This window comes from Cupriavidus sp. CuC1 (genome assembly GCF_044627735.1).
Lineage (GTDB): Bacteria > Pseudomonadota > Gammaproteobacteria > Burkholderiales > Burkholderiaceae > Cupriavidus > Cupriavidus ulmosensis.
Map to the genome: position 1 here is coordinate 1 of NZ_JBIUHC010000066.1, position 57,073 is coordinate 57,073.

A 57,073-nucleotide genomic window follows, 5' to 3' on the forward strand; every position below is an offset into this window, starting at 1 on the left:
GGGCCAGGCCTTCGTCCACCACGGTCTGCACCGCACGCAGCACGCGCTCCTCTTCGCCCTCGGCATAGACCACGCGCCTGGGCGCGGCCTTGGCTGCCGTGAACACCGGCTTCATGATCAGGCCGGTGTGGTAGACGTACTGGGTGAGCTGCTGGCGGTAGGCTTCCAGGTCCTTGATCGGACGGGTTGCCACGCCGGACTCTTCAGCAGCCTTGGCCACCGCCGGCGCGATCTTCTCGATCAAGCGCTGGTCGAACGGGGTCGGGATGATGTAGTCGGGGCCGAACTTCAGCTCCTGGCCACCGTAGGCGGCGGCAACGGCGTCGTTCAGCTCGGCTTCGGCCAGGTCGGCGATGGCCTTGACGCAGGCCAGCTTCATGGCTTCCGTGATCTTGGTGGCGCCGCAATCCAGCGCGCCACGGAAGATGTACGGGAAGCACAGCACATTGTTGACCTGGTTCGGGTAGTCCGAGCGGCCGGTGGCGATAATGCAGTCCGGGCGCGCGGCCTTGGCCACTTCCGGGCGGATTTCCGGTTCCGGGTTGGCCAGCGCCAGGATGATGGGCTTGTCGGCCATGGTCTTGACCATCTCGGCGGTCAGCACGCCGGCGGTCGAGCAGCCCAGGAACACGTCGGCGCCGTTGACGATGTCGGCCAGGGTGCGGTTGGCGGTTTCCTGCGCGTAGCGGGCCTTGTTGGGCTCCATGCTGGCGTCGCGGCCCACATAGATCACGCCCTTGGAGTCCACCACCGAGATGTTCGAGCGGGTCACGCCCAGGCTCACCATGGTGTCCAGGCAGGCGATGGCCGCGGCGCCGGCGCCGGAAACCGCCAGCTTGACCTTGGCGATGTCCTTGCCGACCACCTTCAGGCCGTTGAGCAGCGCTGCGCCCGAGATGATGGCGGTGCCATGCTGGTCATCGTGGAACACGGGGATGTTCATGCGCTCGCGCAGCTTCTTCTCGATGTAGAAGCATTCGGGCGCCTTGATGTCTTCAAGGTTCACGCCGCCGATCGTCGGCTCCAGCGCGGCCACGATCTCGACGATCTTGTCCGGGTCGTGCGCATCGAGCTCGATGTCGAACACGTCGATGCCGGCAAACTTCTTGAACAGGCAGCCCTTGCCCTCCATCACCGGCTTGCCGGCCAGAGGACCGATGTCGCCCATGCCGAGCACGGCGGTACCGTTGGTGATCACTGCCACCAGGTTGCCACGCGAGGTGTACTCGGCGGCCATCGCGGGATCCTTGGCGATCTCCTCGCAGGCGTAGGCCACGCCCGGGGAGTAGGCCAGGGACAGGTCGCGCTGGTTGGACAGCGCCTTGGTCGCGTTTACCTGGATCTTGCCCTTGGTCGGGCTGCGGTGGTATTCCAGCGCGGCCAGGCGCAATTGCGCTTCAGGACTGTTGGGGGCATGTTGCGGTGCATCACCGCCGGTCTTGCTGGTCATTATGCTCGTCCAAGAAGTGGCCCAGCCAGTGCCCGCCGAAGCCGCGCCGGTCGTATCCGGCGTGCTTGCCGGAATCTTCCATTGCAGCTCTCAAAAACGGGCGCCGGCGGCTCGGGCCGAAAAATCGAGCCGTCAATCTAGCTCACGTAAGCCCGGCGCGAAGCCCCTCCCACAAGTGCATCCAGGACTTTAAGGCCTTTCGCCGGACAATTCAGTTTTTACCGCCGCACAGGCAATGCCTTGCCTGTTGCTGTTTGCTTGCTACCTGCTACATGTCATTCGGGTCCAGCGGCAATGTCACCCGCGGGGACCGCCCACTCTCAACCGGAAACTGGGCGAACGCGCCGCAGATCAGGTACGACATCGCCGCCTGCAGGGACGAACCCTCGCCTCGGCGATTCGCCGTGACCTGGTAGACCCGGCGCCCGCTAGCGGCGTCCTTGAAGAAGACGCACAGCGTAGACTGGACCACCGGCACATCGCCCACGACCGTTTGCGGCGGCCAGTAGCCCGGGCCACCCCAGCTACGCGTCACCAGCGTCTTCTCTTGTTCATTGCGCCTCGCATCCCCCACGTCCAATCCCTCCAACTCCTCGCGCCCCCAGCCCGATGACTTTGCCTTCATGCGTCCGTCGAAAATGCCTAAGCAAACGCCCTCCCGCTGTGTCCCCCTACGCAACGCCTACGTAACAGCGCCAATGTGCCATGGTACGAACTCATTCTGGCCGTACCCGTGCACCTCGCTCTTGGACGCATGGCCTGACGCCGTGGCGAGCATGATCTGAAAAATGTCTTCTCCGAGTTCATCGATGGATCGTGTACCGTCGAGGACCGACCCACAGTTGATATCGATGTCCTCCTCCTGTCGCAGCCATAAGGTGGTGTTGGTACCCAGTTTCAATGATGGCGACGGCGCGCAACCGTAAGCGGATCCGCGCCCGGTTGTAAAGCAGATCAGGTTGGCACCGCCCGCGACCTGGCCGGTTGCCGACACCGGATCGTAACCGGGGGTATCCATGAAAACCAGGCCGCGGGCATGGACCCTCTCGGCGTACCGGTATACGTCGACAAGATTCGTGGTTCCCCCTTTCGCTACCGCGCCGAGCGACTTCTCGAGAATTGTCGTGAGTCCCCCAGCCTTGTTACCTGCCGAGGGATTGTTGTTCATATTGGCATTCATGCGCGCGCAATAGGCCTCCCACCAACGGATCCGCTCGATGAGTTTTTCGCCAACGTCGCGCGACGCCGCGCGGCGTGTCAGTAGATGTTCCGCGCCATAGATCTCGGGAGTTTCGGAGAGGATCGCTGTACCGCCATGCGCCACTAGCCGATCGACCGCCGCGCCGAGTGCCGGATTCGCGCTGATGCCGGAATAGCCATCGGACCCGCCGCATTGCAGTCCGACCACCAGATGGCTGGCATCGACCGGCTCGCGCCGCACGTTGTTGGCTGCGGGCAACATCGCCTTTACCTGCTCGATGCCAGCCGCTACCGTGCGCGCCGTCCCGCCCAGCGCCTGGATTGTCATCGTCCGCAGCGCGGCGCCAGGCGCCAGGCCTTGGCGCTCCATCAGTCCATCAATCTGATTGGTCTCGCAACCCAGGCCGACAATCAGCACCGCGGCAAAGTTCGGATGCCGCGCGTAGCCGCCAAGGGTGCGCCGGATCAAGTCCAGGCCCTCGCCTTCCGCGTCGATCGCGCAGCCCTGCCCGTGCGTCAGGGCGACCACGCCATCCACGTTGGGGTACGCCGCCAGCGCTTCCGGATGGATGTCGCGGCGAAAGTAGTCGGCGACGGCGCGAGCGGCCGTTGCCGAGCAATTGACCGACGTCAGGATACCGATATAGTTGCGCGTCGCGACACGCCCGTCGGCGCGCAAGATGCCCATGAATTGGGCACACGGCGCGGCGGCCCGCGACGGCCCTGCGTCGGCGCCGAAGGCATAGTCCCGCTCGAAGTCGCCCATCGCGAGATTGTGCGTGTGGACATGCTCGCCTGCGTCAATGCCCCGTGTCGCGAAGCCGATGATCTGCCCATAGCGCCGCACGGGCGCGCCGGAAGCGATACCACGCACGGCGAGCTTGTGGCCTGCCGGAACCAGTCCTCGTACGAGAAGGCCCGCGCCGATTTGCATGCCTGAAACCAACTGGCTCCGCGCGATGACGACATCGTCGTTCGGGTGCAAGCGCACGACGGGCTCCGGGGCCGCTGCGGTAGTTCCTGTCATTTCGTTATCCATCGTGAAATTCATACGGCAACCTCCATGCCCTTTTCGGCACGCTTACTTCTTCAACGCATCTCAGATGCAGGACTCTAGCGGGATGCCGCCTTGGACGAGCCGAACGGCATTGCCGATGCGCGGCGTGCATGCGCGCCGATGCTTAACAGGAGCAATACGCCGAGCACTCCCGCGGACGCCAGGGCAAGCATCCCCGCCTGCTGGCTTTGAAGGAGTGCCTCCACCGCGGTCTTCAAAGTCGGTGCGATAAAGCCACCGAGATTGCCGAGCGCACCGATCAACGCGATGCCGCTCGCCGCGGCGGTGCCGCTCAGATACGCGGTAGGGAGGGTCCAGAAGAGCGGCTGGACAACCACGAAGCCGACCGTCGCGATACAGAAGGCAATAAGCACCGGTGCAAGGTGCTGGCCAAGCGTCGAGAGCGCGATGCCTGCGGCCGCCATCGCCAGCATGGCAATGGCAAATTGCCGGTGCTTGCCCTTGGCATCCGCCATGCCCGTGATGAAGCGCAAGGCGATCAGCGCGCATAGCCAGGGAATGGCAGTGAGAAGACCAACCTTCGAACCTATCGCCGTGCCCGTCAGCTCGGAAATCCGTGTCGGGAGATAGAAGATAACTCCATAAACACTGACTTGGATCGCGAAGTAAATCGCGACGAAACGCAGCACCTGCCAGTTGCGCAGCGCGTGTAGGGCGGTAGCCGGACCATGCGCGATCTTTTCGCGGTCTTCGGCTGCGATGGCAGCTTCCAGGGCACTCTTCTCGTTGGACGTGAGCCACCTGGCGTCGCGAGGTTTGCTGACCAGGTAGAAGAACGCGATGATGCCGGCAATCGAAGCCGCAAGGCCTTCGATGATGAACATCCACTGCCAGTTGCGCAGCCCCAGTTGCCCGCCCATGACTTCCAGCAGGAAGCCGGACAGCGGGCTGCCGAGGACGAGCGCCACCGGCAAGCCGAAATAGTAGACGCCAAGTGCCTTGCCGCGCTCGCGCGCCGGGAACCAGTACGTCGAGTAGAGAATCACGCCAGGCGAAAAGCCCGCCTCCGCCACACCCAGGATGAAGCGCAGCACGTAGAACGAGGTCTCGTCGTGCGCGAACATCATCGCGGCCGATGCCAGGCCCCAAGTCACCATGATCCGGCTCAACCACACCTTCGCGCCGACCCGATGAAGCATCAGGTTGCTCGGGATCTCGAACACCGCATAGCCGATGAAGAAGATCCCCGCACCAAGCGCAAACGCCGCATTTCCGATATTCGAATCGACCTGAAGGGCCTGCTTGACGAAGCCGACGTTCGACCGGTCGAGCATGGACAGTGCAAACATCAGGGCGAGGAACGGCGTGAGGCGCATGCGTGCCTTGCGTACCGCGCTCGCCAGCGCACGATCTATGACGTGTTCAACTTGCATCATTCATCTCCACTACGAGGCCGCAGGTGGCAGCTTCGTCTTTTTTGCATTGCGCACGTCTCGCGCGCGCTTGTGTTTGTCTAAAGCAGCGCGTTATCCAGCAAACCGCGCGCCGCGAGGTTGGCCATCGGCGCGCGCAGGCCAAAACGTCCAGGGTACGATGCGATCGCGCGCTGGCGGTTTGTCCTGACAGGCCTACGAAATCATCCCCGATCAGTCGAGCAGCTATCCGGCGGCGAAGGCCGAGAGCCCCGAGCACGCCAACGTCAGGCACGCGTTCGTCGGAGCCAGCGCCCGGGTCACGGAGTTTGACGGAGACGGCGAACAGAAAAAAGCGATCGTCAGATCGATTAACAAAAGAATTATTTTGGTTTTGGCGACGCCCCGCCGCGCGAGTCAGCGGGCTGCTAGCGCTGGTTATCCGCGCCGAAGGCATCTACTTGAGGCAGCCTGGATTCAGGTCTGCGGCGGGCCGTCGCACGCAAACCATTACCGAAGGGTCGCGGTCCTTGAGAGAAGTCGAATCTCTAACAAGTCAAATTTCTTACCCACAGCGTACGGTCCCCTCCTTCCGGCGCCAACTGCTCGCGGGGCGTGCTCTTGACGAAGTCAGCAAGGTGCTCGACTGGCAAGCTCCAGGACTTTCGACCGTAATGCAGCTACGATTGATACCGAGTAGCCGCGCAATAGAGGCAGCCATCGCAGTGAGCCACCGGGGACAGTGCGAAAGTGCCAGTTTTGCTCAGCGCCCAAAAACACCCGCGACCGGCAGACGTGCGGGTGCGGGTGCGGGTGCGGGTGCGGGTGCGGGTGCGGGTGCGGGTGCGGGTGCAGCAGGGTTACAGACAACTCGGCAATTGCCGAAGGAGAGGCGTCTCTATCTCGACTAGCCGACGATCTGCGATAGCGCTCCACCAACCCGGGGAGGCTGGCGGGAGCGAACGAGCGAAGCCAGAGGGATCCGTCGCAGTTGGCATTCAGCAGTATGTGACGATGTTGCATTCAGAGCCATGAGACCGCCATGAATCCGCCATGAATCCGGAAATCGCGGAATCTGATTCCGAGATCCCGACGGTGACTGCTTGTGCTGCTCGCCGCAGGAGTGCTACATTCCGCGGCGAACCCTTGCCCGCCCCCCCGTGTGCGTATTTGCACTTACGTCAACACCTGGCCGCCATCGACCACCAAGGTCTGGCCGGTGATCCAGCCTGCGTGCGAGCTGGCGAGAAATAGCACCGCGCTGGCGACCTCGCCTGGCGTCCCGAGCCTGCCGAACGGTACCGAACGCAGTATCCGCTCATACAGCATGGGTTCGGAAGTCTTGCGCTGGTCCCACGATCCGCCGGGAAATTCGATCGAGCCTGGCGCAACCGCGTTGACACGGATCCGATCCGGCGCGAGTGTCAACGCATGGGAAGCCGTATAGTGCATGACCGCCGCCTTGATCGCCGCGTAAGACTGGGTACGTGACGACGGTCGAAGCGCTGAGATGGACGTCACATTGACGATCGCGGCGTTGGCCGACAGTCGCAAGAATGGCAGTGCAGCATGCCCTGCGCGCACCGTTGCCAACAGGTCGACCTGGATGCCGGCCTCCCAGCCGGCTTCGGTATCCCCGCCTCCGAAACCGGACGCGTTGTTGATCAAAATGTCGATGCCACCAAGCGCCTCGCCGGCTGCTGCAATGTAAGCGCTGATCGCCTCGCCGTCCGCGAGATCGCAAGGTGCGGTATGGGCCAGATGGCCATAAACGTCCAGCTCGGCCTCGATGGCTTTCAATCCTTCCAGATTGCGCGCGCAGACAGACACTGCAGCGCCAGCCTGCGCGAACCCGAGCGCAATACTGCGGCCGATGCCACGCGATCCACCAGCGACGACGACGCGCTTACCGTTGAATTCGAACCCCATTTATTTGCCTCCGGGCAGTGACGTGGGGGGCAGTATGGCCGAAATTTTTAGAAGCCGCACAACCACGAGTTCCGCATCGGCTGCGTCGAACACCGCCCATAGGGAGTTCAGAACCATACCCAAAGCAGGTTTGCGAATCTTCGCCAACATGGTGACGAAATCAGTTAAACCAGCACCCTCAGAACCTGCACTGTGGTGCCGGCTGGATTATTCCAGACCGGCAATTTGCTCAGGACAGGGTGCGAGGATCTCATCGAGGCTGCGGGCGTGCCTCGGTACTCGCCCACCAGGCAAGCTGGGTGCATGCGTGCAGACCACTTCTCATCATCGAAAGAAGCTTGCAAAAGGCGTCGGGTCCATACATGCACTGGAGCCCTCGACGCGGATCATTCAATTCAGCTTAACAATTGATTTCCAGGCATTTAACCACGGAGAGGACTTGGCTGACTACAGTGGCTACTATTCACCGGTCTCACCTTCATCGCGCGCCGACGCCGCGACGGAGGACTTGGGCTCGCTCTTTACAGGCGTGCATTTCCGTGACCCACCAGCCTGCAACCGATTTTCCTTTCCGTTCGACATGTACTTTTCCCTCCACACCGTTGACACGCCTGCAGCGATTATTGACTTGGAGCGCATGCAGCACAACATCGATCGGATGCAGCAGCGCATGGATATGCTGGGCGTGCGGTTTCGGCCGCATGTAAAAACCAGCAAATGCACGCCTGTCGTGTGCGCCCAGCTCGCGGCCGGCGCGCATGGAATCACTGTCTCCACGCTCAAGGAAGCCGAGCACTTCCTTGCCGCGGGTGTCACGGACATTTTCTACGCGGTTGGCATGGCACCGCACCGGCTTCCGCAGGCACTGGCATTGCGCCGGCGCGGCTGCAATCTGAAGATACTTACCGACGGCCTGGTATCGGCTCAGGCGATTGCTGAGTTCGGCAAAGCGAACGGTGAGGCCTTCGATGTGTGGATCGAGATCGACACCGACGGCCACCGCTCGGGTATCCAGCCTGAAGACCCCGTGCTAATGGAGGTCGGCCACGCATTGCAGAACGGGGGCATGCGCCTCGGTGGCGTGTTGACCCACGCTGGCTCGAGCTACGAACTCGATACGCCTGAGGCGTTGACGGCCTTGGCCGAGCGCGAACGCGTCGGCTGCGTGCGCGCGGCGGAGCGTCTGCGCGCGGCGGGCCTTCCATGCCCGGGGGTTAGTGTCGGCTCGACCCCGACGGCACTTGCCGCCGCGCAACTCCAGGGAGTAACCGAGGTGCGGGCCGGCGTCTATGTTCTCTTTGACCTGGTGATGAACAACATCGGTGTCTGCACTACGGATGAGATAGCGCTTAGTGTACTGACGACGGTGATAGGCCATCAGAGTGACAAGGGTTGGATCATCGTGGACGCAGGGTGGATGGCCATGAGCCGCGATCGCGGAACCCAGAAGCAGAAGCAGGACTATGGATATGGGCAGGTCTGCACGATAGACGGCACGGTGGTGCCAGGCTACCTGCTGAGCGGCGCTAACCAGGAGCACGGCATCGTGTCGCGCGAAGGTGGGCCCGACGCGGACATCTCCCATCGCTTTCCGGTAGGTACGCGCCTGCGCATTCTTCCGAACCACGCCTGCGCAACAGGCGCGCAGTTCCCCGAGTACCGAGCGCTCGCTGAGGGCGGAACGCTCACGACCTGGGAGCGTTTCCATGGCTGGTGAATTGCGCGGCGACGGACGAGTCGTCACTCCGGCAGGCTTGGCCAGCGCGGCCAGCCGTTGTAGCACCCGCAGAGGGGGCCAATCCTGACACGCAAACGAGTAAATCATTGCCCAGACCGCCTGCTTGCCATGAGCAATGGCAGGGAAAGACTTTAGGAGAAACCATGAAATTCGAACGCCACACTCACTTCCCCCCCGGAAATCGCATCATGCGATTCACGACCGCCTTCGCTGCTTTCGCTGCTTTCGCCTTCGGTGCGGCATGCAGTCTCACCTCGTCCGTCCAGGCGGCGGAGGACCCGTGGCCCCATAAGCCGGTCACCGTGATCGTTCCCTCTGCTGCCGGTGGATCGGGCGACGTACTAAGCCGCATTGTGCTGAGTCACCTCGCGAGAGAGACCAACGCCAACTTCGTTGTCGACAATCGCCCGGGCGCCGCAGGCAACATCGGCATGGCGATGGTCAAGCGCGCCGCGCCGGACGGGTACACGATTGGCTATGGCAACATCAACACCCTGGCCGTCAACCCCGGCCTCTTCAGAAAGCTTCCCTATGATGTGCAACGGGACTTTGTGCCCGTGGGCCGCATGTTCTCGATCTACAACCTGCTCGTGGTTCGTGGCGACTCCCCGATCAAGAACGTCGCCGAACTGATTGCGCTGGCCAAGAAGGAGCCCGGCAAGCTGTCATACGCCGCGGCGGGTACCGGCAGCAGTGGCCACATGGGCGGCGAGCTATTCAAGAAGATGGCCGGCATCGACGTGTTGTTCATCCCGTACAACGGCGACCCGCCGTCCCTCACCGACCTCGCCGGCGGCCGGCTTGACTACACGTTTACCAATGCCTCGGTCGCATGGCCGCTCGTCAAAAGCGGCAAGCTGCGCGCGCTGGCGATCACCAGCCGCGAGCGTATTCCACTCTATCCCAATCTGCCGACCCTGGACGAGTCCGGACTGAAAGGCTACGAGAACGTCTCGTGGGGCGGTCTGGTATTTCCCAAGGGCACGCCACAGCCGATCGTCGACCGGGTTAGCGCCGCGCTGGAGAAAGTCCTGAAGTCCGACGCCTTGCGCAAGGAGTTGACCGACGCCAACGCATCGGCAGGCACCGGCACCCGCGAAGATTTCGCGCGATTCGTCGCCAGCGAGCAGAAGAAATGGACCGGCGTCATCGAATCCGCGCATATCCCAAAAATGAACTGAGCTGTATCGTCTGCGTGGCGTTTCTCTCGCCCCGCGCAAAAGGTCGCTGGCCAGTCGTTCGACAAGATTCTCGTGCTCGATACGGCGAAGGGTGGTGTCGCAACCTTGTGGAGGCTGCACGAGATGCAGTCGCGCGATATGGCGCCGCTGGCTGCGATCGTGTTCATACTGTCAACACAGTCCTCGCATAGGGAGCGGCGCTGGGGGACGTGACGATGCTGGCAGGTTTCGATACAGACATCACGGCGCAAGTTCCGCATGGCGCCATAATCTGGATCGATCCGGAAGCCCGGACGATTCGCGTGCTGGTTCGATGAGGCGCAGCTACCGGGCCAGATCGCGAAAGGGCTGCAACGCGTGCACGGGCCGAAATAAGGTAACAGGCCGGTCCTTGTCCAAGGTGACGGGGACTACCACTCCGTGCAATCGAGTGCCTGACAGCGGGTGTTTCGCTGCCGTTTCCTCGAATCCTATCGTGCCCAGTCGCCGCACCGCGCAGCGAACGCCTTGAGGATATAGCCGCCTGACGGCGCGCGAAACGGAGCTGTGCCAACAAAGGCGAATGTGGTTGAAGGAGAAGGATATGCATACCGGCAAGAAGTCCGTGCGCGTGCAGGCCGGCAAGTGGTTCGGGCCTGGTGCGGCGTTGCGTGTGATCGAGTTCAGTCGGGCGCCTTCGGATCGAAGGCGCTACGTGCGCATTGGCACGTTGCGGCCAGAAGGATGGGTGACGATCGTTTTCTTCCGGCACGATGACGGGTCGTGGAACGTCTTTCCACCAAAGACGGACATGCTGGGGATGCGTGCTTGCCAGCTCGCCGCATGAGCGACAGGCCAGGCGAGAGATCTATGGTTTATTGGTTTATAGGCTCCAGATGAACATCCTCGAATTGGCACAGGATGTCGGGATGCTGGTCGACCTTGACGGCAGGATCGGGGTACTGAATATCGAAGCGTCCATAGAACACTCGACGCCTTTCCGCGTCTTGCACATGCGTTAGAGTCGGCCTTGGCGAGAGGAGGGGCGGGTACACGGGCCACGGCATCGGGACGGCCTATTCACTGAGTGTCGTTGTTCGTGCCGGATTTACCCCCAATTGGAGACGAGGCGTCGAGGTGCGGCTTATCCGGAGCCATCAAGCACAAGCGACCAGTCGGCTCGATGAGCGCGATATCTCGTCTGCGTTGGCCGGGCACAGACGTGCCAGGTCAATACGACGCGAAACATCGTCGAGGCTACTGAATATCTGGAGGAGACTATGACGACCATCCTGCTTGCCGGCATGCTCGGCTTCCTTGTCATCGTTTTGATTGTGTTGACGCTGATGCGCATGGCCATGAAGCGTGATACCTTCGATTCGGGTGGTTGAGATGATCGCAGCGGCAGAAAAGAAGTTCCGCGTTCACGAAGAAGGCGCTTCATAGAGCTCGACGAAGCGGAGGCTTCTGGCAGCAGCCTGCGGCTCTCCTCGCTCAGCGCGATCGACTTGCCAGCGCGATCGAACAAACTGTATCCCAGGTCCTCCTCCAGCCGGCGTGCCTAAGTGCTCACGGCGGCAAGCCGCGCGCCGGCGGCGGAGAAAGAGGCGGCTTCCGCGACGACAAGGAAGGTGCAGAAGTAGCTGATCTTCTATCGAAACTTTTGATTCTTAGAACAGAAATAATTCGTTTCATATTACGAGTTCTGCTGACTACAATCTGTGCAACCGGAACACCGCAACACTTCTCCATCCCGCGCGAAAAAAAGACCCTTCTCATGAACGCAACTCCGCTGTTTCACCTGGCATTTCCCGTTCACGACCTGAGCGAAGCCCGCCACTTCTATGGCGAACTGCTGAGTTGCCCCGAGGGCCGCAGCTCCGATGCCTGGATAGATTTCAATTTCTACGGCCACCAGGTGGTCGCCCACCTGGCGCCGGAAGAATGCGGCCATCGCGCGACCAGCGCGGTCGATGGCGACGAGGTGCCGGTGCGGCATTTCGGCGCGATCCTGCCGATGGAAGAATGGGAAGCGCTGGCGGACAAGCTGCGCGCCGCTAATACGAAGTTCGTGATCGAGCCGCATGTGCGCTTTAAAGGACAGGTTGGCGAGCAGGCGACCATGTTCTTCCTCGACCCGTCGGGCAACGCGCTGGAGTTCAAGGCGTTCGGCGACCTCAGCCAGGTTTTCGCCAAGTAATTAATTCCTCCTCGTGCACGGGCCCACGTTGGCCCGCACGGAAACAGACACCGAAATGACCGAATTTGTTATCCAGCCCGCCGAGCAGGCGAGCGTCGCCGTGGCCGGCAGCAGCGCCCGCTTCCCATCCGCCGCGTGTTCTGCGTCGGCCGCAACTACGCCGCGCACGCCCGCGAGATGGGCAATGACCCGGACCGCGAGCCGCCGTTCTTCTTCACCAAACCCGCGGACGCCGTCGTGGCCGCCGAAGGGACGGTGCCCTATCCGTCGCTGACGGACAACCTCCACCACGAGATCGAATTGGTGGTGGCGATCGGCAAGGGTGGCGCCAACCTCAAGCCGGAGCAAGCGCAGGATCTGGTCTGGGGCTACGGCGTGGGTGTCGACCTGACCCGCCGCGACCTGCCGGACACCGCCAAGAAGATGCGCCGGCCCTGGGACTGGTCAAAGGGTTTCGATGGCCGACCTGAATCGCTTCTGGTGGGATGCGTACTTCTCGTGCAACTTCTGGCGGTTGCTTCCGGGAATTTCATATTCCGCTTCCCTATAAATCTATGTGCCGCTGCTTGAATATCACCGGCGCTCAGAGGAGCCCCCGATGAGAAAACGAATCGTCGTGTACCGGAAGGTGCCGCAGAGCGTGCTCGCGCTGTTGCGCGAACAGCATGACGTGATCGAGGTCGAACAGGTTGCTGCCGCAAGCCGCGCGCCGTTGATCGAAGCGCTCGCGCGGGCACATGGCATCCTCGGCAACCACATGAAGATCACGCCGGAGCTACTTGACGCCGCACCATTTTTGGAAGCAGCATCGACCATTTCCGCCGGATTCGATGCATTCGATGTCGAGGACCTGACGCGGCGCGGCATCGTCCTCAACAACACGCCCGACGAATTGACTGAAACCACCGCGGATCTCGCGTTCACCCTGCTGCTCGCGAGCGCGCGGCGTGTCGTCGAACTCGCCGAATGGACGCGGCGCGGCGAATGGCGTGCGTCGGTCGGAGCGGCTCAGTTCGGCGTCGACGTTCATCACAAGGCGCTCGGCATCGTCGGGCTCGGACGCATCGGCAGCGCCCTCGCGCGACGCGCGGCGCTGGGTTTCGGAATGGACGTGCTGTATTGCAATCGCACACGCAATCACGAAGCGGAAGAAGCCTACGGTGCGCAATGGCGCACGTTGCCGGAACTGCTAGCGCAGGCCGATTTCGTGTGCCTGCTGGTGCCATTGTCCGCCGCGACCGAGCGCCTGATCGGCGCGGCAGAACTCCGCCAGATGAAGCGAACGGCGATCCTCGTCAACTGCGCGCGCGGCCAGGTGGTCGACGAAGCCGCGCTCATCGAGGCGCTGCGGGAACATCGCATCCTCGGCGCCGGACTCGACGTGTTCGAGCGCGAACCGCTGCCACCGGACTCGCCACTGTTGACAATGCCGAACGTCGTCGCCCTGCCGCATATCGGCTCGGCGACGCAACAGACACGCGACGCGATGGCGTTACGTGCGGCCCGCAACCTGCTCGACGCACTCGACGGCCGTATCACCTCGACCTGCGTGAATCCAGAAGTGCAAGTTGTCCTTGAGGTCTCCCGACGCCACGCGGGATGAAGCCCCGCGCCCGATATCCCAGATCCCCAGTCGTTATATTTTAACGTTATATCTAATAACATCGTCCGACATCTTCCGTACACGTTAAGTGCATTGCGCACGATTTGGTCCAAGGTAAACCCGGAATCGCTGTGCTGGCAGTCGCGGATACCAGAGGGTATAGCCGCACCTTGCCTGGCACGCTCGGCATACATTCCACTCATTTCATAGGAGGATGTACGAATGAAACTGGTTAAAAGGGGCTTCGCGCCGCTAGCAGGCGCATTGCTTTTTTTCGGTATGGGCATCGCGCAAGCGGCAGGCATGCACGTGTCTTCCGCGTCGTTCGCGGATGGCGCGACGATTCCTGTGTTCCACGGCAACGATACGTCCGATTGCGGCGGCAAGGGCGTTTCTCCGCAGGTGTCCTGGTCGAACCTGCCTGCCGGTGCCAAGTCGGTTGCCGTACTGCTTTCCGATCCCGACGGCGCGCTGGGGCTTGGCGTTTCACATTGGGTTGCGTACAACATCGCCGCAGATCGTGGGCAGCTCAAGGAGGGCGAAGGCCAGACCGACGGCCATGGCGCCACCATCGGCAAGAACGTCAGTGGCGAGGTCGTATATCGCGGGCCCTGCCCGCCGGCGGGTGACGCACCACACCATTACACTTTGACCGTGGTCGCGACGGATCTCGCGCCGTCCGCACTGCCGCCTGGATTGACCAGGGACGAACTCATGTCGGCGCTCAAGGGGCACGCGCTTGGTGGCCAGAGCGTCATCGGCAAATACAGTCGCTGAGCTGTCGTGACGATGCCCATCGCCAAAATTAGCGTTGCTACCGAACGGGAAGCGATGGACATTGGAGGGTTTTGTCGCGATAGGGGTGCGTAGTCGGCCGAACTCCGCGGGAGTGGTTTTGCTTATGCTGCCAGCGCGTAGAATTGCTGAGCAGCGGACGCAGTGCTCCTCTCGGAGCGCCGCATCTGACCCTCGGCGATCATGTGCATCAGTTCGATGCCGCCCAGAAGGATGCTGGCGCAGCTGAAATCCTTGAATCCCAGCATCGGCCGAATCACGCGCTTGATGGCCCGATGATCCTGCTCGACGATGTTGCTCGGGTATTTGAACTGCCGAATGACGATGGGTGCCTCCCGTTCGGAGTTGATGTCACGCAGTGCGGCCAGGTTGGCGGTGCTCCTGTCAATGGTCACCGTATCGGGGGCACCCCTTTTTTAGGAAGATCATCCAATGCAACAACGCAAACTCGGCACCTTCAACGTAAGCTCCATCGGTCTGGGCTGCATGAACCTGAGCCACGCCTACGGCGTGCCACCATCGCCCGAGCAAGCCGCAAAGGTACTGCTGACCGCTCTGGATGCTGGCGTCAATTTTTTTGACACGGCCGCCCTGTACGGCTTTGGAGCAAATGAGACGCTGGTCGGCAACGTCCTGTCCAAGCACCGCAACCAGTTCACCCTGGCCAGCAAGTGCGGCATGACCGGCGTAGACATCAGTGGCGATGGCAAGCCCGTGCGAGTCATCGACGGCCGCCCACAGACCATCCGGGCCACCTGCGAAGCCGCGCTCAAGCGCCTGCGTACCGACGTGATCGACCTGTACTACCTGCACCGCTGGGACAAAAAGGTACCCATCGAGGAAAGCGTGGGCGCCCTAAGCGATCTGGTGCGCAAGGGTTATGTCCGCTCCATCGGTCTCTCGGAAGTGTCGGCAACAACGCTGCGCAAAGCCCACAACGTACATCCCATCACCGCGCTGCAGACCGAATATTCGTTGTGGACGCGCAACCCGGAAATCGCCGTACTAGAGGCCTGCCGCGAGCTTGGCGTGGCCCTCGTCGCCTTCAGCCCTCTGGCGCGCGGCTTTTTGTGCGGTGAACTGACCGACATAGCCTTGCTCGACGCCAAGGACATCCGCCGCTCCATGCCGCGCTTTGCGCCCGAGGCTTACGCCGCAAACTTGTCGCTGCTGGACGGCTACAAGGCCATCGCCCGCGACGTCGGTTGCTCACTGGCACAGCTCTCGCTGGCTTGGCTGTTGCACCGTGGCAATGACATCATTCCGATCCCTGGCACCACCAGCGTGGCGCACTTATTGGATGATCTCGGGGCGATCGATGTGAAGCTCAGCGCAGATGCCATGGCCCGGTTGGAGTCACTGATCAACCAGCGGACCGTGGTGGGCAGCCGCTACAATCCGCAGGGCAACAGCGAGGTGGATACAGAGAGTTTCTGACCTGAGACGGGGTGTCCGCATTTGTGTGACTGCGTGCGTTCACCGGACGTTCGACACGAAGCAACAGGCGGTACTGGTCTGCGTAGCAGCGTGGGCCAGGCGCGTGGCGTCCAGCTTCTCTTGTAGCACCACGCTCGCTGCGCTGCCTCGAGTTCGGCCCGCACGATGGCGGTAGGACGACCACCAAAAACGAATGATCCGGCCCGGGGCCAGCGCTCATGCAGACCTCGCAAGCCGGCCGGCACGGCGACCGCGCGGCACGTCGCGGCCACCAGGGCCCTCCACGATTCAGGCTAGCGCCGGCACTGCCTCCTGGATCGGTTCGCGCAGCAGCACGAAGTAAGCCAGCGCCGCCGCCACGGCAACCGCCGCGCTGATGACGAACGCCAAAGAAAACGAGCCGCTGTACTGCACGCTGAAGCCGGTGACGATGGGCGCGACCGAGCCGGCCAGGTAGCCGCCGAAGTTCTGGATCGAGCCGAACGAAGCCACGCGCCTGGACGATATGACGGTGTTGACGATCATCCAGGCCGTAGCGCTGGCCATGTTGATGGAGAACAGCGCCAGGCATAGCAGCACGACGCAGCCCACCACATTGGTCACGAAGGCCACCATCAGGGTAAAGCCCGCCGCCGTCAGCAAGCCGGCGATGATGGTGAACTTGCGGCTGCCCAGGATGCTCATGCCACGCCGCACCAGCAGGTCGCATGCGCGTCCGGCGACCACCGTACCGATGGCGCCGAACAGGTAGGCCAGCGAGACCACCCATGCGGTCTTGTACAGGTCCATGCCGTGCTGCTTCTCGAAATACCCGGGCAGCCAGGTGAGGTGCAGCCAGAGCATGTAGATCACGCCCATGAAGCCGAGGAATGCACCCCAAGTGGTGCCGCGGCGAAACAGCATTGCCCAGTCGGCCAGCTGCTCGGACATGCTCGGCCGCGCGGCCCGCGCGCTCACCGGCTCGGCGCGGCCGCTACTGGCCATGTATTCGGCCTTGCTCTTGTAGAACACGAACCAGCAGCTGGCGAGCACCAGCCCTAGGACACCGCTGATGACAAACATGCCGCGCCAGCCGAAGTGCACCATGAACAGCGTCAGCAGCGGCGGCGCCACGCAGGGGCCGATGCAGGTGGACGACCACACCAGGCCCGTGGGCGTGCCCCGTTCCTCCGCGTCGAACCATTCGGCCAGCGCCTTGGCCGCCGATGGGAACACCGGCGCCTCCCCGATGCCCAGCAGCACGCGCAGGCCGATGAAGTTGCCGAAGCCGCTGGCGAAGCCGAACACGGTCTGGGCGACGGACCAGAAGATCAGCGACGCACCCAGGGCGATCTTGCTGCCCAGGCGGTCGATGATGATGCCCATGGGCAGTTGCGAGAAGGCGTAGGCGATCGAGAACGCCGACAGCAGGATGCCCATCTCCGACGGGCTGATTGACAGGTCTTTCTGAATCGAGGTGTTGGCGATGGACAGCGCGCTGCGGTCCAGGTAGTTCACCACGCCGATGAAGAACAGGAACACGACCGCGACAGTCTGATAGCTTTTAATTTTTCTCATTAATGTGTCTCCTTGATATGGAGTATGGGTCTGGCCCGTGCGGGCCTTTATCGACTGAGCGTTGCGGGGAACTCCTTGACCCCCATCCTCTGCGCGGCGGCCTGCAGGCTGGCCACCACGAAACCGGGCAGGTTCACGCCATCGCGCAACTGCGCCTCGCGCCGCGCCAGGCCCGCGGCCCCGGGTAGCCGCACCGGCCGCCCGGCATCCACCGGCGTGCTGGCGCAAACCTGATCCGCGAGGTGAGACGACTCCTCGGTAAAGCTCTCGAGCCCACCGAAGAAGGCCGGGTCGATGGCCATCGTGCACACGGATGCGCCCCATGCGTCGGGCTTGTCCTTGCGGCCGTGGCCGGCGAGGCCCGAGGTCAGCGCCTCCACCATCAGGCCCAGGGCAAAGCCCTTGTGGCCGAACGCGCGCCCGCCCAGCGGCAGGATGCTGCCGGGCGGCGTGGAGAAGAAGGCTTCCGGGTCATCGGTGAGCACGCCCTGGTTTGACATCAGCACCGGCTGCGGCAGCTTCTCGCCGGCGTTGCGTGTCTTGTTGACGAAGCCGTTGGTGATGGTGGACATGCTCACGTCGATCAGCACCGGCACCTGCCGGGTGGGAATGCCGACCGCGATCGGGTTCGGCGTGAACAGCGGCTCGATGCCGCCGTGGGCTGAGACCGAGGCCACCGACGGATCTGACGAATAGATCAGCGGGACCAGCCCTCGATCCGTCACGCGCTGGAGGTAGGCGGCAAGGCAGCCGATATGGTGCGAGCGCCGGACCACCGCGATGCCGATGCCATGGCTGGCCGCCGCCTCGCAGGCAAAGTCCAGCGCCCGGCTCACGCAATACGGGCCGAGCACGTAGTTGCCGTCGAACAGGGCAGACGATGCGCTTTGCGACAGCGTGCGAAACCGCATGGTGTCGACAATGGCGTGCCCGTCCAGAATACTGCCGAGGTAGCCGTTGACCAGGTTGGTGCCGTGGGTGGAATGGCCCAGCAGATCGCCCTCGACCAGCGTGCGGGCGACCACCGAGGCCAGTTCGGCTTGCGCACCGGCCTTGTCGAACAGGCCCTCGACGAACGCCAGCAGCGCGTCGTGGCCGTAGCGGCCGGTGTTCAGTTCAGTTTGCATCGAATCTCCTCCTGCCTTTGCTTTGTCCGCTCTCGTGGTGGTGGTGTGATAGCCCAAGCGCTCAAGCCAGGGCCTCGCGCGTCTCCACGCCGTCCACCAAGCGCTCGATCCCTAGCGGGTTGGCGTTCTTGAGTGCGTCGGGGAGCAAGGCGTCGGGGAAGTTCTGGAAACAGACCGGCCGCAGGAAACGATCGATGGCCAGCGTGCCCACCGAGGTGCCGCGCGCGTCGGAGGTGGCCGGATAGGGGCCGCCGTGGACCATGGCGTCGCACACTTCCACGCCCGTCGGGTAGCCGTTGATCAGCAGGCGGCCAACCTTCTCTTCCAGTAGCGCGAGGATGTCTGTGGACGCCAGCAGGTCCGCCGGCTCGCCGATCAGCGTGGCAGTCAACTGGCCGCGCAGGCCGTGCAAGGCGCGCATCAGTTCTTCCCGGTCAGCCACCTCCACCACCACCGTCGCCGGGCCGAAGACTTCCTCCTGCAGCAGCGCGTCGCCCTTCAGCAGGAGGCTGACATCGGCCTTGAAGACCTGCGCATGCGCTTGGTGGCCTTCTTGCTCGCTGCCCGCCAGGCGCGTCACGCCCGGGTGCGCCAGCAATGCCTCCAGGCCATGGCTGTAGCTGGCCAGCGCGCCGGTGTTGAGCATGGTCTGCGGGGCCACGTCCCGCAGCAGCCCGCAGAAGCGCTCGAGAAAGGCGCTGAGCTCAGCGGAGCGGATGCCGATCACCAGGCCCGGATTGGTGCAGAACTGCCCTGCCCCCAGCACCAGCGAGGCCGCCAACTCGCCGGCGACCTTGTCGCCGCGCGCCTGCAGCGCGCCGGGCAACAGCACAACCGGGTTGATGCTGCTCATTTCGGCAAACACCGGGATCGGGTGCTGACGCGCTGCGGCCATGTCACACAGGGCGCGGCCGCCCTTGAGTGATCCGGTGAAGCCCACTGCCTGGATGGCCGGATGCTTCACCAGCGTCTCGCCGACACCCGAGCCGAAGATCATGTTGAACACGCCAACAGGCATGCCGGTACGCCCGGCGGCGCGGAGGATGGCATCCGCCACCAGTTCCGCCGTGGCCATGTGGCCGCTGTGCGCTTTGAACACCACGGGGCAGCCGGCCGCCAGTGCGGCGGCCGTATCGCCGCCGGCGGTAGAAAACGCCAGCGGGAAATTGCTCGCGCCGAACACTGCCACCGGACCAACGCCGATGCGGCACTGGCGCAGGTCCACGCGCGGCAGCGGCGTGCGCTGCGGCTGTGCACGGTCGATGCGGGCACCGAGGAAATCGCCCCGCCGCAGAACGCGCGCGAACAAGCGCATCTGCCCGCTTGTGCGGGTGCGCTCACCCTGGATGCGCGCGGGCGGCAACGCGGTCTCGCGGCAGACGATGGCGATGAACGCCTCGTCCAGCGCATCCAGCTCATCGGCGATGGCATCCAGGAACTGCGCGCGGCGCTCGGCAGGCAAGCGACGATAGGCCGGGAATGCTGCGGCCGCGGCGTTGGCGGCGGCATCCACTTCCTCCACCGTAGCCTGGATGAAGCGCTGCGGCAGCACCTCGCCGGTGGTGGCGTCCAGGCTGCGCAAGATGACGGATCCGGCCGCGCTGCGGCCGCCACCGATGTAGTTGTAGCCGGCGTTGTCCGACATATTAATCTCCTTCGATATGATGTACCGGGATGTACCGGGATGTACCGGGCGCGCAAGCGTGCGCCCCGGGCATGAAGCGTGAAAGCGGGTTGCGGGTTGCCGGCTCAGGTCAATGCCGGCCGGACGAATGGCGCCGGCGTATAGCCTTGTGCGAGGCCCGTGCGGAGCCAAAGTCGACGCGGTTTGCTCCAGCTGCAGCCGGACCGGCGGCGGCTGGCTACGGCTTCAAGCGGGCGAAAGCGCAGAGTCTGTCGATTGCCGGCCAAGCGGCAATGGGCTGGGCCATGGATTGCATTGGGGGGGCTCCTCGGATGGCGCCCCCAACGTTCTGCCCGGGGCACATCCGGGGGGCTATCGTTTTTGTCTGGAGGCGCGCGTTGCGGCACTTCCACGGCCCCCATTCTAGAGGGACGCCCGATACCTTCCCAATGATAAATTTGGATTGAACAATAACCTCACGCTATCGAAATCAGGCCGGCGCCGCCGCATCGTCCGCCATGCCGCCAGCCATTCCACCCGTCGCCCCCTGCAGCAGGATCGAGGCGAACTCCCGGGCCGAACCGGTGAGCGGCTCATCCTTGCGCGTCAGGATGCCGTAGTCCTGCGGCGTGAGCACCAGGGAAGTGTCGAGCCGCTTCAGCAAGCCGCCCTGGATATGCATCTGGACCATGGACTCCGGCAGCATGGCGATCATCGGCCCGGACTGCAGCACCTGCAGGAAGGTATGCATCGAGATGGTCTCCACGGTGTTGGCCGGCGACGGGATCCCGGCATCGGCGAACGCCCGCTCCATGCGCGCGCGGATCGGCGTGCCTTGCGGGTAAAGGATCCATGGCCAGTCGCCGAGCTGCTCCAGCGGGGTCGGCGTGATGACGCACAGGGGATGCCGGCTGTTGACCACCATGCAGAACGGCTCTGGCTCCAGCGGCTGGAAGGCGAACAATTGCCGTTGGCGCTCCTCGGTGAAACGCGCCACCACCAGGTCGAGCTCCTTCTGTTCGAGCATCTCCAGCAGGTGGTCGCTGGTGTGTTCCACCACCTCGATGGACAGCAGCGGGTAACGTTCCTTGATCTTCACGATGGCCTCCGGCAGCACCAGGGAGGTGGCCGCAAAGATGGTGCCCACTTTCAGAAAGCCATGCCCGCCGCTGCGCAGCCGGTTCATCTGGTCGAGGAAGCGGTGCGCGTCGTTCAGCGCCATCTCCGCGAAACGCACCACCTGCGCCCCCAGCTCGGTGGGCGGCATGCTGCGAGGCAGGCGCTGGAACAGCGCGAAGCCAAGCAGGTTCTCAGTCTCGCGCAGCATCTTGCTGACGGCTGGCTGGCTGATGTTCATCTGCTCGGCCGTGGCGTGCATGTTGCTGGTACGTGCCAGCGTGTCGATCAGCACCAGATGCTTGAAACGGAGCCAATTGCAGAGATGGGAGAAAGCGAGGTCGGCCATGGATGCAATATGCCGGATTTGATAACCCAGCATTATCGAATGTTGAAAAATTGTCATTGGAGTTTATCAGCAGCCCTCTTTAATGTGGAGCGCCTGTACCCTCTCAGACCGCAAGACCGGTAGACGACCCATGCCCCACGTGCAACTCACGCTTTCCAACTCCCTGCCCGAAGACTGGGAACGCGCCACCCTGATCGGCCGCGCCTGGATTCCCGGCGAGATCGCCGGCCCCTCGCCCGTGGCGTTGCGCGCCGACGGCGTGTTCGACCTGTCCCGCTCCTTCGCCACCCTTAGCCAGCTTCTGGAAAACGATTCCCCCCTGCAAGCCGTGCGCAGCGTGCAGGGGCGCCTAGTCTGCAGCATCCAAGACCTGCTCGACAACAGCACCGGCGCGCCGGAACCGGCACGCCCCTTCCTGTTGGCGCCTGCTGATTTGCAGGTGATCAAGGCTGCCGGCGTAACCTTTGCCGCCAGCATGATCGAACGCGTGATCGAAGAGCAGGCCGCCGGCGACCCCGTCAAGGCCGAGAGCGTGCGCCAGATCGTCCAGGCCACCATCGGCGACAACCTGCGCGCCATCCGCCCCGGCTCGCCCGAAGCTATGCGCCTGAAGCAGCTCCTGATCGAACAAGGCATGTGGTCGCAATACTTGGAAGTCGGGATCGGGCCGGACGCGGAAGTCTTCACCAAAGCGCCCGTGCTGGCCAGCGTCGGGTCCGGCGCCGCCATCGGCATCCACCCGAAGTCCGAATGGAACAACCCCGAGCCCGAAGTGGTGCTGGCCGTCGACAGCCGCGGCCGCATCCATGGCGCCACCCTCGGCAACGACGTCAACCTGCGCGACTTCGAAGGCCGCAGCGCCCTGCTGCTCAGCAAGGCCAAGGACAACAACGCCTCGTGCGCCATCGGCCCTTTCATCCGCCTGTTCGATGAACACTTCACCCTGGACGACGTCCGCGCCTGCGTGGTCAACCTGGAAGTGGCCGGCGACGACGGCTACACCCTGCGCGGCGCCAGCTCCATGAACCAGATCAGCCGCGACCCGGCCGACATCGTCGGCCAGACGCTCAACGCCAATCACCAGTATCCGGACGGCTTCCTGCTGTTCCTCGGCACGCTCTTCGCGCCCACAGAGGACCGCGACCACCCCGGCGGCGGCTTCACCCACAAGCTGGGCGACCGCGTGAGCATCCGCAATGAACAGCTTGGCGGGCTACACAACGTGGTCACTCACAGCAGCCAAGCAACGCCGTGGACATTCGGCATCGGCGCACTAATGGCGAACCTAGTCAAGCGAGGCCTGCCGGTTGGAAAGCAAGGGTCTGCCTAGACATCGCGTGGTCCAATGCGAGTAGACCCTGTCGACAACCTGGGCTTAGCGCCATATTTGCAGCGCTGCCAGCGCAAAGCATGAACCGATGCTATGGTGCCGAGCCCGCCCCGGACTTCTTAGACAGCCTGACCAAGTGTATCCCGGTCAGGCCGGCGTTTCCTGGTACATCGGCGCGGTTGACGGATGCCGTCGCGATCGCGGTTGGTTCGTCTCTCGGCGGCGGCGTCGTGGACCGGCTTGGCATTCCAGCGGACTTCGAACTCGGTGCGGTTCTCGCGCTGGTTGGGCTTGCGATGCTCGGGAGCTTCCTCACCCCTCAAAGGGATACTGGCTCAACTTCTTTCCCAGGAGAAAGCCCTGGGACCCGACCGGACTGCCGCCAGAGCGTATAGGTAGCGTTTCCAGCAGCAAGCCGCTGAAGCGAGGTAAGGCATTAAGGAAGCGCTTTCCTGCAATTCTGCTCCATCACGCCTTGTCACGCCATGCTGCGCTCAAGCGCATGCGCGGCCGCCAGTACGCGTGCGTCGTCGCGGAGCGGGCCGATCAGCGTCACACCCACCGGCATGCCGTGCCCACCCATGCCGATGGGCACATGAACGCAGGGATTGCCCAGCAGGGTCCACATGCGGTTGAAGATCGGGTCGCCGGTAGCTGCCAAGCCTGCCGGCGCCTCGCCCTCGGCGCTCGGCGCGAGGACGATATCGACGGTATCGAACACGGCCTCGAATGTCCTGCGCGCGGCAGCCGCAAGGGCCTGGGCTGTGAAGTAACCGCTGCCATCGATGCTGCTGCCCGCGGCCAGCAGCGCGGCAAATGCGCTGCTGAAACCTTCGCGGTGCACGCGCATCTCCGGCGCGAACGCGGCGGCCGCTTCGTAAGCCATGATGTCGATCCGGGCTTGCGTCAGTTCGTCGAATACCCCAGGCAGCACGAGATCGCCCAACACGGCCCCCTGGCTCTCCAGGAAACGCGCGGCGTCGTCGAGCGCGCGACGGCTGTCGTCGCTTGCGCGTCTCCAGTGTGGCGTGCGGCAAATGCCGACGCGCAACCGTACAGCCTGCCCCGCTGGCGGCGCGAGCGGCAGGCGCGCGAGCGACCCGATGAAGAAAGCGGCATCGTCCACCGTGCGTGCCAGCGCCCCCACGGTGTCCAGGCTTGGCGCGAGCGACTTGATGCCGGCCGACGGCAGAGTGCCGTAAGTCGGCTTGTAGCCCACCACACCGCAATAAGCGGCGGGACGCACGATCGATCCTGCGGTCTGCGTGCCGAAGGCGATCGGCACCATGCCCGCCGCCACTGCCGCCGCCGAGCCGCTGGACGAACCACCTGGCGTGCGCGGTGCGTCCGCAGGCGCGCGCGGATTGCGTGTGACGCCGGGCTGGAAGGTCGCGAACTCGGTGGTGACGGTCTTGCCCATCACCACGGCGCCGGCTGCGCGCGCCGCAGCAACGCAGGCGGCATCCATGGCTGGCCGATGCGCCGCGTAGATGGGCGAGCCGTAGGTGGTGGGCATATCGGAGGTATCCATCAGGTCCTTCACCCCGATTGGCAGTCCGTGCAGCGTACCCTTAGCGGGACCCGCATCGAGTAGCCGTGCTTGCTGCAAAGCCAGATCCGGATCGAAATACTGCCAGGCAAGTATGCCGGGCTCAGTCGCCTCAATCTGTTCGATATATGCGCTTACCACCGCCTCAGCGCTGAGTTCGCGCCTCACCATGCGTGCCGCCAGTTCCCGCGCGGACAGTGCCAGGAAATCGTTCATGCAAGTTCTCCATTAGCCGAAATATGCCAAGCGCACTTCGTCATTGCTTGCCAGTACCTCAGACGTACCCTGTACCACGGCGCGTCCCTGCGACAGCACGTAGCCGTAGTGCGAAATAGCGAACGTTTGCCGCGCGTTCTGCTCGACAGGCACGACAATAATGCCCAATGCATCGATCTGCTTGATAACGTTGAAATTCTCTTTCAAATACAGCGGCGACAACCCCAGCGATGGCTCTCCGGCTGCGAAGTCTGGATCGAGCGCAGTCCTCGTCCGAACTTTACGTGAACGAAGCCGCGCAGCGTGCGCGCGCTTACGATTTGGAAAGAATCCCTATAGGCTAATGACAAATGGTTGCGAGCATTTCTGTGCTTGGTGCCTCTATGGTGCAAGCCGTAGCGAACAAGCGCATGCATGCATCATCGACTCGCGTGTCGCCCTGCGGATATCGGCACCATCGAAGCCACCCCAGTCAATTAGCGCGCACGTTCGCGTCTTTAACCACTCTCGCCCACTTTGCCACATCCGTTTTCATCATCGCGGCGAGCTGCTCCGGTGTGCTAGCCTCCAAGATGGCGCCCTGACTACCCAGACGCGCCACCAAATCGGGCGCTGCAACCACCTTCGCCATCTGTGTGTTCAGCAATTGGACGATCTCTTTCGGCGTGCCAGCGGGAGCAAGCAATGCGAACCTGTTTTTGGCGTCGAAACCGGGCAGACCGGCTTCGGCAAGAGTTGGGATATTTGGACTCGTAGGCAAGCGTTTATCGCCCACGACCCCCAGCGCCTTCAGTTTTCCATTTCTCACTAACGGCATGGACGAAGGAACGCTGTCAAAAAAAACGGAAACGTTCCCCGCCAGTAGGTCCGGCATCACATTATTGCTACCCTTATAAGGGACGTGCAGCATATTTATTCCGGCAGCAGTCATGAACAATTCAAGCTCTAAATGAGACGGGGTGCCATTTCCTTGGGAAGCCGCCGTTAACTGTCCAGGTTTTGCTTTGGCCAGGGCGATAAGTTCCTTGACCGAATTTGCCGGGACAGATGGGTGCACTACCAGCATGTGCGGCACATGGCCAACCAGCGAAACAGGCGCGAAGCTTTTCATCATGTCGAAGCCAAGCTTGCTGTAAAGGTTTACCGCAATAGCAAGCGAGCCGGATGCCAACAGCAATGTGTAGCCATCGGGAGTAGCCTTGGCAACCAAGTCTGTTCCGATGGTGCTCCCTGCACCAGGCTGGTTCTCCACCAATACCGTTTGGCCGAGACCTTCCGACAACTTCTGGGCGATGGCACGACCCATCACATCCGTCGCACCAGCGGGTGGAAACGGCACAATCAACTTGATCGGCTTGATCGGATATTGCTGCGCCATCACAACATTCCCGCTAGTAGCTAATACGAACATGGATAGCACTAGAGTTACCAGACGAACAATCTTTTTTCCCATTGAAATCCCCCCTTTTCCTGACTCAATTTCACTCCGAAATCGATTTGAAACGACGAAATAACCATGCAATATCTATGCCGACGTCATAGAGAGAATCCTGCATCAATTCGGCAAGGAATCAACTTTTCCCAGAGGCAATTGCTCCGTCATGGAGTGGGCATAACAATTGACTGCGGGCGACCACCGGCTATCTGGACGAGCGAGCGACCAAGTGTCTCGCTACAGTTACAAAGGCTCAATTCGCAGTCGCTATGACAGCGGGGCGAAAGCGCGGGGCATAAATCTGAAACCATGAACTTTATGCGGCCGCAGGGGGGATACGGTCATGCCAGCCGGTCGCCTGCTGATAGGCGTGGCCGATACGCAGCGCCAGCGCTTCCTGGTAACCACCGCAGGCGATTTGCAGGGAAGTCGGCAACCCCCCGGCGGTAAAGCCGTTCGGCAGTGACAATGCGCACATTTCGAGAATGTTGGCGAAGCGCATGAAGCGGGTCGGCGTGGTCTTCTGATCCACCTCTTGCAGCGGCATTGCCGCCGTCGCCGTGGATGGGGTCAGGAACGCATGGACGCCGGTCAGCGCGGCTTCCATCAACAGCTTCATTTCGTCCCGGTGGCGCAGCGCGGCCAGGTAATCGGTGGCCGAGAGGCCGGCTCCGGCGAGCAACCTGCTGCGCACGAACTCGTCAAGTTTCAGGCTGCGATCCTCGACGGTCGGACCGCGCAGGAAATACGATTCCGACTGCATGATCTGTGTCATCGACACAAAATCGACGAGGCGGAACGGCAGAGTGATGTCGACGATTTCTGCGCCGAGTCCCGCCAGCACTGCCAGCGAACGGTCGTAGGCATCCAGCACGTCGGCCTCGACGCCAGTGCGTTCCGCCGCCGGCAGACGCGCGAGCCGCAGACCGCGCACGCCGTGCTCCAGGGTCGGCATCGGATCGGTCGCCTGACGGCCGCGCGTGACGGGATCCAGCGGGTCCGGCCCTTGCAGCAGATCGTAAAGCAGCGCCACGTCCCGCACTGTACGGGCCATTGGGCCGGGTGTGTCGAGACTGGGGCTGAGCGGCAGGATGCCGTGCGTGCTGATGCGGCCGATCGTCGTTTTCAGGCCGGTAATGCCGCACCAGGAAGCTGGCATGCGGATCGAGCCGCCGGTGTCGGTGCCGAGCGCCCAAGGCGCCAGGCGCGCCGCAACCGCGACGCCGGAGCCGCTGCTCGATCCGCCGGGCGTACGCGGTGTCCTGGCGTCCCATGGATTCCATGGCGTGCCCATATGCTGGTTTGTGCCCCAGGCGCCGCAGGCGAATTCCACCGTCTGCGTCTTGCCCAGCACAATCATGCCTTGATTGACCAGCCGACGCACTACCGTCGCGGTGGTCGTCGCGCGATGATTCAACCTGCTGGCCGAACCTCCGGTGGTGATCCGCCCTTCGATGTCGATGATGTCCTTGATCGCGATCGGAATGCCGTGCCAGGGGCCGAGCGCATGGCCTGAGCGTATGGCCATATCGGCGGCTTCCGCCGCCAGCCGCGCTTCGGGCGCATAGACTTCGACGAAGGCATGCAGTTTCGGATCATATGTTGCGATCCGCGCCAGCAATGCATCCATCAGATCGACCGGCGAGAGACGCCGCGCGGCAACGTCCCACGACAGAATATGCGCGGGAGACAGAAGAGGATCGTTTGTCATATTTTCCTAATGCATACTGACCAGGGTCAGGTCGAGCAGCCATGATTGCGCCGGGACAAAGCCATGCACCTTCTTGTTCATCGCGCGCGGGTTCAGGTCATGCACCACGTAAAGCCATGGCGGATTGTCCACCAGGCGTTCATGCGCGGCGCGGTAAGAGGCCAGGATCATTGCCGGATCCGTTGCCTTCGCCGCCGTGTCCAGCGCCGCCTCGAATCTGTCGTCTTTCCAGTGCTCGAAATTATTGCCCGCCGGCGTAGCGTTGGCCGCGGCAAAATAACGCGCCATCAAGCCGATGTCGGTCGTGGCCGAACTGGGATTGACCGCCATCGCACCGTGCAGCCCGGGATTGTCGGGCGCAAGACGCGCTGTGCTCGACAGCACCTGCCACTCCACCACATCGAATTTCACATCCACGCCGCAAGCCTGCTTCAGGTTCTGCTGCAGTTGTTCGTTCATCGGCAGCGGCAGCATCTGGCCGGAGCCGGAATTGGAAATCATCACCTTGAACGACAACGGCTTTTGCGCGGTATAGCCGGCTTCTGCCAGCAAGGCCTTGCCTTTCGCGGGATCGAAACTGTAGCGATTGGCCGGTTTGCCGAATGCCGGATCATTCGGCTTGAGCCAGCCGACCGCGGGCTCGGCGGTGCCGTTGAGCAGCGACACAATGGCGGGGCGGTCGACGCAATAGTTCAGCGCCTGCCGCACGCGCACATCCTTGAATGGACTGTTCGGGGCGCCCATGTTGTACATCCATGGCCAGACATGCGGATAGGAATTGGTCGAGATGGTGAAACCGGCAGCCTTGAGCGACGGAACGCCGTCGGGCGGCGGCACTTCAATCCAGTCCACTTGACCCGAGCGCAACGCAGCCAGACGGGTGTTGGCTTCCGGTATCGGCCGCAGCAGTATGGAATCGACCTTGGCTTTGTGTCCGGCATCCCAGTAACCGTCCCAGCGCGCCAGCCGCACCGATTGGCGCGGCGTGATCCGAGTGATGCGGAACGGCCCGGTGCCGGCGGCCGGCAGCGTGGCCACGCGGGCCCAATCGTGGCCCGCCTTCTCGAACGAGGCCGGCGAAGTGAACAGCACGTAGACCACCATTAATGGGAAATAAGAAGTCGGCGCGGTCGTGGTGAGCGCAACTATGTTGTCGTCGATCTTCTTATAGCTGGCCAGCAGCGGTACGCGGGCGCGGGTGATACCGGCGGCCCCCGCCTCGAACTGCGGACTTTCCTTTTTGAAGTAGCGATCCAAATTCCAGATCACTGCATCCGCATTGAAATCGGTGCCGTCATGAAACTTCACGCCGCGCCGCAGGTGGAAGATCCAGGTCCTCTTGTCGCTTTTCGCCTGCTCCCAGCTTTCGGCCAATCCCGGCCGTATGGTTGCCAGGCGGTCGGAATGGCTCAGATCCCACAACACCAGTCCTTCGAAGATCGGATAGCCGAGAAAGCGCATGCCCTCCCAACCGTTATTGGGCATGCCGGTGGTGGTCGGGATATCGGCTGCGGTCATGGCGATGCGCAGCGTCTCTTCGGCCTGGGCCGGCGAGACCAGCGCGGCGGCCAGGCCCAGGGCCAAGGTCCAACCGGGGAGAACTCCACGGAAGCGACGAGTGTTCATGAATGGTTTCCCTATTGTTAGTGCAGACTGAGCAGACTCAGATCGACGAACCATGACTGCGCCGGCACGAAGCCATGCACCTTCCTGTTCATCGCGCGCGGGTTCAGGTCATGGACGACGTAGAGCCATGGCGGATTGTCCACCAGGCGTTCATGCGCGGTCCGGTAGGAAGCCTGGATCGTTGCGTTGTCCGTTGCATTGGCCGCCATATCCAGCACCGTCTCGAACTTCGCGTCTTTCCATTGCGAGAAATTCGAGCCGGCCGGCGAGGCGTTGACCGCTGCGAAATAGCGCGCCATCGCGGCGATGTCGGTTGTGGGCGAGCTGAAATTGAGCGCCATCGCGCCGTGCAGCGCCGGATTGTCCGGGTCCAGACGCGCCGCGGTCAGCAGCACTTGCCACTCCGCGACATCAAACTTCACATCCACGCCGCAAGCCTGTTTCAGGTTCTGCTGCAGCTGTTCGTTCATCGGCAGCGGCAACATCTGGCCGGAGCCGGAATTGGAGATCATCACCTTGAACGACAGCGGCTTTTGCGCGGTATAGCCGGCTTCTGCCAGCAGGGCCTTGCCTTTCGCGGGATCGAAACTGTAGCGATTGGCCGGTCTGCCGAATGCCGGATCATTCGGCTTGAGCCAGCCGACCGCGGGTTCGGCGGTGCCGTTGAGCAGCGACACGATGGCTGAACGGTCAACGCAATAGTTCAGCGCCTGCCGCACACGCACATCCTTGAACGGGCTGTTGGCCGCGCCGATGTTATAGAACCACGGCCAGACATGCGGATAGGAATTGGTCGAGATGGTGAAACCGGCGGCCTTCAGCGACGGAACGCCGTCGGCAGGCGGCACTTCGATCCAGTCCACTTGCCCCGAGCGCAACGCAGCCAGACGGGTGTTGGCCTCCGGTATCGGCAGCAGCAGTATGGAATCGACCTTGGCTTTATGTCCGGCATCCCAGTAACCGTCCCAGCGCGCCAGCCGCACCGATTGGCGCGGCGTGACTTGCGCGATGCGGAACGGCCCGGTGCCGGCGGCCGGCAGCGTGGCCACGCGGGCCCAATCATGGCCCGCCTTTTCGAACGAGGCCGGCGAGGTAAACAGAATATAGACTGCCGTAGACGGAAAATATGAGGCTGGCGTGGTTGTGGTGAGTGCAACCGTGTTGTCGTCGATCTTCTTGTAGCTGGCCAGCAGTGGCACGCGCGAGCGCGTGATGCCGGTGGCTCCGGCCTCAAACTGCGGACTCTCTTTTTTGAAGTAGCGATCCAAATTCCAGATCACCGCATCGGCATTGAAATCGGTGCCGTCATGAAATTTCACGCCACGCCGCAGGTGGAAAATCCAGGTCTTCTTGTCGTTTTTCGCCTGCTCCCAGCTTTCGGCCAGTCCGGGCCGTATGGTTGCCAGGCGATCGGAATGTGTCAGATCCCACAACACCAGTCCCTCGAAAATCGGATAGCCGAGGAAGCGCATGCCTTCCCAGCCGTTATTGGGCATGCCGGTGGTGGTCGGGATATCGGCTGCGGTCATGGCGATGCGCAGCGTATCTTCGGCCTGGGCCGGCGAGACCAGCGCAGTGGCCAGGCCCAGGGCCAGGGTCCAACTGGCGAGAACTGGACGGAAGCGACGAGTAATCATGAACGTTTTTTGGATATATAGTTAGTGTCGGTGTCAGGCGTGCGCCGGCCTAGGCCCGTACATCCATGGCTGAGCGCAAGCCGTCGCTGACCATGTTGAAGCCGATGCTGGTAGCGAAGATGCAGAAGCCGGGCAGCATGGTCAGCAGCGGTTGGGTGTAGATCGCACCGCGCAAGGTATTGAGCATCAGTCCCCATTCCGCGTCCGGCGGTTTGGTGCCGAGGCCCAGAAAGGAGAGACCTGCGCCAAGGATCATCGATACGCTGATCAAGCTGGTCGCGTACACGAAAATCGGGCCGAGTACATTGGGCAGCACGTGCACGCGCACGATGGTGAAGCTGCCGGCGCCGCTGGCCCGCGCGGCCTCGATATAGTCGAGCTCCCGAACGCTGGTGGTGACCGTTTCCGCGACCCGGATGATCGGCGGAATGAAGACTAATGTGAGCGACAGGATGATGTTGAAGATGCCGCCTCCCAGCGCGCCGCTGATAGCGACCGCGAGCAGCACCGAGGGAAAGGCGAAGAACACGTCGGTGGCACGCATGATCATCATGTTCACACCGCCGCCCGCAAAGCCGGCGATGATGCCGAGCAGACCGCCGATGGCAAGGGCGATGATGACCGGGGTGATGCCGAGAAACCAGGAGGTGCGCCCGCCGTAGAGCAAGCGCGTAAGCATGTCGCGCCCGAGCTCATCGGTGCCGAGCGGATGATGCTCGAAACCGATCGGCATCAGGCGGTGCAGCATATCGCCCTGGAAGGGATCGTTGGAAGTGAGCTCCGATGCCAACAGGATCGCCGCGAACATAAGCAGCAAAATGACGCCAAAGACGATGGTCGTCTTGTCGCGCCGCAGCCGGCGCGACACGCCATGCCAGTAGCCGTGGCTTTGCGATGCTTGTTTGATTTGGATCGTGAGATCCGCCGGGGTAGTCGAAATGCCGGTCATGAGCGTTTAATCCTTGGGTCAAGGGCGGTCTGGAACAGATCGACCAACAGGTTGAGTGCAACGAAGCACATGGCCAGGACAAGGATCGTGCCCTGCAGCACAGGGATGTCGCGCTGGAAGATAGCGTTGTTTAGCAGAAAGCCGGTGCCGGGCCAACTGAACACTGTTTCGACCAGAATGGAGCCGCCCATCAGATAGCCGAGCTGCAGTCCCATCACCGCGGACGCGTTCGGCGCCGCATTCTTGACCACGTGGATGAAGATGTCACGCCGCAACATGCCTTTTCCGCGCAGCGTTGTGATGAAGTCCTGATTGAGGATCTCGACGACGATGCCGCGCACGGTGCGGGTAATGATGCCCATCGGGATAGCTGCCAGCGTCACTGCCGGCAGCACCAGATGCTGCAGATGATCCAGGTCCCACAACCATACCGCGGATCCGTCGGGCCCCGCCCCCATCGCCGGCAATGCATTCAGGATGACGCCGAATATCACCACCAGCACCATGCCGAGCCAGTAATGCGGCAGCGATACGCCGGCCACCGCGATGCCGACCAGGGTGCGGTCGATCCAGGTACCGCGGAATGCTGCGGCGAGTCCGCCGAACAGCGAGCCGAACACGAAACCGAGCGTGGCTGCGACCATCGAAAGCCGGTAGGTGTTGCCTATCGCATCCGAGAGATCTTCCAGCACAGGCCGGCCGCTGGCGAGCGAGCGCCCCAGATCTCCGTGTACGACGTGCACAAGCCAGATCCCGAATTGCACCGGCAGCGGTTTGTCGAGTCCGTAGTCGTGTTTGAGTTGCACCACCAGCTCTTGCGGTGCGTCGGGCGGCACGATGGCGTTGATCGGATCCCCCGGCGCGATATGCACAAGCATGAAGCAGACGAGGCTGACCGCAAGCGCAATCGGGATGGTATAGATGACCCGGCGCAGCAAGTAGAAAATCACAGGTAACTCCCTCGTGTTCTAGATATGGTCAGACGGCGTCCGGCACGAGCACGCAACGCGTGGCGCGGCTTGGGGAGCGCCTGCGCAGCGCAGGCGTTTCGGCCAGGCATGCTGCTTCGGCCTGGGCGCAGCGCGGCGCAAAGGCGCAGCCTTGCGGCAACCGTTCGAGGTTAGGCGGCGCGCCGAGGATGGTTGCGAGGCGTTCGCCGCGCATGCCGGGGTGTACCGTCGCGCCGAGCAGCCCCTGCGTGTAAGGGTGCAGCGGCCCGCGCATGATTTCACGAGTCGTCCCCTCCTCGATGAAGCGGCCGGCGTACATGACCGCGATCCGGTCGCCGATTTCGCCGGCCACGCCGAGGTCGTGCGTCACGAAGATCACGCCCATTCCCAGTTCTTTTTGCAGCCGCCGCAGCAGTAGCAGGATCTGGATCTGCACGGTGGCGTCGAGCGCAGTGGTCGGCTCGTCGGCCAGCAGCAGCTTCGGGCGGCAAGACAGCGCCATCGCAATGACGGCGCGCTGGCGTAATCCGCCCGAGAGTTCGAAAGGATAGGCATTAAGTCGTTGCTTGGCGGAGGGGATCTGCACCAGCTCCAGCAGATCGAGCGCGCGGCGATCGGCCTCTGCGCGGCTGATACCCTCATGCCGGACGATGGTCTCGGCGATCTGGGTACCGACCTTGAAGACCGGGTCCAGCGCTGTCATCGGCTCCTGATAGATCATCGAGACGACGCCGCCGCGCAAATCGACGAGCTGCCGTTCAGAGGCGGCGATCACATCCTGGCCAGCGATTCGCATGGCACCGGACATCACCGTTTTACGCGGTGGGTTCAGGCGCATCAACGAACGCAACATCACCGATTTTCCCGATCCGCTTTCGCCCAGGACACAAAGCGTCTCACGCGGCGCGAGGTCGAAATCGATGCCGTTGACGGCGCTCACCGTCGCGTCCTTGGACACGAAACTGACCTTCAGGTCGCGTACTTGTACTAGTGGTTCCATGTTGCCCCTTAAGCTGCGACGTGCAGTGAACGGCTGTGGCCGCTACCGCGTTCGGCCATCAGACAGGCCGCGAAATGGCGGTCGCTGACAGCCGCCAGGGCCGGGCTCTGCTCGCCGCAGACCTGTTCGGCATGCGCGCAGCGAGTGCGAAAGTGGCAACCCGAGGGCGGGTTGACCGGATTGGGAGGATCACCGGCCAGCGGCGGCTCGTTGGCGCGCTGCTCCGGATCCATCGATGGCCGGCTGGCCAGAAGCGCCGCGGTATAAGGATGAGCCGCGTCGGTGTAGATCGCGTCCGCGGGTCCGATTTCCACCACGCGCCCGAGATACATCACCAGTACGCGGTCCGACATATGCTGGACCACATTGAGGTCGTGACTGATGAACAGATAGCTCAGGTCGTATTGCGCCTTCAGGTCGACCAGCAGATTGAGCACTTGAGCCTGAACCGATTTATCGAGAGCAGAGACCGGCTCGTCGAGAATGAGCAGGCGCGGCCGCAGCGCCAATGCGCGGGCGATGTTGATGCGCTGGCGCTGGCCGCCCGACAGTTCGTGCGGATAGCGGCGGCCGAACTGGGTGGGATTGAGTCCCACCGCAGTCATCAATTCATGCGCGGCAGCGAGAGATTCCCGTTTGCCCAAGCCATGCACCTGCGGCGCAAAAGCGACAATATCTTCAATGGTCAGCCGGGGATTGAGCGAAGAATAGCTGTCCTGAAACACCATCTGCACCTGGCGGCGGTAGTCTTTCATCGTCAGCCCGCGCGATCCGACAGTCTGTCCGTCGAATGTTATTTCTCCCGCGGTCGGCTGCATGAGGGCCATGATCAGCCGGGAGGTGGTGGACTTGCCGCAGCCTGATTCGCCGACGACGCCTAGCGTCTCGCCTTTGCGCAGTTCGAAGTTCGCGCCGGCGACCGCTTGAACCTTGCCTGGGCTGCGCCCGAACAGGCCACCCTTCAGAGGGAAATGCTTGATCAGGCCCTGAACGCTTAGCAACGCCTGCGCAGGCCCCCCAAGATCGGGAATTTGTTTGAGTGTTTCGGACATGCTTTTCCCAAGTTGATACATGGGATCGCTTGTGCAAGTAGCATGCCAGTATTTCACATATTGCATTCATTATTCGAACCTAGCACAAAGCGCTAGCGCATATACCGCCTGGACGGCAGCCGTATGCGCGCACCTGCCCGCCCATACGCACCTAAAAGCATCATATGTGTGCCTATAATATTGCATCGTGAATGCAAAACGCAGGTGCCGCATCTGACCGGATTGCCATCCTTGTGGTGATCGGATGCCGCTACGTAGCCACCGTTGCCCGGGATGAACGTTATCCATGCATCACTTCGCTGATGTGGTCGTGACGCAAATTGAAGCACCAGCTGCGATTTTTGCAAGGCGATGCTGGTATTGGGCACACGGAACCGAAGCCCTTGAAGTTCGATTGAATAGACGAAACTATCTGCCGTTGAGATTCGCCATGGTCAGGTAGTACCGTGCCGCCGCCAGGCGGTTTGCCGATGCGGGCCGGCACTGCGCGCTCGGGGTCGATCGGCTTGGCGCGTTTTGCCAGATGGGCACGTTGAGCAGGTCGGCCTCTTCCAAAGTTGATACATGGGATCGTGCGCGCAAGTAGCACGGCGCCATTTCGGATGTTGCATTCAATATGCGAACAAAGCGCGAACAAAGTGCGCAACGATTTGCACACTGCGTTCGCACCTAAATGACGCACTGTATGCACCTAAACGAATCGTTCGGTGCACCTATACATTGCATATTGAATGCAAACAGGAGAATCAAATTCCGACGGGGTAGCCATCCTTGCGGTGATCGCATGCCGCTACATAGCCGCCATTGTCCAGGCGCAGAGCCGCCTGGGCGCTGCCGAACTCAGTATCAAAACGTTTGGCAACCGTGATCGGATGCCCGCGTGATGTCAGTCCTTCAATCACCGCTTGCGGCATATTCCATTCGACGGTAACGCCATGGTTGTCGTCAAGTACGCGCCAGCGCGGCGCATCGCTAGCCGCCTGCGGATTCAGCCCCTGATCAACCATGCGGGAGACCATCTGCATATGACCCTGCGCCTGCATGGATCCGCCCATGAGGCCAAAGCTCATCAGCGGCCGGCCGTTTTGCATCAGGAAGCCGGGGATGATGGTGTGGAATGGACGTTTTCCAGGCGCCACCTCGTTGGTATGGCCATCACGCAAATTGAACCCCCAGCCGCGATTTTGCAAGGCGATGCCAGTATTGGGCACCACCACGCCAGAACCGAAGCCCTTGAAGTTGGATTGAATAAACGAAACCATCATGCCGTTGCGATCCGCCGTGGTCAGGTAGACGGTGCCGCCGCCAAGCGGCTTTCCGATGCGGGCCGGCGCTGCCCACTCGGGGTCGATCAGCTTGGCGCGCTTTGCCAGATATGCCGGGTTGAGCAGGTCGGCCGCTGTTACTTCCGTCATGTGATCCACGTCGCCGACGTATTCATGCAAGTCGGCAAAGGCCAGTTTCATTGCCTCGATCTTCAGATGCATCGCCAGCGCGCTATCCTGGTCCATGATCTTCAAATCGAAATGCTCAAGCATGCCCAACGCCATCTGCGCCGCAATGCCTTGACCGTTAGGCCCGATCTCGTACAGTTCAACATCCCGGTAGCGGATGCTGATCGGCTCGACCCAGTCCGCCTTATGCGCGGCGAGGTCGGCTTCAGTGATCGCGCCGCCGGTATTGCGCGCGTGGTCGGCGATCGCACGGGCCAGTTCGCCATGGTAAAAGTCGTCGCCCTTGGTGCGCGCAATTCGCTCGAGTGTATTTGCCTGTCCCGGGCAAATGAAGCGCTCGCCCTGAAGCGGTGCCCGGCCGTTGGGGGCAAGCGCTTCGCGGTAGCCCGGCTGATCGATCAGTTCGTCGACCTGTTTTTGCCACTGATTGTGGACATTGTGCGAAACCAGATAGCCTTCACGCGCATAGCGCAGCGCCGGTTCGAACAGCTCTTCGAACGGCAGGCTGCCAAAGCGCTCCCACATGGCGCGCCACGCTGAAACGGTGCCTGGCACGGTTACCGAGTCCCAGCCCCGCTTCGGCATCTCCTCGTATTTTGAAAAATACTCGCGCGTCCATGCGGCCGGTGCGCGGCCCGATCCGTTCAAACCGTGCAATTTGTTGTTGCCATCCCAGATCAGCGCAAACGCGTCGCCGCCGATACCGTTGTTGCACGGCTCGACCACAGCCAGGGCGATTGCCGTGGCAAGCGCCGCATCGGCCGCATTGCCGCCGCGCAGCAGCATCTGCAAGCCGGCCGCGGACGCAAGCGGCTGCGAAGTCGTCACGACGTTGTCGGCGACCAGCGGCAAGCGCTGCGACGTGTAGGGGAAGGTCCAGAATGCGCTTTGATTCGATTGCATGTTGTCTTGATGTAAATAGCAGCCGACGCGAAGTCTGGCGGCGGCAAGCCGTTCAGCTAAGTACGGCGGTTGAAAAAAGTCGGCGCACTTAGGCGCTTCGACGGAAGATATGCGGTCAAAGCCGCGCATGTCGGCATTCACGAACTGCACGACACCAGGGAATTTCTCTACCGGCTGATCCGGCGGCTCTCCTCCTGACCGGCTGGCTCTGAGATCGCCTCATAGAGTGCGGAGGCGACGCCGCCGGCGACCAGTGCCGAGCCGTAGTGGTCAACGACCGAGCCATACAGGATCTCTGGCGCGCCGCCCTGCTTGCCCTGCAGCGTGCACTTGCCGGTCATGGTCTGCAGGACCTGGTCGTAGCCGGCCTTGTGCTTGAGCGGGCCGTCTTCGCCATAGCCCGTCACGGCGCAGTAGATCAGGCATGGATTAACCGGTTTGAATTGTTCGTAGGCAATGCCCAGCCTTGGCGGCACGGTGGGCAGGAAGTTGTGCACCAGCACGTCGGCGACGCGGACCAGCGCCGTCAGCCGCTGCAGGTCCTCGGCTTGCTTAAGGTCGAGCACCACGCCCAGCTTGCTGCGGTTGACACCAAGGATTGCGCTGCTCTCGGCCTCCAGCGAGGACGGATACTTGCGCAGGTTGTCGCCGGCGGGCGGCTCGATCTTGATGGCCTCGACGCCCTGGTCGGCCAGCAGGGAGCAACCAGAGGGGCCCGCTATGTATGCGCTCAGGTCCAGCACGGGCAGTCCGGACAGCGGGCCTGGCTTGCCGGTGCGCTCGCTCGGCGGCGCAGCGCGGTCATCGTTTGGGGAGCGCATGGAAATCTCCGGGCAATTGGCAGTGTGGGCAACGCGAAAACACATCGACCCATATCAGTCCACGATGATGTTCTGTCGCTTGGCGAGCGCCCGCCACCGCTCCACGTCCTGCTCGATGGTGGTGGCGAACTTGGCCGGCGTGACGGGCCTGGCTTCGGCGCCTTCCTTCAGGAAGGCCGCCTTGATCTCAGGCTTGGACAAGATAGCGTTGACGGCGGCGTTGAGCTGGTTAACGATCGCCGGCGGCGTGCCGGCCGGCCGGCGCCAGCAGGCCCCACCAGAGCTCGAACTCATAGCCCGGCACGGCGCTTGACATGGGCGTGAGTTCCGGCGCGATCGGGCTCGGCTTGAGGCTGGTGATGCCAACCGCGCGCACCTTGCCGACGCGGATCATCGGCAGCAGCGATGGGCCGGTGGAGATTAGTAACTGCGTCTGGTTGCCGATCAGGTCGGTCAAGGCGGGGGGCATGCCGCGATACGGGACATGCGTGATGAACAGGTTGCCGGCCATGGCCTTGAGCAGTTCGGTGCCGAACTGGTTGACCCCGCCCGGCCCGGACGAGGCGTAGTTGTACTTGCCTGGCTTGGCGCGGATCGCGGCGATCAGTTCCTGCGGTGTCTTGGCGGGGAATGCATTGTTGACCGCGACGATGAACGGCCCTTGCGCAAACATCGCCACCGGCGCGAAGCTCTTGACCGCATCGAACGGCAGTTTAGCCTGCACTGCGGCATTGGTCGTCATGCTGGACGACACGGCGACCAGCGTGTACCCGTCCGGCGCGGAATTGGCAACGATGCCGGTGCCAGTATTGCCGCTGGCGCCGGGGCGGTTGTCGATGACGACAGGTTGCTTGAGCTCCTCGCCGATCCCCTTGGCGACGATGCGCGCGAAGATGTCGTTGGAGCCGCCTGGCGGATAGGGCACGACAATGGTGATGGGCCTGGTCGGATACCCGCCCTGCGCGAAGACTGCGCCGGAGACCAAGCTAGCAATTAGCGTGGCGGCGAACGCCACGCTACGGGAAACGGACGCGGATGATGTTTTCAAAATGCCTCCATGTCTTTGCTTGTCCCACGCGGGGCAGCCTGATCCCGGCTGCGTCAGGCGGGAGGCAATCCAAGGCGCCTCGCGGTAGCCGCAATGGCCTCCCCCCGCTTCACGAACGGCGGGTCGATCTTCTTGCCGTTCACCACATAGGCGCCTACGCCCCTGGCCTCGGCATTGCCCGGCTGCACCACAGCGGCAACGTCAGCGGCGAAGTGGGCGGTGTCCAGCGCGTTGACCTGGACGATAAGCGTCATGCCGCTCGCGCGTCCCCGGCCCGAGCGCAGCAGCTCGCGCAGTGCCTCGCGCGCATGCGGCTCGCGGTCCTCCGCCACCGCGTCCTCGAGGTCGAACGACAGGCCGTCTGCGGCGCTGGCGAACGCCTTGTCGAACAACTCCGGGCGGGAGCCGGGGACGAACAATTTGTTTCCCATGGCAACGTGAACCGGTGGCATTGAAATACGGAAGTGTGGTGCATGCCTGAGCAAAGATAAACCATGCAAGCTTTTCTTTAATCCATAGAGATTTTTTGGATACAAGCAGGGCCGACCGGACCTGCGGCAGGCTAGCATCACCGCGCATGAGCCTTCGATCTCGAGAGCGCGCCAAAGCGGGGCTAAGATCAGGTCTTCTCGCGAGAGGTCAATGAGCCAGCTACAATGCACTCACGTCCTTTAATCCTCAACCGGCGATCTGCCGGATTACTGGCCGGCGTTGTCCCGCGCGGCTTTGGGCGAGCCGCAATCGCAGGGCAGGGACATCCTGCGCCTGCCGGCCAATCTGACCTGGTTCAGGGCTCTCCGGAGGTCCTCGAAAGAATGCGATTCCGTCGTGCTGCGCCTTGCCGGGCCCTGGCGGTGCGCGGCCTATTCCGATGTCAATCAGTTACCCTAGCGTCATGTACTCGGGTACGAGGGCGCGCCGCCAAACCGGCGGCCTTGGGCCCGCAGTCCGCTTTGTAACTGGAGGATGCTTCACAACGCCATCCAAGTGGTCGTCGGCTGGACGGATGAACCTCTGCACCAGTTCACATTTCGTGGTGTTGGCCCCACCGTTGCTGGCTTCGCGGTTCAGTACTTCGGCGGATACGGCAGCGCATTTGCGCTTGGCGCAACGCAAGGGGCAGCCAGCCGCCAGCGCGCCCGAGGAATCTCTCTTGACAAAACATCCGATACTGGATATTTTGTCCATATGACGAAACGAACTTTGGAACTGTACAGCGATGCCAAGTGACGCGCGCCTCCTGCTGCTCGATAAGAACGAGGTCGAGGCCCTGCTGCTCCATGACGATGTCCTGCGAGCCGTGCGCGAGGCATTCGTGCTGCATAGTCAAGGCGAGGGCCGCGTGTTCCCCCTGGTCCGGGAGCCACTCATCACGGGGGGGCGTATTCGGCATCAAGTCGGGGGATGTTCAGGCGCAAGGCTTGCTCGGCTTCAAGGCGGCCGGATTCTGGCCAAACAACCGCCGGCTTGGCGGTGAGCCCCACCAGGCCACTATCATGCTGATCGACCCGGCCACTGGGCGCCCCGCCTGCATCATAGACGGCAACGCAATCACAACGATGCGCACCGGTGCCGCAGGTGGCCTCGGGCTGCAGCAGCTCGCGCGTGCAGACAGTACCAACCTGTGCGTCTTCGGCACCGGTGTGCAGGCGGGCGTGCAACTTGACTTCGCGCTGCGGCTGTTGCCGGCGCTCTGCCACGTGCGGTATGCCACTGCGGACGGCAAACGCGACGCCGCGTTCGAAGCGCAGTTCGCGCAACGATACGATATCGCGCTCGCGGATGACCCCAATGTGGCGGTGTCCGAGAGCGACGTGGTGATCACCGCGACCCCAGGCGGTGGCGCGTTGTTCGAACCGCAGGCGGTGCAACCCGGTACGCACCTGAATTGCGTCGGCGCCGACACGAAGGGCAAGCGGGAGCTACCGCAGGGCCTGCTGGAGCGGGTGCGTCTTTACGTCGACGACCAGGCGCAAGCGCGCCAGATCGGCGAGTCTCAGTGGGCCCCCGAGATGTCTTCCACCGAACTGGGCGATCTGTTGACGGGCATGGCTAGCGCGAACCGGCAACCGGCCGACATCACGGTCTTCGACATGACGGGCCTCGCCCTGCAGGACCTGACCGTGGCACGCCTGCTCCAGGATCGAGCTTCCACTGCCCGCATAGGCTCCAGCATCGCGTGGCCCTGGTAACGCCTCCACCACCAGGATTTCGGTATGTAGGACCTCTTGCTTACGTCCCGGGCACAAGCAACCGCGAGGACTTCGCACGTTTCATCGCCAGCGAGCAGAAGAAGTGGGCGGACCTTATCGAGACCGCGAAGATTCCGAAGCAGAATTGAGCAGCCCGCCAACCATGTCCAATTCCCGCATTGCGATTCTCGCCTTTGCCATCGAATCGCGCCGCTCGGCCACAGGCGCTAGCTCGAGTCGGCCTCCACCACGCGGTCACGCAGTACTTCGGAATGGTCAGTCCCTGGCCGCACTAGTGATTATTGCTTCGCATCTCTCGAAAAAACGTTGAAAAGGACATTGTATCGATTAATTCCGTCATACAAAAATGAAGGCCTTAAGCTCTCGGTTGTTCTCCTCTTTGCAGTCTCTGTATGGATTCAAGACTCTCCAATAATTTCTCGCATAGCGAGTATATCTCCCGGCCTTTTGGGGAAAGAATGGATCTCTTTCGGTCTATTCTCTCGAACAGACCCTCAGCGGCAATGGTTTCCACTTCTTGCAGGCGTTTTGTTGCCGCGGATTGGGTTATGTGAAGTCTGTCTGCCGCGCGTTGGACGGTTCCGAGTTCGGCCACCCAGTAAAAGGCTTCAATTTGTTTGACGGATAACATAGGTTATTTCCCAAAGTCGTTTTTCGGGCCGGCGATGCTAGCATTTTGATATCTATTGTTGTAGTCGCAATTCTTACGCGCTATCGTTGCAACTTCTCGATGAAATGTTGTCACCGCTTCCTCGCGCACGACGACAACATAGCGCACCACAGGTAGTGCGGGAGTGATTTTGACTTCCTTCACCAATCGCATCGAGACCAGCTCGTTGGACACCGCGAGTGGCAGGCAGCCTATTCCCATGCCCGCCGTGGCCATACCGCCCAGCGCAGCAAAGCTATTACAAGTGAGCGTCTTCTCTGGCCGCACGTTGTTTTCTTCGAACCATTGAATGATCCAACGTCCGAAAGCCGAATCCCTGTCCTGAATCAGGAGTGGATAGTCCGCAAGCTTCTCGACCGAGCAACGAATCAGCTGGGGTTCGAAAGAGCGAAGACGGAACCAGCCGCATCGCATACTGCCAAGCGGAAGCCGCAGCAGACCGGACCACTGCGGTGAATCGGAAACCATAGCCATTTCGAGCTGTCCACGACGCACTCTATCGTATAGTTCCCACGCAACTCCCCCTACCTCCAACTTCAGCTCCACCAGTGGAAATTGCGCCTTAACGGCCCCGACGAATCGGGGCAGCCAAGTCATGGCCGCGATTTCCGTGACACCGATGCGGAGTGATCGCTTCATCTTCAGCGGGCTGCCGAGCTGTTCGAGCAGGACATCGCGTTGGTGAAGGACATAACGCGCTTGGGCTAACACTTCGCTGCCCTCCAGCGTGAGACGGGCCGCGCGTTCCGTCCGATCAAACAGCGGAAACGGGAAGCGGCTTTCGAAGCCCCGGATGTGCTTGGAGACCGCAGACTGCGCGATGCCGAGGCTGTCGCCCGCTGCCTCGAACGACCCCATGTCAGCCACAGCGACGAGCGCTTGCAAATGATGAAAGGTGATCTGGAGTGTCATCGGCAATGTATATCCAAACGGAATGGACAAGTATCGTTAAATATCGCTTTATTTTAGACGTCGCTCCGTTAAAAATGAAGCCGGAGAAGAGGTAGGCGACTCCCGCCCCCCAGACCCCACAGAGCGAGGCTGTCGCCAGGGCACTAGGGATCGCGCAGCCAGCCATGCTCTTCGTTGAACCCACGAGTGCCCTCGACGCCCCAATGATTGGCGAAGTGTTGAAAGCGATGAAGTCACTGGCCCGTGACGGAATGAACCCGGCTATGGCGGACTCGTGTAGTTGCATTCGTAACACGCGAAACTCTGTAGCCCGAATAGGGAAATGAAAAATGATGATCAGCCCTGAGGAAAGACTCACAGCGCTCGGAATCTCGCTGCCGCCTGCGCCTACTCCCAGCGCGAGCTATGTTCCTTTTCGAGCGGTAGGACCAATGCTCTATCTCTCTGGACAAGGCCCAAAGCTTCCTGACGGTACGTATCGTATCTGGCAACTACGCACCGCCGACAATATCCCGGATGGCTATGCGGACGCACGCTTGGCCGGATTGAATCTCCTGGCCTCCATCAAGGATGCCGTAGGCGATCTCAGTCGTATCGAAGCGGTGATCAAGGTTTTCGGGATGGTAAATGCTGCACCGGATTTCTCGCATCACCCAAAAGTCATCGATGGTGTTTCTGATCTGTTGATCGAGGTCTTCGGGCCAGAGGTCGGCAGGCATGCCAGATCTGCCGTGGGAATGGGTTCGCTGCCTCGCGGCATGAGCGTCGAGATCGAATTGATTCTGAAAATCAGGGATTAACGGGTTTCACTGATCGCGTACTCCCGGGAATGCGCAAGCGTGGTTTACGGAAGGGGCATCAGGAGGAGCACATCTTCAGGCGTTGTCGCCCCCATAGCGAATCTCGGACTTCCGATTGCCCTGCGCATGGCGTTGGTCGGTTGGTCCAGAACGCTGGCGCGTGAGGTCGGCCGCGACGGTATCACCTGCAATATCGTTCTTCCCGGACGTATCGCCACCCAGCGCATTCGATTTTTAGATGAAGCAAAAGCGAAGCGAGAAGGACACTCCGTTGATTCTGTTGCCGTGGACGACACCGAGGCTATCGCGCTGGGCGGCCGGTACGGCAAGCCAAAGGAGCATGCGGATGTGGTGACTTCTCCTGCCAGCTCACTCGGCAGCCCTATCACTGGTTCGACCATTCGCATTTGTGGCTGCCTGATAGCAAGCGTCTAACGAGGGAAGAGAAGATGACAGTTGAATCCAAGCCTCTTGATGAGCAGGTTGTACGCAGGCCCACTCCGGCGTCTCCACGGCAACGCAGCGGCGAGCAAGAGGCCGACGGACGTCATGCCACACATGATCGCGTAGTCCGCTGCGCCTCCCCATATTGGGATGAAACAACCGGTGTATGAACTCCCGCTCTTGCGCGCCATCGATCTGGAGAAGAATTATGGAAGTCAACGATCCACTACGAACCGCCCCGTCCTGCGCCAGCGCGCAAGACAGTGATGATTTAGCCCTCCCCTTCTTTCCCATCGAAACGCCATGTTTCGTCATCCTCGAAGCGGCTGTACTCCATAATCTGGAAAAGACGGCAGAGGCAGCGGGGGGAATCCGGCGGCTCATGCCGCATATCAAGACGCACCGAGCGCAATGGCTGGTCGAGCTGCTGGTTCGAAAGGGGGTGACGGCGTTTAAGGCAGCGACCCCCGCCGAAATGCAGATGGCCGCCGCCGGGGGCGCTCAACATCTTGTGTGGGCGTATCCGACAGTGAACACCGCGGCAATCTCTCGCGTTGCCGACATCGCGCGAAGGCACCCCAACGTGCAATTCGAAGCGTTAGTCGATTCCCAACGCGGATTTGCCGCCTGGCGCGATGAGCTGGGCCGGCGGCCAGCATCCAACATCACGCTGCGGCTCGATCTGGATCCTGGTCTGGGACGTACCGGCGTTCCGCTCAACCATGAAGCACTGAAATTGGCTCGCGCCATGATGGTAGTGGGCCTCTTCAGTGGCTGGCACTGCTACGACGGCCACATCAAGGGAGCCAATAGATCGGAGCGTGTAAAGGAAATCAAGAACCTGATTGAAGAGGTTAGGTGCCTGTTATCGCAAGCACGGCGGGAAGGCCTGCCAGTAGACCTGATAGCGGGAGGCAGCTATTCCTTTGATGTCTGGCCCGCTGATCTCGCACAGTGGGTTGCGCCGGGAAGCTGGACGTACTCGAGTGCGCAGCATCAGGCAGACCTGCCGGATTTCGGTTGGAGAGTCGGCGCATACGTGCTGGCTACCGTACTGTCCACACGCCAGGGCACCGCCACGTTGGACGCGGGAACAAAAGCCATTTCGCCGGACATACCGCTGAAGGAACGGTTTCAGGGCCCGGGCTCGATCAGAATGATGAAAGAAGAGCACGTCGTTATCGAGACCGACGAACTAGACATCGGCCAGCAAGCGGCTCTCGTACCCCGGCATACCTGCACCGCAGCCTACCTCTACAACCGCGCGCTTGTACAGTGCGTTGACGGAAGCTGGGAGTTCCGCGATCAACTCGGCGCGCAACGTTAGTCGGAAGCCTGGCTGCAGTTCCTGCATGACAGGGCTTCGCTGAACTATTCCTCCGTAATGGCCGCGGGGATTCATGACCAGAGTCTACTCTGATAATTGAGCCTGCGGCCTGAGCTCATCGAGAAGGCACCCCAAGACATGCCCAATAGCATCACCGTCGCCGCCGCTCAACTCGGTCCCATCCAGAAGTCCGAAGGGCGCGAGATCGCGGTCGGAAGGATGATCCAGCTGCTAGAACGCGCCTATCGCCGTGGCGCTCACGTCGTCGTGTTTCCCGAACTTGCGCTGACCACGTTCTTTCCGCGCTGGTACCACGAGGACCTCGACGAGACGGACGGCTGGTTTGAAACGGCGTTGCCCTCGCCAGCGACCGCACCGCTGTTCGAGGCGATCCGCCGCTTTGGCCTGACGGTGTACCTGGGGTACGCCGAGATCGCTTATGAGCCCGATGATGCCGGTGTCACGCGCAAGCGCCGGTTCAACACCTCGGCGATCATCGCACCGTCGGGCGAGATGATCCTCAAATACCGGAAGGTCCATCTGCCCGGCCACGCAGAGTACGCGCCGGCGCGGAAGGTGCAGCACCTGGAAAAGCGCTATTTCGAAGTCGGCAACCTGGGCTTCCCGGTGGTCCGGGCGCCGGTCGGCAAGGACGTCTGTGTGAACATGGGCATGATGATCTGCAACGACCGCCGCTGGCCCGAGGCCTGGCGCGTGCTGGGCCTGCAGCAGGTCGAACTCGTCATGCTGGGCTACAACACTCCAAGCTTGAACATGGAAAACCGCGGCTTCGAGGCCCATCACCTGCGCGTGTTCCACTCGCAGCTGTCCATACAGGCGGGCTGCTATCAGAACGCGTGCTTCGCCGTTGCGGTCGCGAAGGCTGGCACCGAGGACGGCCACGAAATGTTCGGCCACTCCATCATCGTCAATCCCCAGGGCGAAATCATGGCGCAGGCCACCAGCTGGGACGATGAACTCATTGTGGCCGACTGCAACCTGGACATGTGCAAACTGGGCCGGTCCACCATCTTTAACTTTGCCTTGCACCGACGGGTCGAGGCGTATGCACGGATCACCGATCAGGTCGGCAGCGAGGCCCCGCCGGCCTGGCCGGCGCGCTGATCCCGCCTTCCTTTCTTCCTCGATTACCAAGGGGCCTCGCCATGCAGCCAATCGAATCGCTGGATATCCATCCAGCACGACCACGACCCGCGCACGCGATCCGGCACGAGATGCTGGGTCACATGCGCGTCCCCGATTTCGCTGATGTCGAGCAGGCGGCCGAGGACATCGCTCCCTATGTCGTGCGCACGCCGTTGCTGCGTTCGTCGAAGCTCGACGCCATTGCCGGCGCTTCGGTCTGGCTAAAGGCGGAAAATCTGCAGGTCACGGGTTCGTTCAAAGCCCGCGGCGCATTCAATGCGCTGCTGTCGCTGCGCAGCGAACAGCGCGCGAAGGGCGTGGTCGCCTATTCCACTGGCAATCACGGGCAGGCGGTCGCGTGGGCCGCGCGCCAGCTCGGCGTGGCTGCGACTATCGTGATGCCGGTCGACGCGCCGCGCAACAAGGTCTCGCGCGCGCTTGCCCAAGGCGCACGCGTCGTTCACTACAACCGCCGTCATGAAAGCCGCGAGGCGATCGGAATGCGGCTGTTGGAGGAAACCGGCGGCACGCTGATTCCGCCGGGCGATCATCCCGCGGTTCTTGCTGCCCAGGGCACCGTGGCGCTCGAGGCGTTGCAGGATCTGCCCGAGGCCGCGCTCGACAATCTCGGCCTGTTCGCGGCGCCCTGCGGCGGCGGTGGCTTGCTGGCCGGCTGCGGCCTGGTCGTCGATACGCTGAATCCCGGCGCGCGCCTGATCGCGGCCGAGCCGGCAGGTTTCGACGACACGATGCGCTCGTTGAGCAGCGGCCGCAGAGAAAGCAATGCCATAGGCGCGAGGACGCTATGCGACGCGTTGCAGGCTAGCACGCCGGCCGAACTACCCTACGCAATCAACAAGTGCTTTCTCGCCGGCGCTGTGGCAGTCAACGATGCGCAGGTCAGCGCCGCCATTCGCTTCGCGCTGGAGGAGCTCCGCCTGCTGGTCGAGCCGGGGGGGGCCGTCGCGCTGGCAGCGTTGCTCGCCGGCATGATCGATCTCGAAGGCCGCGACGGTGTCATCGTGCTGTCTGGCGGCAACGTCGATCTTCCCTTGCTTCAAACGATTCTGCAGCCCACTGCAGCCGCCGCGCGCGGCACTTGAGACAACCGCGTCACCGGCTGCGCATATCCACGCCGGGCCCGGGCGCCAACTTACCTACCACGAAAGGAACACAACCATGTCTCGCTTCCGAAACTGTGCCCGGATACTAAGACGGGCTTCACTGACAGCCGTCTCCATGCTGCTCACGGCCAACGCCTTCGCATCCTATCCCGAGCGTCCCATCACGCTGATCGTCCCGTTCAATGCGGGCACGACGCCCGACATCGTCTCGCGCTTGCTTGCCAATGTCGTCAGCACTGACATCGGGCAGCAGATTGTGGTCATCAACCGCGTGGGCGCGTCCGGCATCATCGGCACGCAGGCCGTGATCAACGCGCCGGCCGACGGCTACACTATCGGCTTCGCGAACGTGGCCACACTTGCCATCAACCAGTCCCTTTACAAGAAGCTGCCCTACGACGCCGACAAGCAGCTGGCGCCCGTGGCGCTGACCGGCTACGTGCAGAACGTGCTGGCGGTGCGCAAGGACCTCGGCGTGAAGTCGGTCTCCGAACTGATCTCGCTGGCCAGGAGCGCGCCGGGCAAGCTCTCCGTCGGCTCTGCCGGGAACGGCACCACGGGCCATCTGGGCGCCGAGATGTTCAAGGCGATGGCAGGTGTCTCCATCACACATGTTCCCTACAAGGGCGGACCCGAAGCGGACCTGGCACTGATGCGAGGCGAAGTGGATCTGGTCTTCGAGAACATCACGTCGATCGCGCCGTATCTGAAGAGCGGCAGCGTCGTGCCGCTCGCCGTCACCGGTGCACGCCGCGACAGCCGCCTGCCGAAGCTGCCGACCATGGCGGAGACGGGACTGAAGGATTACCAGGCGGTGGCATGGACCGGCTATGTCGCGCCTGCCGCGACCGATCCGCAGATACTCGACTTGCTCAACAAGGCCTTCAACAAGGCGGTCAACTCGGACGCCATGAAGGCGCGGCTGGCCGACATGGCATACGAGGTCTCTACGGGGACGCGCGCAGCGCTCTTCGACCTCGCCCACAAGGAGCGGCCGGTATGGGCCGCAGTGATCAAGAGTTCCGGTGCGGCCGTCGACTGAGGAGAGAGAGAGACATGGCGCAATTCGACATACTGATTCGTGGTGGCACCGTAATCGACGGCACCGGCGCACCGCGCAGGCTCGCCGACGTCGGGATCGAGGGATCGCGTATAACGGCGCTGGGCGCGCTGTCATCCGACACCGCTGCGGTGGTGATCGATGCACGGGAACGCATCGTCGCTCCCGGCTTCATCGACTCGCATACGCACGATGACCGCTATCTGATGCTCGATCCGCTGATGCCGGCCAAGCTCAGCCAGGGCGTTACCACGGTCGTGACAGGCAATTGCGGAGTCAGCCTGGCGCCCTGGCGCGCGCCCGCGGGACAGTCCGTTCCGCCGCCACTTGATTTGCTGGGGGACGACCCCGCCGTGTTTCGTTTCGCGGCGTTCTGCGACTATCTAGCCGAGTTGGGGCGAGCGCCCGCTGCAGTCAATGCAGCCTGCCTGGTCGGCCATACGACGCTGCGGATCGCCACGATGGAACGGCTCGACAGGGCGGCGACCGACAGCGAAATCGCGGCGATGCAAGCATTGCTGCGCGACGCCATGGAGAGCGGGGTCATCGGACTTTCGACAGGGGCTGCCTATCCCACCGCAATGCCGGCCACGACCGGCGAAATGGCCGCCGTGGCGGAGGTCATGCGCGGCTACGGCGGCGTCTACGCCAGCCACATCCGCGATGAAGGCGATCGGATCCGCGAGGCGCTGGACGAAGCGTTCGAGGTCGGCGCCGCGGGCGACGCGCCAGTCGTGATCTCCCATCACAAGCTGATTGGTCCGAAGAATCATGGCCGCTCGGTGGAGACCCTGGGACATATCGCGCAAGCAATGCAGCGTCAGCCGATCGGACTCGACTGCTATCCGTACACCGCAGGGTCCACCATCTTGCGAAAGGATCGGCTCGCCATGTCGAGCCGCGTCATCGTGACGCGTTCGGTGCCACACCCCGAGTTCGCCGGACAGGACCTGGATGACATTGCGGCGGCAATGGGTCTCTCGCCCGAAGACGCCGTCGATGCGTTGCAACCGGCAGGCGCGATCTACTTCCTGATGGACGAGCAGGATGTGCAGCGCATCCTCGCCTTTCCCGAAACCATGATCGGCTCCGATGGACTGCCGCACGATTGCGCGCCACATCCGCGTCTGTGGGGTACATTCCCGCGCGTGCTGGGGCATTACTGCAGGGACCTTGGGCTATTCTCGCTCGAGCAGGCCGTGCACAAGATGACTGGCCTGACGGCCCGCCACTTCAGGCTGCCGGGGCGGGGTATCCTGTCGCACGGCAACTTCGCGGACATCACCATCTTCGATGCCGCCGGGGTGGCCGACATGGCGACCTTCGCGCAGCCAGTTGCGCGCGCCAAAGGCATCGAGACCGTGATCGTCAACGGCACCATTGCGTGGAGCGGCGGCGAGAGCACGGGCGCCCGGGCCGGCGCGGTGATCCGCCGGAACGATACGTCTGCTGCCTAGCGCAGGCATCGGTCACGGGCATGGCGCTATCGCACCGTGCACGTTTCCACTCCCCCATCGGCCAATTGCGTCTGTTACGGCGCTGCCCTTAAGCTGCACGGACGCTGCAGATCGTGCCAATCGGCATAGCCTGCGGCGTTCGCTTCCGCGTCGAGGGCGGCGCCGTGCGACATTTCTCCGGTACGGCGCGCGCGGGCAGTGCGGGAGTTCGAGGAAGGTATGGCATCCGTCCGGTCGAAACCAGTTCACCAACGTGGGCGGTCGGCTGGCTGCCCCTACGAAAACAGGATTAGCGTCGCCCCCAATCCAGGATGATTGTCGGTCAATTCGAGCACGTCACCGTGCTGCTTGGCGACGGCGGCCACGAGACTGAGCCCCAAGCCCACACCCGGTGTACTCCGACTTGCGTCGCCGCGGTAGAAGCGCTCAAGAACTTTGGGCTTCTCTTTGTCGGGGATGCCGGGTCCGTCGTCCGACACGGCGATCGCCACCGCCCCGTCCGGGCGGCGCGCCGCCTCAACCGTGATCGTCCCATTTTTCTGGGCATACTTAGGCCCAGAACCCACATGGCACTTGTTCTTACAATGAACGACGGGCAGCGGCTCTGTGATCTGGGTGTCGGTAGTTGCCGGATCAGGGCTCCGATACGACTGGATGTACTCGACACTGAAATCAAACAGGATCTCGACGCCTTTATGCTGACCAGGTCAAATGATCGAGAGTATCTACTGAAGGCGCTGGTTGACGGGAAATGAGAAAATCAATATGCGTTCGACCTGTCTGCGCAGGAGTGGATCGATTTTGCACCCACTAATTATCTGAATTCCACTCACCGAACGCAATCTTTGTACAAAAGTTGCTGGTGATCCAACACTATCAGGTTGGTCGCAAGCTGCTGTTCGGCAATACGCTGAAGATCGTTACGAATGGACAGACCGAGCAACAATTCACCGGCTCCGAAGACATTCAGCGTCCGTTGTCTTTCGAGTTTGGTCTGACTGCACAGGAATGTTGATTCGCAAGGCTCGTCTATATCCACCCTCGTTGGCCCCTTGGCCTCACCAAATGAGGCTCCATCATTCCCTGACGATCATGTCGCAAACCAATCTCCCCCTCCACTTTCGCGGTGCCCTACAACTAGCCCACGACATACACGACGGACGGCTGACCTAGCGAGAGGTTACGCGCCACTTTCTTGACCGGATCACACGCGCCGACAAGCTTCATGCCTTCAGCGCCGTGTTCGAAGAGCGAGCGATGGCCCAGGCGGAACTCTCCGATCAACTGCTTCTTGCAGGCATATGGCTGAGTCCCCTCCACGGAGTGCCGATAGCGCTCAAGGACAGTATCCAGTGGGCGCAAACGCCTGCCGAAGCCGGGTCCTTAACCCGCGCTAACAGGATCAGCGCCGAAACTAGCGCCGCCGCCAAACTGTTGATCGGGAGCGGGCTAATCATTCTCGGCAAGACCAACATGACCGAGTATGCATTCGGGCTTTCCGGTCAGAACCCGACCCTCGGCACAGCACGCAACCCCTGGGACCCAGTGGGACACCGAGCACCAGGCGGGTCTTCTACCGGCGCTGGCGTCGCCGTGGCCGCCGGTCTGGCGCCGATTGCCTTGGGCGGGGACACCGGCGGCTCAGTGCGCGCGCCGGCGACGTTAAACCACCTGGTGGGATTCAAGCCGTCCTCTGGCCTAATCAGCCGAGCCGGCTGCCTTCCGCTATCCGGAACACTTGACGTGCTGGGCCCGATCGCCCGCACGGTGGAAGACGTGCGCGCCCTCACAGCTATTCTCGCCCGACCCGATTCGGCCGATCCCATCACCTTGGCCACGCCAGTGGAGGTCTACCAAAATCTGAAACTACGGGCCGATGCGCCCTCCAAGGAGCTTCGGGTACTAGACGAGTCGGCCTGGCCTACGTCCCTGGCAAAGGATGCGCAGCTCGTATGGGATGACGCGATCTACCAGCTCAACCGAGCAGGTTATAACATCCGCAACTGGATCCCGCCACGTCTCCTGGATATGAATCAGTTAGCTGACGACAACTCCTTAATTCTCGGCTATGGGAGCTTCAGACACTATGGCCCACTGGCGCTGGACAATGCCCAACCTCTTTGGGAGGTTGGGCGAAGCCGGATTCTGGCCGGGGGAGCAATCAAGGAGGAGGCGTATCGCGCCGCGCTTGAACGTAGGCGCCAGGCCGCCAAACTCTTCGCGCACTCCCTGGGAGATTTTCCCGCCCTCTTGATGATGCCTGCTCGTGACCAAGGTGCTCAGGTCCTGGACGCCGCGGACGTCGTCCACTCGGGTCTTGGAAAACTCTTGCGGCCGGCTAACTTCCTCGGTTCGCCCGCCATCGCACTGCCCTCAGGATTTGACCATGCAGGCATGCCGATAGGCGTGCAGATGCTGGCCCCTGCATTGGGTGACAAGACACTGCTAGACGCCGCGCATGAGGTTGCGCAAACGCTTCGCGCAGAGCATCGGACCCCAGAGCCCACCGCGTGGGGCCTTCAATAGCGTTCTATCACAGTAGCGGTCTGACCCGGAGCTCCTTGGGGCCCGCTGCCATCGGATAAGTGGCAGCGGGCCCCGCTTGGCAAGGTCTGAACCGAATGAGAAGCTAGCGACGACCGTTCCCCCACATCACTGGGCCATCCTCAACGCGCCGCCTCGCCCCACCGATACTCGGTGGTCGTATCGTCGAGTTGTGCCTTCAGTTCGGGATCGAGCGCAAGATCCGCCGCGGCTAGCGACTCGGTCAATTGATCGGCGTGACTCGCGCCGATGATCGCCGAGGTAATGAGCGGATTCGCCAGAAGTCTTCGCTAGCGACTCACCGGCTTGCTCGGCGATCCCGCGCAGCTTCTCGATCGTTTCGAATTCGCGCTGATGCCAGTAGCGCTCCAGATACATCGCGCCAGCCTTGCCGACTGCAGTGGTAAAGCGCCCTTCGACGGGCGGTGCATCGTGGCGATGCTTGCCGTCGAGGATGCTTCGCGAAACGTACTCTTCTGTCTGTAAGCCGAAGGTCATGGTGCCGAGGCACAGACGTGATACGGTAGGGCCAGTGCGGCCGAGATTGCTGTCTTCAAAACGGCATCGAGATCGCGGCGCTCTTGGGTTCGACGCGCTTCATCAGCACCCTATGCATGACCGCATCGCGGATCAGCTCCTCGACTCCTCGTCACTCGCCTTGAGCACCAGACCAAAGAATCTGTCCGCATACGCCGGGTTAAGCCAGCGGACCACCACCGCCAGGCGGCGCTCCGGTTCGATCCAGGTGAACGAACCACCCGCGCCGATTGCGAAGTAGCTCGAAGCGGGTGCGCTTGGAAAGATGCGGCGATCTTGATTGAGCCAGACCAGATAACCGTAGAACGGCGCGATCGCGCACGGTGTTCGCATGCGCTGCAGCCACTCGGTGGAGAGTACCTGGCGGCCGTTGACCTTGCCCCGATCCAGGAACAGTTGGGCTACCTTGATCTGGTCATTGGCACTGATCGATAAGCCGCCGCCCCAATGTGTGCCGCCTGGAACCGAATGAACGTGGCGCCCGCCCACTTCAACCCAGGCGTTGTCGTAGCCGACCCACTGCCAGTTCTCGCTCGCGCCAAGGGGCCGCATGATCGTCTCGCGAAACACCTCCGGCAACGGGCGCCCGAACAGGTGCAGCAGCGCCAGCGAAAACTGGTTAATGCGCACGTCGTTGTATTCCCAATAGGTGCCCGGCACCCGCAACGGTCGCAGATCCCCTTTCTTGCCCTTGGGCACTATGCCGAACGTCACATGTCGATAGTGGTCTGCTTGGTCCGGCAGCCCGAAACATACACCTTGCCATTCGCTCGTCTGCTGCAACAGATGCGACCAGGTCACCCGCGCGTTGTGTTCGTCATCGAAGCCGATACCGGGCACGCGCACGTGCACCGGTTCATCGACGTCGGGCAGCAGGCCGCGATCGTGCGCCACACCAGCAAGCAACGCTAGATAAGTCTTCGCGACGCTGAAGGTCAGGTCCGCTCGATCGGGTTCGCCCCAAGACGTGAGTTGCTTGCCGTCCCGTGTGATAACGCCGGATACAGGGCCACGCCCGTGCACGGGACCCAGCAGACGGTTCCAAGGGGGCGGGTCGTTCTGATGCACGCCCCACACGCCGTCTACCTCGCGGTCCCATGACGTCTCATGATCGATCGAGAATTGCACAGCGCGCTGAAGATCTGCGGGTTGCATATAAATCCAAGTTGATGCGTTTAACGAATTGAGTTCACTTACAAGTAGGGCCGCGCCTCATAGAGCTTAGCCTGCTAAGTCATGGTCCTGAGGTGCTTGCCTATCGGGCGCCAAACAACTTTACGAGGTTCACCCAGTAATTGGCACCGATCGCAAGTGCGGCATCGTTAAAATCATAACGCGGATTGTGGAGCGGAGCGGCCGTCGCGCCCTCATCAACTCCGATCCAAATGTACGCGCCCGGCTTCTCGTGCAGCATAAACGCAAAATCCTCGGAGGCCATTGAAGGCCTACAGCCCCGTCGCACATTGGAAGAGCCGACTGTCGCTTCGGCCGCAGAAGCTGCGAGGTCCGCCTGAGCTGGACTGTTGATGGTGGCCGGATATCCGAACCGATAGTCGAGCGTCGCGTTCACGCCTAAAGCCTGCGCGATACCCGTGGAAATCTCGCCAATGGAGGTGCGGACTCTCTCCTGCACGGCGCTTGAAAAGCAGCGCACCGTCCCTCGAATTACCGCACGGTCCGGGAGCACATTCCACGCTTCGCCACCGTGAATTTGCGTGACGCTGACGACGCCGGATTCGCCCGGTGAAATCCGGCGGCTTACGATCGTCTGCAGCGCGATCACGATCTGACCCGCACACACCAGCACGTCGCTCCCCTCCTCGGGCATCGCCGCATGGGACCCCTTGCCGTCGACAACGATCTCGAATGTATCTAAAGACGACATCATCGGGCCGTCGTTGATCGCAAAATGCCCGCGGGGGAGGCCTGGCCAGTTGTGCATACCGAAGACCGCATCGCATGCGAAGCGTTCGAATAGCCCGTCTTCGACCATCGATCTGGCCCCGGCCGCAGGCCCCTCTTCTGCCGGCTGGAAGATCACATGCACCGTGCCGGCCCAAGCAGGATCGCGGCTCAACGCGACAGCGGCGCCGAGCAGCATCGCGGTATGGCCGTCATGGCCACATGCGTGCATCTTGCCTTCGTTCTGCGACCGATGCGCGAAGCCATTGGCTTCAGTGATCGGCAGAGCGTCCATATCGGCGCGCAAGCCGATGGCAGGGCCCGCAGACCGGGACAAGGTGCCCACAACGCCGGTCTGCCCGATACCCTCATGTACTTCGAAGCCGTGACGTCGCAGTACGCCGGCAACGAGTTTTGCAGTTGCAATCTCCTCGAACGCCGTTTCCGGGTGGGTATGCAACGCGTGGCGCCACTGGGTCATCAGGTCGATGAGGTCATTATCCATGGGTACTTAACTCCTTTTGCTACAAATATAGAGAAACAACGAAGATGGACCCGTGGGCGTCGTTTGCACCTGCTCGCACGAGAGGTCGATGGCGAGCGCATCGTCGCCAGCACCGTGGTTAGCTATTTTTGCGGATGTTCCAGAGCACGTTGACGGTAGCCGGTACAATGCCGCTGACCACACCCTTGCGGATCACAGAATAGAATTCGCTGTTGCCCAGTGGCGCCAGAATCCCGCTCTGGTACGTTGCCATTTGGATCGCCGCGGCGATCTTCTTGCGCTGCACCGGATCGGTACTCACCAGGTAATCGCTCTTGAGTTGTTCCAACTTGTTGTCTGTCGGCCAGCCAAACCAGCCTTTTTCGCCATTGCCCGTCAGCGGCGAGAAGAACAATGGAGTCATCGTGTCGCCAGGCGCCCAGCCGGTAATGAACAGGTTCCAGCCACCCTTGTCGGCTGGCGCCTTGCTGGTGCGGCGCGTCAACAGCGTCGACCAGTCCATTGTCTGCATGTCGACATTGAATCCGGCCTGCTTCAGCAGTTGCGCCATGACCGGCGGATACTTGTTGAGCATCGCATAATCGGCCGGATACATCAAAACTACCGGCTTGCCATCGTAGCCCGCTTCCTTGAGTAGATTGCGCGCCGCGGCAAACTGCGGCTTGCCGGTGAAGTAGGCGGTCTCAGTCGAAGCCAATGGCGAATCGCAAGGGTAAATCGAGGTACATGTTCGGTACAGGTCCTTGTTCACCAGTTGCGCGCGCATCAACGCCTCCTGGTTGATCGCCATGATGGCCGCCTGGGCAATCTTCGGATTGTTGAACGGTGGCACCCAATGGTTGAGATGCAGACCCACGAGTCCGGCGGGCGTCGGCTTCACCAGTTCCAGACTTGGATTGCTCTTGAACGCGGCGTACTGCTCAGCAGGCATCCGTACAAGCATGTCCACTTCGCCATTCGCAATCGCATTGGCCTGCGTCTGGGCGTCCTTGAGGACGATCCATTCGACCCGATCGACATGGACATGCTTGCCGCC

The 57,073-nt window shown here is 62.1% G+C and carries 43 protein-coding genes and 12 pseudogenes; 24 read left to right on the plus strand and 31 right to left on the minus strand.

Features of this window, described 5'->3' with window-relative positions:
• From ACGLHR_RS26005 to ACGLHR_RS26025, 5 genes and pseudogenes are all read right to left on the minus strand, one after another.
• A partial coding sequence (locus ACGLHR_RS26005; RefSeq protein WP_400096942.1) for a phosphate acyltransferase occupies positions 1–1,450 on the minus strand: 1,450 nt, incomplete at its 3' end.
• A 268-nt stretch (positions 1,451–1,718) separates the two neighbouring features.
• Positions 1,719–1,973, minus strand: a pseudogene (locus ACGLHR_RS26010) (DUF4136 domain-containing protein); the annotation flags it as partial.
• Positions 1,974–2,132: 159 nt separating this feature from the next.
• Positions 2,133–3,701: a UxaA family hydrolase gene (locus tag ACGLHR_RS26015; protein ID WP_400096943.1), complete on the minus strand. Its 1,569-nt coding sequence runs from the start codon at positions 3,699–3,701 to the stop codon at positions 2,133–2,135.
• 62 nt (positions 3,702–3,763) lie between these two features.
• A complete protein-coding gene (locus ACGLHR_RS26020) occupies positions 3,764–5,044 on the minus strand; it encodes an MFS transporter (protein ID WP_400096944.1) in 1,281 nt (426 codons plus the stop codon).
• A gap of 1,212 nt (positions 5,045–6,256) precedes the next feature.
• On the minus strand, positions 6,257–7,009 hold the full coding sequence (locus tag ACGLHR_RS26025) for an SDR family NAD(P)-dependent oxidoreductase (RefSeq protein WP_400096945.1): 753 nt from the start codon (positions 7,007–7,009) through the stop codon (positions 6,257–6,259).
• Between the two features lie 580 nt (positions 7,010–7,589).
• Between ACGLHR_RS26025 and ACGLHR_RS26030 the strand changes: the two genes are divergently transcribed.
• The 8 genes and pseudogenes from ACGLHR_RS26030 (at position 7,590) to ACGLHR_RS26065 (ending at position 14,487) form a co-directional block, all read left to right on the plus strand.
• Positions 7,590–8,726, plus strand: a complete 1,137-nt coding sequence (locus ACGLHR_RS26030; protein WP_400097005.1) for a DSD1 family PLP-dependent enzyme — start codon at positions 7,590–7,592, stop codon at positions 8,724–8,726.
• Between the two features lie 164 nt (positions 8,727–8,890).
• Complete coding sequence (locus tag ACGLHR_RS26035) at positions 8,891–9,928, plus strand: Bug family tripartite tricarboxylate transporter substrate binding protein (RefSeq protein WP_400096946.1); 1,038 nt, start codon at positions 8,891–8,893, stop codon at positions 9,926–9,928.
• Between the two features lie 72 nt (positions 9,929–10,000).
• Positions 10,001–10,141 (plus strand): hypothetical protein, encoded by a 141-nt coding sequence (locus ACGLHR_RS26040; RefSeq protein ID WP_400096947.1) that lies wholly within the window; start codon positions 10,001–10,003, stop codon positions 10,139–10,141.
• A gap of 370 nt (positions 10,142–10,511) precedes the next feature.
• Positions 10,512–10,754, plus strand: a complete 243-nt coding sequence (locus ACGLHR_RS26045; RefSeq protein WP_267600612.1) for a hypothetical protein — start codon at positions 10,512–10,514, stop codon at positions 10,752–10,754.
• 930 nt (positions 10,755–11,684) lie between these two features.
• The gene (locus ACGLHR_RS26050; RefSeq protein WP_400096948.1) at positions 11,685–12,107 is read left to right on the plus strand and encodes a VOC family protein; all 423 of its coding nucleotides are present in this window, start codon (positions 11,685–11,687) and stop codon (positions 12,105–12,107) included.
• 55 nt (positions 12,108–12,162) lie between these two features.
• Positions 12,163–12,566, plus strand: a pseudogene (locus ACGLHR_RS26055) (fumarylacetoacetate hydrolase family protein); the annotation flags it as partial.
• Between the two features lie 139 nt (positions 12,567–12,705).
• Positions 12,706–13,710 carry a 2-hydroxyacid dehydrogenase gene (locus ACGLHR_RS26060; RefSeq protein ID WP_400096950.1) on the plus strand — a complete coding sequence of 335 codons (1,005 nt, stop codon included), beginning with the start codon at positions 12,706–12,708 and terminating at the stop codon, positions 13,708–13,710.
• Between the two features lie 222 nt (positions 13,711–13,932).
• Entirely contained in the window at positions 13,933–14,487 is a 555-nt protein-coding gene (locus ACGLHR_RS26065; RefSeq protein WP_400096951.1) for a YbhB/YbcL family Raf kinase inhibitor-like protein, read from the plus strand.
• A gap of 122 nt (positions 14,488–14,609) precedes the next feature.
• On the opposite strand, the pseudogene ACGLHR_RS26070 reads toward ACGLHR_RS26065, so the two are convergent.
• Positions 14,610–14,921, minus strand: a pseudogene (locus tag ACGLHR_RS26070) (DDE-type integrase/transposase/recombinase); the annotation flags it as partial.
• 16 nt (positions 14,922–14,937) lie between these two features.
• Here ACGLHR_RS26070 and ACGLHR_RS26075 point away from each other — a divergent pair.
• Positions 14,938–15,942: an aldo/keto reductase gene (locus ACGLHR_RS26075; protein ID WP_400096953.1), complete on the plus strand. Its 1,005-nt coding sequence runs from the start codon at positions 14,938–14,940 to the stop codon at positions 15,940–15,942.
• A 288-nt stretch (positions 15,943–16,230) separates the two neighbouring features.
• Here ACGLHR_RS26075 and ACGLHR_RS26080 read toward each other — a convergent pair whose 3' ends face one another.
• From ACGLHR_RS26080 to ACGLHR_RS26095, 4 genes are all read right to left on the minus strand, one after another.
• Positions 16,231–17,499, minus strand: a complete 1,269-nt coding sequence (locus ACGLHR_RS26080; protein WP_400096955.1) for an MFS transporter — start codon at positions 17,497–17,499, stop codon at positions 16,231–16,233.
• 47 nt (positions 17,500–17,546) lie between these two features.
• The gene (locus ACGLHR_RS26085; RefSeq protein ID WP_400096957.1) at positions 17,547–18,626 is read right to left on the minus strand and encodes an Ldh family oxidoreductase; all 1,080 of its coding nucleotides are present in this window, start codon (positions 18,624–18,626) and stop codon (positions 17,547–17,549) included.
• Positions 18,627–18,687: 61 nt separating this feature from the next.
• Positions 18,688–20,271 carry an aldehyde dehydrogenase (NADP(+)) gene (locus ACGLHR_RS26090; RefSeq protein ID WP_400096959.1) on the minus strand — a complete coding sequence of 528 codons (1,584 nt, stop codon included), beginning with the start codon at positions 20,269–20,271 and terminating at the stop codon, positions 18,688–18,690.
• A 469-nt stretch (positions 20,272–20,740) separates the two neighbouring features.
• A complete protein-coding gene (locus ACGLHR_RS26095; RefSeq protein ID WP_267600617.1) occupies positions 20,741–21,715 on the minus strand; it encodes a LysR family transcriptional regulator in 975 nt (324 codons plus the stop codon).
• A 130-nt stretch (positions 21,716–21,845) separates the two neighbouring features.
• Between ACGLHR_RS26095 and ACGLHR_RS26100 the strand changes: the two genes are divergently transcribed.
• On the plus strand, positions 21,846–23,045 hold the full coding sequence (locus tag ACGLHR_RS26100; protein WP_400096961.1) for a fumarylacetoacetate hydrolase family protein: 1,200 nt from the start codon (positions 21,846–21,848) through the stop codon (positions 23,043–23,045).
• A gap of 478 nt (positions 23,046–23,523) precedes the next feature.
• Here the strand turns inward: ACGLHR_RS26100 and ACGLHR_RS26105 are convergent, their stop codons facing one another.
• Positions 23,524–24,810 (minus strand): amidase, encoded by a 1,287-nt coding sequence (locus ACGLHR_RS26105; RefSeq protein ID WP_400096963.1) that lies wholly within the window; start codon positions 24,808–24,810, stop codon positions 23,524–23,526.
• 12 nt (positions 24,811–24,822) lie between these two features.
• Positions 24,823–25,047, minus strand: a pseudogene (locus tag ACGLHR_RS26110) (ABC transporter ATP-binding protein); the annotation flags it as partial.
• On the opposite strand from ACGLHR_RS26110, the pseudogene ACGLHR_RS26115 reads away from it, so the two are divergent.
• A pseudogene (locus ACGLHR_RS26115) lies at positions 24,971–25,192 on the plus strand (hypothetical protein); the annotation flags it as partial. The pseudogenes ACGLHR_RS26110 and ACGLHR_RS26115 overlap by 77 nt on opposite strands.
• Positions 25,193–25,282: 90 nt before the next feature.
• Here the strand turns inward: ACGLHR_RS26115 and ACGLHR_RS26120 are convergent.
• The 12 genes and pseudogenes from ACGLHR_RS26120 to ACGLHR_RS26175 form a co-directional block, all read right to left on the minus strand.
• The gene (locus ACGLHR_RS26120; RefSeq protein ID WP_400096965.1) at positions 25,283–26,263 is read right to left on the minus strand and encodes a tripartite tricarboxylate transporter substrate binding protein; all 981 of its coding nucleotides are present in this window, start codon (positions 26,261–26,263) and stop codon (positions 25,283–25,285) included.
• 298 nt (positions 26,264–26,561) lie between these two features.
• A complete protein-coding gene (locus ACGLHR_RS26125; RefSeq protein ID WP_400096967.1) occupies positions 26,562–27,956 on the minus strand; it encodes an amidase in 1,395 nt (464 codons plus the stop codon).
• Between the two features lie 6 nt (positions 27,957–27,962).
• Positions 27,963–29,636: an ABC transporter substrate-binding protein gene (locus ACGLHR_RS26130; protein ID WP_400096968.1), complete on the minus strand. Its 1,674-nt coding sequence runs from the start codon at positions 29,634–29,636 to the stop codon at positions 27,963–27,965.
• A complete protein-coding gene (locus ACGLHR_RS26135) occupies positions 29,600–31,219 on the minus strand; it encodes an ABC transporter substrate-binding protein (protein WP_400096970.1) in 1,620 nt (539 codons plus the stop codon). Before ACGLHR_RS26135 ends, ACGLHR_RS26130 begins: the two co-directional genes overlap by 37 nt.
• Positions 31,220–31,268: 49 nt before the next feature.
• Complete coding sequence (locus tag ACGLHR_RS26140; protein WP_400096972.1) at positions 31,269–32,168, minus strand: ABC transporter permease; 900 nt, start codon at positions 32,166–32,168, stop codon at positions 31,269–31,271.
• The gene (locus ACGLHR_RS26145; protein ID WP_267600627.1) at positions 32,165–33,118 is read right to left on the minus strand and encodes an ABC transporter permease; all 954 of its coding nucleotides are present in this window, start codon (positions 33,116–33,118) and stop codon (positions 32,165–32,167) included. The genes ACGLHR_RS26140 and ACGLHR_RS26145 overlap by 4 nt, the downstream gene beginning before the upstream one ends.
• 28 nt (positions 33,119–33,146) lie before the next feature.
• Positions 33,147–34,118, minus strand: a complete 972-nt coding sequence (locus ACGLHR_RS26150; RefSeq protein WP_400096974.1) for an ABC transporter ATP-binding protein — start codon at positions 34,116–34,118, stop codon at positions 33,147–33,149.
• Positions 34,119–34,126: 8 nt separating this feature from the next.
• Positions 34,127–35,170 (minus strand): ABC transporter ATP-binding protein, encoded by a 1,044-nt coding sequence (locus tag ACGLHR_RS26155; RefSeq protein ID WP_400096976.1) that lies wholly within the window; start codon positions 35,168–35,170, stop codon positions 34,127–34,129.
• A gap of 746 nt (positions 35,171–35,916) precedes the next feature.
• The gene (ggt, locus tag ACGLHR_RS26160) at positions 35,917–37,527 is read right to left on the minus strand and encodes a gamma-glutamyltransferase (protein WP_400097007.1); all 1,611 of its coding nucleotides are present in this window, start codon (positions 37,525–37,527) and stop codon (positions 35,917–35,919) included.
• A gap of 194 nt (positions 37,528–37,721) precedes the next feature.
• Positions 37,722–38,348 (minus strand): annotated as a pseudogene (locus ACGLHR_RS26165) (CoA transferase); the annotation flags it as partial.
• Between the two features lie 54 nt (positions 38,349–38,402).
• A pseudogene (locus ACGLHR_RS26170) lies at positions 38,403–39,363 on the minus strand (tripartite tricarboxylate transporter substrate binding protein).
• A 209-nt stretch (positions 39,364–39,572) separates the two neighbouring features.
• Positions 39,573–39,827, minus strand: a pseudogene (locus ACGLHR_RS26175) (aldolase/citrate lyase family protein); the annotation flags it as partial.
• Positions 39,828–40,362: 535 nt separating this feature from the next.
• Here ACGLHR_RS26175 and ACGLHR_RS26180 point away from each other — a divergent pair.
• Positions 40,363–40,626 (plus strand): hypothetical protein, encoded by a 264-nt coding sequence (locus tag ACGLHR_RS26180; RefSeq protein ID WP_400096978.1) that lies wholly within the window; start codon positions 40,363–40,365, stop codon positions 40,624–40,626.
• Positions 40,616–41,588 (plus strand): annotated as a pseudogene (locus tag ACGLHR_RS26185) (ornithine cyclodeaminase family protein). Before ACGLHR_RS26180 ends, ACGLHR_RS26185 begins: the two are co-directional and overlap by 11 nt.
• A 376-nt stretch (positions 41,589–41,964) precedes the next feature.
• Here the strand turns inward: ACGLHR_RS26185 and ACGLHR_RS26190 are convergent.
• Entirely contained in the window at positions 41,965–42,240 is a 276-nt protein-coding gene (locus ACGLHR_RS26190) for a LysR family transcriptional regulator (protein ID WP_400096979.1), read from the minus strand.
• Positions 42,241–42,243: 3 nt separating this feature from the next.
• Positions 42,244–43,191: a LysR family transcriptional regulator gene (locus ACGLHR_RS26195; RefSeq protein WP_400096981.1), complete on the minus strand. Its 948-nt coding sequence runs from the start codon at positions 43,189–43,191 to the stop codon at positions 42,244–42,246.
• Positions 43,192–43,310: 119 nt separating this feature from the next.
• Here ACGLHR_RS26195 and ACGLHR_RS26200 point away from each other — a divergent pair.
• From ACGLHR_RS26200 to ACGLHR_RS26235, 8 genes and pseudogenes are all read left to right on the plus strand, one after another.
• Positions 43,311–43,445: pseudogene (locus ACGLHR_RS26200) on the plus strand (amino acid ABC transporter ATP-binding protein); the annotation flags it as partial.
• Between the two features lie 75 nt (positions 43,446–43,520).
• On the plus strand, positions 43,521–43,991 hold the full coding sequence (locus ACGLHR_RS26205; RefSeq protein WP_400096983.1) for a RidA family protein: 471 nt from the start codon (positions 43,521–43,523) through the stop codon (positions 43,989–43,991).
• Between the two features lie 126 nt (positions 43,992–44,117).
• Complete coding sequence (locus ACGLHR_RS26210) at positions 44,118–44,426, plus strand: SDR family oxidoreductase (protein WP_400096985.1); 309 nt, start codon at positions 44,118–44,120, stop codon at positions 44,424–44,426.
• A 217-nt stretch (positions 44,427–44,643) separates the two neighbouring features.
• Positions 44,644–45,762 carry an alanine racemase gene (locus ACGLHR_RS26215; protein ID WP_400096987.1) on the plus strand — a complete coding sequence of 373 codons (1,119 nt, stop codon included), beginning with the start codon at positions 44,644–44,646 and terminating at the stop codon, positions 45,760–45,762.
• A 138-nt stretch (positions 45,763–45,900) separates the two neighbouring features.
• Positions 45,901–46,887 carry an N-carbamoyl-D-amino-acid hydrolase gene (locus tag ACGLHR_RS26220; protein WP_400096989.1) on the plus strand — a complete coding sequence of 329 codons (987 nt, stop codon included), beginning with the start codon at positions 45,901–45,903 and terminating at the stop codon, positions 46,885–46,887.
• A gap of 41 nt (positions 46,888–46,928) precedes the next feature.
• On the plus strand, positions 46,929–48,011 hold the full coding sequence (locus tag ACGLHR_RS26225; protein WP_400096990.1) for a threonine/serine dehydratase: 1,083 nt from the start codon (positions 46,929–46,931) through the stop codon (positions 48,009–48,011).
• A gap of 136 nt (positions 48,012–48,147) precedes the next feature.
• On the plus strand, positions 48,148–49,074 hold the full coding sequence (locus ACGLHR_RS26230) for a Bug family tripartite tricarboxylate transporter substrate binding protein (protein ID WP_400096991.1): 927 nt from the start codon (positions 48,148–48,150) through the stop codon (positions 49,072–49,074).
• A 14-nt stretch (positions 49,075–49,088) separates the two neighbouring features.
• Positions 49,089–50,549 carry an amidohydrolase family protein gene (locus ACGLHR_RS26235; protein WP_400096993.1) on the plus strand — a complete coding sequence of 487 codons (1,461 nt, stop codon included), beginning with the start codon at positions 49,089–49,091 and terminating at the stop codon, positions 50,547–50,549.
• Positions 50,550–50,824: 275 nt separating this feature from the next.
• Here the strand turns inward: ACGLHR_RS26235 and ACGLHR_RS26240 are convergent, their stop codons facing one another.
• A complete protein-coding gene (locus tag ACGLHR_RS26240) occupies positions 50,825–51,115 on the minus strand; it encodes a sensor histidine kinase (RefSeq protein ID WP_400096995.1) in 291 nt (96 codons plus the stop codon).
• Between the two features lie 18 nt (positions 51,116–51,133).
• Between ACGLHR_RS26240 and ACGLHR_RS26245 the strand changes: the two genes are divergently transcribed.
• From ACGLHR_RS26245 to ACGLHR_RS26255, 3 genes and pseudogenes are all read left to right on the plus strand, one after another.
• Positions 51,134–51,304: a hypothetical protein gene (locus ACGLHR_RS26245; protein WP_400097008.1), complete on the plus strand. Its 171-nt coding sequence runs from the start codon at positions 51,134–51,136 to the stop codon at positions 51,302–51,304.
• 107 nt (positions 51,305–51,411) lie between these two features.
• Positions 51,412–51,564: a hypothetical protein gene (locus ACGLHR_RS26250; protein ID WP_400096997.1), complete on the plus strand. Its 153-nt coding sequence runs from the start codon at positions 51,412–51,414 to the stop codon at positions 51,562–51,564.
• Positions 51,565–51,737: 173 nt separating this feature from the next.
• Positions 51,738–53,075, plus strand: a pseudogene (locus ACGLHR_RS26255) (amidase); the annotation flags it as partial.
• Between the two features lie 140 nt (positions 53,076–53,215).
• Here ACGLHR_RS26255 and ACGLHR_RS26260 read toward each other — a convergent pair.
• The 4 genes and pseudogenes from ACGLHR_RS26260 to ACGLHR_RS26275 all read right to left on the minus strand — a co-directional run.
• A pseudogene (locus ACGLHR_RS26260) lies at positions 53,216–53,549 on the minus strand (aldo/keto reductase); the annotation flags it as partial.
• A gap of 174 nt (positions 53,550–53,723) precedes the next feature.
• Entirely contained in the window at positions 53,724–54,785 is a 1,062-nt protein-coding gene (locus tag ACGLHR_RS26265; protein ID WP_400096999.1) for a serine hydrolase domain-containing protein, read from the minus strand.
• 100 nt (positions 54,786–54,885) lie between these two features.
• The gene (locus ACGLHR_RS26270; RefSeq protein WP_400097001.1) at positions 54,886–56,037 is read right to left on the minus strand and encodes a M20 aminoacylase family protein; all 1,152 of its coding nucleotides are present in this window, start codon (positions 56,035–56,037) and stop codon (positions 54,886–54,888) included.
• A 118-nt stretch (positions 56,038–56,155) separates the two neighbouring features.
• The coding region (locus ACGLHR_RS26275; protein ID WP_400097003.1) for an ABC transporter substrate-binding protein at positions 56,156–57,073 on the minus strand (918 nt) is incomplete at its 5' end.

What these genes read in the sequence shown, in the direction of transcription:
- ACGLHR_RS26015 (WP_400096943.1), bottom strand. Translation starts at nt 3,701, where the DNA reads ATGAATTTCACGATGGATAACGAAATGACAGGAACTACCGCAGCGGCC.
- ACGLHR_RS26020 (WP_400096944.1), bottom strand. Translation starts at nt 5,044, where the DNA reads ATGCGCCTCACGCCGTTCCTCGCCCTGATGTTTGCACTGTCCATGCTC.
- ACGLHR_RS26025 (WP_400096945.1), bottom strand. Translation starts at nt 7,009, where the DNA reads ATGGGGTTCGAATTCAACGGTAAGCGCGTCGTCGTCGCTGGTGGATCG.
- ACGLHR_RS26030 (WP_400097005.1), top strand. Translation starts at nt 7,590, where the DNA reads ATGTACTTTTCCCTCCACACCGTTGACACGCCTGCAGCGATTATTGAC.
- ACGLHR_RS26035 (WP_400096946.1), top strand. Translation starts at nt 8,891, where the DNA reads ATGAAATTCGAACGCCACACTCACTTCCCCCCCGGAAATCGCATCATG.
- ACGLHR_RS26045 (WP_267600612.1), top strand. Translation starts at nt 10,512, where the DNA reads ATGCATACCGGCAAGAAGTCCGTGCGCGTGCAGGCCGGCAAGTGGTTC.
- ACGLHR_RS26050 (WP_400096948.1), top strand. Translation starts at nt 11,685, where the DNA reads ATGAACGCAACTCCGCTGTTTCACCTGGCATTTCCCGTTCACGACCTG.
- ACGLHR_RS26060 (WP_400096950.1), top strand. Translation starts at nt 12,706, where the DNA reads ATGAGAAAACGAATCGTCGTGTACCGGAAGGTGCCGCAGAGCGTGCTC.
- ACGLHR_RS26065 (WP_400096951.1), top strand. Translation starts at nt 13,933, where the DNA reads ATGAAACTGGTTAAAAGGGGCTTCGCGCCGCTAGCAGGCGCATTGCTT.
- ACGLHR_RS26075 (WP_400096953.1), top strand. Translation starts at nt 14,938, where the DNA reads ATGCAACAACGCAAACTCGGCACCTTCAACGTAAGCTCCATCGGTCTG.
- ACGLHR_RS26080 (WP_400096955.1), bottom strand. Translation starts at nt 17,499, where the DNA reads ATGAGAAAAATTAAAAGCTATCAGACTGTCGCGGTCGTGTTCCTGTTC.
- ACGLHR_RS26085 (WP_400096957.1), bottom strand. Translation starts at nt 18,626, where the DNA reads ATGCAAACTGAACTGAACACCGGCCGCTACGGCCACGACGCGCTGCTG.
- ACGLHR_RS26090 (WP_400096959.1), bottom strand. Translation starts at nt 20,271, where the DNA reads ATGTCGGACAACGCCGGCTACAACTACATCGGTGGCGGCCGCAGCGCG.
- ACGLHR_RS26095 (WP_267600617.1), bottom strand. Translation starts at nt 21,715, where the DNA reads ATGGCCGACCTCGCTTTCTCCCATCTCTGCAATTGGCTCCGTTTCAAG.
- ACGLHR_RS26100 (WP_400096961.1), top strand. Translation starts at nt 21,846, where the DNA reads ATGCCCCACGTGCAACTCACGCTTTCCAACTCCCTGCCCGAAGACTGG.
- ACGLHR_RS26105 (WP_400096963.1), bottom strand. Translation starts at nt 24,810, where the DNA reads ATGAACGATTTCCTGGCACTGTCCGCGCGGGAACTGGCGGCACGCATG.
- ACGLHR_RS26120 (WP_400096965.1), bottom strand. Translation starts at nt 26,263, where the DNA reads ATGGGAAAAAAGATTGTTCGTCTGGTAACTCTAGTGCTATCCATGTTC.
- ACGLHR_RS26125 (WP_400096967.1), bottom strand. Translation starts at nt 27,956, where the DNA reads ATGACAAACGATCCTCTTCTGTCTCCCGCGCATATTCTGTCGTGGGAC.
- ACGLHR_RS26130 (WP_400096968.1), bottom strand. Translation starts at nt 29,636, where the DNA reads ATGGTTCGTCGATCTGAGTCTGCTCAGTCTGCACTAACAATAGGGAAA.
- ACGLHR_RS26135 (WP_400096970.1), bottom strand. Translation starts at nt 31,219, where the DNA reads ATGATTACTCGTCGCTTCCGTCCAGTTCTCGCCAGTTGGACCCTGGCC.
- ACGLHR_RS26140 (WP_400096972.1), bottom strand. Translation starts at nt 32,168, where the DNA reads ATGACCGGCATTTCGACTACCCCGGCGGATCTCACGATCCAAATCAAA.
- ACGLHR_RS26150 (WP_400096974.1), bottom strand. Translation starts at nt 34,118, where the DNA reads ATGGAACCACTAGTACAAGTACGCGACCTGAAGGTCAGTTTCGTGTCC.
- ACGLHR_RS26155 (WP_400096976.1), bottom strand. Translation starts at nt 35,170, where the DNA reads ATGTCCGAAACACTCAAACAAATTCCCGATCTTGGGGGGCCTGCGCAG.
- ggt (WP_400097007.1), bottom strand. Translation starts at nt 37,527, where the DNA reads ATGCAATCGAATCAAAGCGCATTCTGGACCTTCCCCTACACGTCGCAG.
- ACGLHR_RS26180 (WP_400096978.1), top strand. Translation starts at nt 40,363, where the DNA reads ATGCTTCACAACGCCATCCAAGTGGTCGTCGGCTGGACGGATGAACCT.
- ACGLHR_RS26190 (WP_400096979.1), bottom strand. Translation starts at nt 42,240, where the DNA reads ATGTTATCCGTCAAACAAATTGAAGCCTTTTACTGGGTGGCCGAACTC.
- ACGLHR_RS26195 (WP_400096981.1), bottom strand. Translation starts at nt 43,191, where the DNA reads ATGACACTCCAGATCACCTTTCATCATTTGCAAGCGCTCGTCGCTGTG.
- ACGLHR_RS26205 (WP_400096983.1), top strand. Translation starts at nt 43,521, where the DNA reads ATGATGATCAGCCCTGAGGAAAGACTCACAGCGCTCGGAATCTCGCTG.
- ACGLHR_RS26210 (WP_400096985.1), top strand. Translation starts at nt 44,118, where the DNA reads ATGGCGTTGGTCGGTTGGTCCAGAACGCTGGCGCGTGAGGTCGGCCGC.
- ACGLHR_RS26215 (WP_400096987.1), top strand. Translation starts at nt 44,644, where the DNA reads ATGGAAGTCAACGATCCACTACGAACCGCCCCGTCCTGCGCCAGCGCG.
- ACGLHR_RS26220 (WP_400096989.1), top strand. Translation starts at nt 45,901, where the DNA reads ATGCCCAATAGCATCACCGTCGCCGCCGCTCAACTCGGTCCCATCCAG.
- ACGLHR_RS26225 (WP_400096990.1), top strand. Translation starts at nt 46,929, where the DNA reads ATGCAGCCAATCGAATCGCTGGATATCCATCCAGCACGACCACGACCC.
- ACGLHR_RS26230 (WP_400096991.1), top strand. Translation starts at nt 48,148, where the DNA reads ATGCTGCTCACGGCCAACGCCTTCGCATCCTATCCCGAGCGTCCCATC.
- ACGLHR_RS26235 (WP_400096993.1), top strand. Translation starts at nt 49,089, where the DNA reads ATGGCGCAATTCGACATACTGATTCGTGGTGGCACCGTAATCGACGGC.
- ACGLHR_RS26245 (WP_400097008.1), top strand. Translation starts at nt 51,134, where the DNA reads ATGAACGACGGGCAGCGGCTCTGTGATCTGGGTGTCGGTAGTTGCCGG.
- ACGLHR_RS26265 (WP_400096999.1), bottom strand. Translation starts at nt 54,785, where the DNA reads ATGCAACCCGCAGATCTTCAGCGCGCTGTGCAATTCTCGATCGATCAT.
- ACGLHR_RS26270 (WP_400097001.1), bottom strand. Translation starts at nt 56,037, where the DNA reads ATGGATAATGACCTCATCGACCTGATGACCCAGTGGCGCCACGCGTTG.